This is a genomic window from Leifsonia sp. GW821-FHT13C09 (assembly GCF_058806435.1).
In genome coordinates, this window is the sequence record NZ_JBXAPS010000002.1 from 598304 (window position 1) to 649861 (window position 51558).

53 protein-coding genes are annotated in these 51558 nt (G+C 66.7%); 21 read left to right on the top strand and 32 right to left on the bottom strand.

From position 1 onward, the window contains the following. Positions 1–79: 79 nt before the first annotated feature. Positions 80–931 (bottom strand): flagellin N-terminal helical domain-containing protein, encoded by an 852-nt coding sequence (locus AC1ROW_RS11125; protein ID WP_493018951.1) that lies wholly within the window; start codon positions 929–931, stop codon positions 80–82. A gap of 224 nt (positions 932–1155) precedes the next feature. Between AC1ROW_RS11125 and flgN the strand changes: the two genes are divergently transcribed. From flgN to AC1ROW_RS11150, 5 genes are all read left to right on the top strand, one after another. Beyond that, positions 1156–1641: a flagellar export chaperone FlgN gene (gene flgN, locus AC1ROW_RS11130; RefSeq protein WP_493018952.1), complete on the top strand. Its 486-nt coding sequence runs from the start codon at positions 1156–1158 to the stop codon at positions 1639–1641. Positions 1642–1654: 13 nt separating this feature from the next. Further along, positions 1655–3085 carry a flagellar hook-associated protein FlgK gene (flgK, locus tag AC1ROW_RS11135; protein WP_493018953.1) on the top strand — a complete coding sequence of 477 codons (1431 nt, stop codon included), beginning with the start codon at positions 1655–1657 and terminating at the stop codon, positions 3083–3085. Positions 3086–3092: 7 nt separating this feature from the next. Next, a complete protein-coding gene (gene flgL / locus AC1ROW_RS11140; protein ID WP_493018954.1) occupies positions 3093–3977 on the top strand; it encodes a flagellar hook-associated protein FlgL in 885 nt (294 codons plus the stop codon). Further along, positions 3974–4330 (top strand): flagellar assembly protein FliW, encoded by a 357-nt coding sequence (locus tag AC1ROW_RS11145; protein WP_493018955.1) that lies wholly within the window; start codon positions 3974–3976, stop codon positions 4328–4330. Before flgL ends, AC1ROW_RS11145 begins: the two co-directional genes overlap by 4 nt. A 130-nt stretch (positions 4331–4460) precedes the next feature. Then, on the top strand, positions 4461–4892 hold the full coding sequence (locus tag AC1ROW_RS11150) for a flagellar protein FlgN (RefSeq protein WP_493018956.1): 432 nt from the start codon (positions 4461–4463) through the stop codon (positions 4890–4892). 7 nt (positions 4893–4899) lie between these two features. Here AC1ROW_RS11150 and AC1ROW_RS11155 read toward each other — a convergent pair whose 3' ends face one another. Together AC1ROW_RS11155 and AC1ROW_RS11160 are read right to left on the bottom strand one after the other, a co-directional pair. Continuing rightward, a complete protein-coding gene (locus AC1ROW_RS11155) occupies positions 4900–5691 on the bottom strand; it encodes a sigma-70 family RNA polymerase sigma factor (RefSeq protein WP_493018957.1) in 792 nt (263 codons plus the stop codon). Positions 5692–5908: 217 nt separating this feature from the next. Continuing rightward, positions 5909–7183 carry a serine hydrolase domain-containing protein gene (locus AC1ROW_RS11160; RefSeq protein WP_493018958.1) on the bottom strand — a complete coding sequence of 425 codons (1275 nt, stop codon included), beginning with the start codon at positions 7181–7183 and terminating at the stop codon, positions 5909–5911. A 153-nt stretch (positions 7184–7336) separates the two neighbouring features. On the opposite strand from AC1ROW_RS11160, the gene AC1ROW_RS11165 reads away from it, so the two are divergent. Beyond that, positions 7337–7750, top strand: coding sequence for a DUF4383 domain-containing protein (locus tag AC1ROW_RS11165; protein WP_493018959.1), 414 nt, complete (start codon positions 7337–7339; stop codon positions 7748–7750). A 23-nt stretch (positions 7751–7773) separates the two neighbouring features. Continuing rightward, entirely contained in the window at positions 7774–8292 is a 519-nt protein-coding gene (locus AC1ROW_RS11170) for a hypothetical protein (protein WP_493018960.1), read from the top strand. Positions 8293–8329: 37 nt separating this feature from the next. Here the strand turns inward: AC1ROW_RS11170 and AC1ROW_RS11175 are convergent, their stop codons facing one another. Both AC1ROW_RS11175 and AC1ROW_RS11180 read right to left on the bottom strand, forming a co-directional pair. Then, the gene (locus AC1ROW_RS11175; protein WP_493018961.1) at positions 8330–8686 is read right to left on the bottom strand and encodes an FHA domain-containing protein; all 357 of its coding nucleotides are present in this window, start codon (positions 8684–8686) and stop codon (positions 8330–8332) included. Positions 8687–8780: 94 nt separating this feature from the next. Further along, complete coding sequence (locus AC1ROW_RS11180) at positions 8781–10085, bottom strand: ATP-dependent DNA helicase (RefSeq protein ID WP_493018962.1); 1305 nt, start codon at positions 10083–10085, stop codon at positions 8781–8783. A 92-nt stretch (positions 10086–10177) separates the two neighbouring features. On the opposite strand from AC1ROW_RS11180, the gene AC1ROW_RS11185 reads away from it, so the two are divergent. Then, the gene (locus AC1ROW_RS11185) at positions 10178–11218 is read left to right on the top strand and encodes a hypothetical protein (RefSeq protein ID WP_493018963.1); all 1041 of its coding nucleotides are present in this window, start codon (positions 10178–10180) and stop codon (positions 11216–11218) included. Positions 11219–11346: 128 nt separating this feature from the next. Here the strand turns inward: AC1ROW_RS11185 and AC1ROW_RS11190 are convergent, their stop codons facing one another. The 14 genes from AC1ROW_RS11190 to AC1ROW_RS11255 form a co-directional block, all read right to left on the bottom strand. Continuing rightward, positions 11347–13320, bottom strand: a complete 1974-nt coding sequence (locus AC1ROW_RS11190) for a bifunctional copper resistance protein CopD/cytochrome c oxidase assembly protein (protein WP_493018964.1) — start codon at positions 13318–13320, stop codon at positions 11347–11349. Between the two features lie 128 nt (positions 13321–13448). Then, positions 13449–13733 carry an HU family DNA-binding protein gene (locus tag AC1ROW_RS11195; protein WP_369961780.1) on the bottom strand — a complete coding sequence of 95 codons (285 nt, stop codon included), beginning with the start codon at positions 13731–13733 and terminating at the stop codon, positions 13449–13451. Positions 13734–13989: 256 nt separating this feature from the next. After that, positions 13990–14295, bottom strand: coding sequence for a 30S ribosomal protein S14 (rpsN, locus tag AC1ROW_RS11200; protein ID WP_185275678.1), 306 nt, complete (start codon positions 14293–14295; stop codon positions 13990–13992). Positions 14296–14297: 2 nt separating this feature from the next. Next, on the bottom strand, positions 14298–14465 hold the full coding sequence (rpmG, locus tag AC1ROW_RS11205; RefSeq protein WP_055922173.1) for a 50S ribosomal protein L33: 168 nt from the start codon (positions 14463–14465) through the stop codon (positions 14298–14300). A gap of 2 nt (positions 14466–14467) precedes the next feature. Next, a complete protein-coding gene (gene rpmB, locus AC1ROW_RS11210; RefSeq protein ID WP_018188988.1) occupies positions 14468–14704 on the bottom strand; it encodes a 50S ribosomal protein L28 in 237 nt (78 codons plus the stop codon). 261 nt (positions 14705–14965) lie between these two features. Further along, positions 14966–15706 (bottom strand): PIN domain-containing protein, encoded by a 741-nt coding sequence (locus tag AC1ROW_RS11215; RefSeq protein ID WP_493018965.1) that lies wholly within the window; start codon positions 15704–15706, stop codon positions 14966–14968. Between the two features lie 23 nt (positions 15707–15729). Further along, complete coding sequence (locus tag AC1ROW_RS11220) at positions 15730–16128, bottom strand: Fur family transcriptional regulator (RefSeq protein ID WP_493018966.1); 399 nt, start codon at positions 16126–16128, stop codon at positions 15730–15732. Positions 16129–16137: 9 nt separating this feature from the next. Continuing rightward, a complete protein-coding gene (locus AC1ROW_RS11225) occupies positions 16138–16995 on the bottom strand; it encodes a metal ABC transporter permease (protein WP_493018967.1) in 858 nt (285 codons plus the stop codon). Beyond that, entirely contained in the window at positions 16992–17852 is an 861-nt protein-coding gene (locus AC1ROW_RS11230; RefSeq protein ID WP_493018968.1) for a metal ABC transporter ATP-binding protein, read from the bottom strand. Before AC1ROW_RS11230 ends, AC1ROW_RS11225 begins: the two co-directional genes overlap by 4 nt. Next, positions 17849–18748, bottom strand: a complete 900-nt coding sequence (locus AC1ROW_RS11235; protein ID WP_493018969.1) for a metal ABC transporter solute-binding protein, Zn/Mn family — start codon at positions 18746–18748, stop codon at positions 17849–17851. The genes AC1ROW_RS11230 and AC1ROW_RS11235 overlap by 4 nt, the downstream gene beginning before the upstream one ends. 151 nt (positions 18749–18899) lie before the next feature. After that, complete coding sequence (locus AC1ROW_RS11240) at positions 18900–20303, bottom strand: dihydrolipoamide acetyltransferase family protein (protein WP_493018970.1); 1404 nt, start codon at positions 20301–20303, stop codon at positions 18900–18902. Positions 20304–20330: 27 nt separating this feature from the next. Further along, positions 20331–21296: an alpha-ketoacid dehydrogenase subunit beta gene (locus AC1ROW_RS11245; RefSeq protein WP_493019020.1), complete on the bottom strand. Its 966-nt coding sequence runs from the start codon at positions 21294–21296 to the stop codon at positions 20331–20333. 311 nt (positions 21297–21607) lie between these two features. After that, positions 21608–22747 carry a thiamine pyrophosphate-dependent dehydrogenase E1 component subunit alpha gene (locus tag AC1ROW_RS11250; protein WP_493018971.1) on the bottom strand — a complete coding sequence of 380 codons (1140 nt, stop codon included), beginning with the start codon at positions 22745–22747 and terminating at the stop codon, positions 21608–21610. A gap of 4 nt (positions 22748–22751) precedes the next feature. After that, positions 22752–23861, bottom strand: a complete 1110-nt coding sequence (locus AC1ROW_RS11255; RefSeq protein ID WP_493018972.1) for a histidinol-phosphate transaminase — start codon at positions 23859–23861, stop codon at positions 22752–22754. 150 nt (positions 23862–24011) lie between these two features. Here AC1ROW_RS11255 and AC1ROW_RS11260 point away from each other — a divergent pair, with 150 nt between their 5' ends. After that, on the top strand, positions 24012–24401 hold the full coding sequence (locus AC1ROW_RS11260) for a phage holin family protein (protein WP_493018973.1): 390 nt from the start codon (positions 24012–24014) through the stop codon (positions 24399–24401). Positions 24402–24463: 62 nt separating this feature from the next. Continuing rightward, positions 24464–25843 (top strand): adenylosuccinate lyase, encoded by a 1380-nt coding sequence (gene purB / locus AC1ROW_RS11265; RefSeq protein ID WP_493018974.1) that lies wholly within the window; start codon positions 24464–24466, stop codon positions 25841–25843. 81 nt (positions 25844–25924) lie between these two features. Here purB and AC1ROW_RS11270 read toward each other — a convergent pair whose 3' ends face one another. From AC1ROW_RS11270 to AC1ROW_RS11285, 4 genes are all read right to left on the bottom strand, one after another. Next, positions 25925–26293, bottom strand: a complete 369-nt coding sequence (locus AC1ROW_RS11270) for a hypothetical protein (RefSeq protein ID WP_493018975.1) — start codon at positions 26291–26293, stop codon at positions 25925–25927. Continuing rightward, positions 26290–26823: an HdeD family acid-resistance protein gene (locus AC1ROW_RS11275; RefSeq protein ID WP_493018976.1), complete on the bottom strand. Its 534-nt coding sequence runs from the start codon at positions 26821–26823 to the stop codon at positions 26290–26292. The genes AC1ROW_RS11270 and AC1ROW_RS11275 overlap by 4 nt, the downstream gene beginning before the upstream one ends. A 155-nt stretch (positions 26824–26978) precedes the next feature. Further along, positions 26979–27485, bottom strand: a complete 507-nt coding sequence (locus tag AC1ROW_RS11280) for a hypothetical protein (RefSeq protein WP_493018977.1) — start codon at positions 27483–27485, stop codon at positions 26979–26981. A gap of 108 nt (positions 27486–27593) precedes the next feature. Continuing rightward, positions 27594–27851 carry a DUF4287 domain-containing protein gene (locus AC1ROW_RS11285; RefSeq protein WP_493018978.1) on the bottom strand — a complete coding sequence of 86 codons (258 nt, stop codon included), beginning with the start codon at positions 27849–27851 and terminating at the stop codon, positions 27594–27596. A gap of 91 nt (positions 27852–27942) precedes the next feature. Here AC1ROW_RS11285 and AC1ROW_RS11290 point away from each other — a divergent pair, with 91 nt between their 5' ends. The 3 genes from AC1ROW_RS11290 (at position 27943) to AC1ROW_RS11300 (ending at position 31437) form a co-directional block, all read left to right on the top strand. Continuing rightward, positions 27943–28260, top strand: coding sequence for a DUF4326 domain-containing protein (locus AC1ROW_RS11290; protein WP_493018979.1), 318 nt, complete (start codon positions 27943–27945; stop codon positions 28258–28260). A 388-nt stretch (positions 28261–28648) separates the two neighbouring features. Further along, positions 28649–31054 carry an excinuclease ABC subunit UvrA gene (locus AC1ROW_RS11295; protein ID WP_493019021.1) on the top strand — a complete coding sequence of 802 codons (2406 nt, stop codon included), beginning with the start codon at positions 28649–28651 and terminating at the stop codon, positions 31052–31054. Between the two features lie 2 nt (positions 31055–31056). Beyond that, a complete protein-coding gene (locus tag AC1ROW_RS11300; RefSeq protein ID WP_493018980.1) occupies positions 31057–31437 on the top strand; it encodes a DUF4186 domain-containing protein in 381 nt (126 codons plus the stop codon). A gap of 174 nt (positions 31438–31611) precedes the next feature. Here the strand turns inward: AC1ROW_RS11300 and AC1ROW_RS11305 are convergent, their stop codons facing one another. Together AC1ROW_RS11305 and AC1ROW_RS11310 are read right to left on the bottom strand one after the other, a co-directional pair. Then, positions 31612–31950, bottom strand: coding sequence for a hypothetical protein (locus AC1ROW_RS11305; RefSeq protein WP_493018981.1), 339 nt, complete (start codon positions 31948–31950; stop codon positions 31612–31614). 280 nt (positions 31951–32230) lie between these two features. Further along, positions 32231–33157 (bottom strand): hypothetical protein, encoded by a 927-nt coding sequence (locus tag AC1ROW_RS11310; RefSeq protein ID WP_493018982.1) that lies wholly within the window; start codon positions 33155–33157, stop codon positions 32231–32233. Between the two features lie 53 nt (positions 33158–33210). On the opposite strand from AC1ROW_RS11310, the gene AC1ROW_RS11315 reads away from it, so the two are divergent. From AC1ROW_RS11315 to AC1ROW_RS11325, 3 genes are all read left to right on the top strand, one after another. After that, on the top strand, positions 33211–33813 hold the full coding sequence (locus AC1ROW_RS11315; RefSeq protein WP_493018983.1) for a hypothetical protein: 603 nt from the start codon (positions 33211–33213) through the stop codon (positions 33811–33813). Positions 33814–34075: 262 nt separating this feature from the next. Further along, positions 34076–35212: a hypothetical protein gene (locus tag AC1ROW_RS11320; RefSeq protein ID WP_493018984.1), complete on the top strand. Its 1137-nt coding sequence runs from the start codon at positions 34076–34078 to the stop codon at positions 35210–35212. Positions 35213–35297: 85 nt separating this feature from the next. Beyond that, positions 35298–36014 (top strand): HNH endonuclease, encoded by a 717-nt coding sequence (locus tag AC1ROW_RS11325; RefSeq protein ID WP_493018985.1) that lies wholly within the window; start codon positions 35298–35300, stop codon positions 36012–36014. Between the two features lie 236 nt (positions 36015–36250). Here the strand turns inward: AC1ROW_RS11325 and AC1ROW_RS11330 are convergent, their stop codons facing one another. Further along, positions 36251–36838: a hypothetical protein gene (locus AC1ROW_RS11330; RefSeq protein WP_493018986.1), complete on the bottom strand. Its 588-nt coding sequence runs from the start codon at positions 36836–36838 to the stop codon at positions 36251–36253. Continuing rightward, positions 36839–37693: a metallophosphoesterase family protein gene (locus AC1ROW_RS11335; protein ID WP_493018987.1), complete on the bottom strand. Its 855-nt coding sequence runs from the start codon at positions 37691–37693 to the stop codon at positions 36839–36841. Between the two features lie 88 nt (positions 37694–37781). Here AC1ROW_RS11335 and AC1ROW_RS11340 point away from each other — a divergent pair, with 88 nt between their 5' ends. Next, the gene (locus tag AC1ROW_RS11340; protein ID WP_493018988.1) at positions 37782–38168 is read left to right on the top strand and encodes a hypothetical protein; all 387 of its coding nucleotides are present in this window, start codon (positions 37782–37784) and stop codon (positions 38166–38168) included. A 98-nt stretch (positions 38169–38266) separates the two neighbouring features. On the opposite strand, the gene AC1ROW_RS11345 is transcribed toward AC1ROW_RS11340, so the two are convergent. The 4 genes from AC1ROW_RS11345 to AC1ROW_RS11360 form a co-directional block, all read right to left on the bottom strand. After that, positions 38267–39004 (bottom strand): hypothetical protein, encoded by a 738-nt coding sequence (locus AC1ROW_RS11345; protein ID WP_493018989.1) that lies wholly within the window; start codon positions 39002–39004, stop codon positions 38267–38269. Between the two features lie 151 nt (positions 39005–39155). Next, positions 39156–39953 carry an SIR2 family protein gene (locus AC1ROW_RS11350; RefSeq protein ID WP_493018990.1) on the bottom strand — a complete coding sequence of 266 codons (798 nt, stop codon included), beginning with the start codon at positions 39951–39953 and terminating at the stop codon, positions 39156–39158. Further along, on the bottom strand, positions 39950–40504 hold the full coding sequence (locus AC1ROW_RS11355) for a non-canonical purine NTP pyrophosphatase (RefSeq protein ID WP_493018991.1): 555 nt from the start codon (positions 40502–40504) through the stop codon (positions 39950–39952). Before AC1ROW_RS11355 ends, AC1ROW_RS11350 begins: the two co-directional genes overlap by 4 nt. Next, a complete protein-coding gene (locus AC1ROW_RS11360) occupies positions 40504–41568 on the bottom strand; it encodes an amidohydrolase family protein (RefSeq protein WP_493018992.1) in 1065 nt (354 codons plus the stop codon). Before AC1ROW_RS11360 ends, AC1ROW_RS11355 begins: the two co-directional genes overlap by 1 nt. A 217-nt stretch (positions 41569–41785) precedes the next feature. Here AC1ROW_RS11360 and AC1ROW_RS11365 point away from each other — a divergent pair, with 217 nt between their 5' ends. The 3 genes from AC1ROW_RS11365 (at position 41786) to AC1ROW_RS11375 (ending at position 45981) form a co-directional block, all read left to right on the top strand. Then, positions 41786–43912, top strand: a complete 2127-nt coding sequence (locus tag AC1ROW_RS11365) for a GmrSD restriction endonuclease domain-containing protein (protein WP_493018993.1) — start codon at positions 41786–41788, stop codon at positions 43910–43912. A 210-nt stretch (positions 43913–44122) separates the two neighbouring features. Then, positions 44123–44662, top strand: coding sequence for a hypothetical protein (locus tag AC1ROW_RS11370; protein ID WP_493018994.1), 540 nt, complete (start codon positions 44123–44125; stop codon positions 44660–44662). A gap of 251 nt (positions 44663–44913) precedes the next feature. Next, positions 44914–45981 (top strand): tyrosine-type recombinase/integrase, encoded by a 1068-nt coding sequence (locus AC1ROW_RS11375; RefSeq protein ID WP_493018995.1) that lies wholly within the window; start codon positions 44914–44916, stop codon positions 45979–45981. Between the two features lie 68 nt (positions 45982–46049). On the opposite strand, the gene AC1ROW_RS11380 is transcribed toward AC1ROW_RS11375, so the two are convergent. Next, entirely contained in the window at positions 46050–46661 is a 612-nt protein-coding gene (locus AC1ROW_RS11380; RefSeq protein ID WP_493018996.1) for a hypothetical protein, read from the bottom strand. Positions 46662–47840: 1179 nt separating this feature from the next. Here AC1ROW_RS11380 and AC1ROW_RS11385 point away from each other — a divergent pair. Beyond that, positions 47841–51368, top strand: coding sequence for a hypothetical protein (locus AC1ROW_RS11385; RefSeq protein ID WP_493018997.1), 3528 nt, complete (start codon positions 47841–47843; stop codon positions 51366–51368). The last annotated feature ends 190 nt before the right edge of the window (positions 51369–51558 follow it).

Genomic DNA, 51558 nt, shown 5'->3' on the forward strand with positions numbered 1-51558 from the left:
GAACCCCTCAGATCTTCTCTCGGGGTGTGGGGGTTGGGCGTAGACGGAACCCGAATCCGTCGCCGCCCGCCTGAGGGCGTCAGCCCTGGAGCAGCTTGAGGATGAGCTGGCTCTGCTGGTTGGCCTGCGAGAGCATCGCGGTGCCGGCCTGCATGAGCACGTTCTCCTTGCTGTACTTCGCCATCTCGGACGCCATGTCGGTGTCCGCGATCTGCGAGTTGGCGGCGGTCAGGTTCTGCGCGTTGACCGCGATGTTCTGCGCGGTCGCGGTCAGCACGTTCTGGGTCGCGCCGAGGGTCGCCTGCGCGGTCGACACGTACTGGATCGCGTTCTGGACGGTGGTGATCGAGGCCTGGGCGTTTGCGGCGGTGTCGAACTTCAGCGTGCTGAGGTCGACCGTCGCGGCGCCGACCGTGACCCCGCCCGACGCGAGCTTCTTGATGTCCGCACTGCCGAGGTTGAGCGTGACAGAGTCCGACGCGTTGGCGCCCGTCTGGAAGTTCAGCGCCGTGGCCGAACCGTCGAGCAGGTTGACCCCGTTGAAGTTCGTGGACGTGCCGATCGAGGTGAGCTGGTTGACGAGCGCCGTGACCTGCGTCTGGATATCCGTGCGCGACGCGGCGTTGTTCGTGTCGTTCGCGGCCTGGACGGCGAGGCTGTTGATCGTCTGCAGGACGTTGGACACCTGGGACAGCGCGCCGGAGGCGGTCTGGATCAGGTTGATGCCGCTGGCGGTGTTCTGCGCGGCCTGGTTGAGGCCGCCGATCTGCGCCTGCAGGCCCTGCGAGATCGCGAGGCCGGCCGGGTTGTCGGCAGCGGTGTTGAGCTGCGAGCCCGAGGACAGCTTGTTCATGCTGCTCTGCAGAGCGGCCTGGTTGAGGTTGAGCGAGTTCGTGACCGACAGTGCGCTCAGGTTGGTGTTGATGGTCATAGCCATGATGTTCGATTCCTCCGTGAGAGTGTGCAGAGCCGGTCCATCCGTGGGCCGACGAATGGTCCTATCGGCCGTTCGGCCACCGATGTAAGCACGCGATCGAAATGTCTTCGGTGTCCCCCGAAATGCTTACAAGCACCCCGCTCCTGCCGATAGCGGAAGGTACGGCAGACAACGTGTGTGCCCTTGCTATGGATGGCTGATGGGAGCGTGAGAGCGCGGTGGGCGCCAACGAACTGTCGAACGAGCTCTGGCGTCAGAGAGAGCTCCTGGAGCTGCTGCTCTACAAATTCGAGGTCGAGCAGCTGCTCCTGGCCTCGGGCAAGGCCCGCTGGGTGCCGCACGCCACCCGCGAGGCGGAGGTCGTGATCGAGCGGCTGCGCACCGCCACCCTCTCGATGAGCGTCGCCGCGTCGGCGCTCGCGATCGAGTGGAGCCTCCCCGCCGACACCCGTCTCCGCGAGCTCGCGGCCGGTGCGCCGGAAGGCGCCTGGCAGGGCATCTTCTCGGCCCATCTGGAGGCGCTCGTCTCGCTCACCCGGGAGATCCGCACCGTGCGCGCCGGCAACGACCGGTTGCTCCGGAACGCGCTTCGCGCCGCCCAGGACACGTTCGACGCCGTCTCGGACGGCGCGTCGGTCTACACCTCCGACGGGACGACGGACCTTCCCTCGGCACGCGCCCGCCTCGTCGACGCGACCCTCTAGGAGACCAACCACCGTGTCCGGCAACCTTCTCGGCTCCCTCAACACCGCCTTCTCCGGCCTCGCCGCGGCTCAGGCCGGCATCGAGGTCACCGGTGACAACATCGCCAACTCGACCACCCCGGGCTACGTCCGCCAGCAGGTCGACCTGGAGGCCGTCGGCGGCCCCGCCCAGGTCGGCCCGTTCGCGCAGCCGGCCACCGCCGGTCAGGGCGTGCGCGTCGCCGGTATCGTCCAGCTCGGCTCGGCCCTGCTGGACGCCCAGGCCCGGTCCGCCGGCGCAGCAGCCGGCTACAGCGGCGTCACGGCCTCGGGCCTGAGCGCGCTGGAGTCGACCCTCGGCGAGCCGAGCGGCGACGCGATCTCCGGTTCGCTGTCGAAGTTCTGGTCGGCCTGGCAGGATGTGTCAAACCAGCCGGGCGCGGCCGCCCCGGTCGCCGCCCTGCTCGGCAAGGCGGGCTCCCTCGTCGGTCAGATCGCCACCGCCTACCGGTCGGTGCAGTCCCAGTGGTCGCAGACCCGGCAGGATCTGGCCACCGCCGCAGGACAGGTGAACGCGGACGCCGCCAAGGTCGCCCAGCTCAACGGTCAGATCCGCTCGATCGCCGCGTCCGGCGGCGACGTCAACGCGCTCGTCACCCAGCGCAGCACCCTCTTGACCGAGCTCGCCTCGCTCTCCGGCGCGTCCGTCGTGAACAACGCCGACCAGACGGTGACCGTGAACATCGGCGGCGCCGGCCTGGTGCAGGGCACCGTCGCCCGCTCGCTGACGGTGACCGGATCGACGACCCTGGAGGGCGCCGCGACCGCACCGGCCGGAGTGCAGTGGTCCGACGGCGCCGGCCCGGTCTCGCTCAGCTCCGGCAAGCTCGCCGGCGACCTCTCCCTCCTGGCCCCGGCCACTCCGTCCGGCAACGGCGGCGCGATCGCGGAGACCGCGGCGAAGCTGAACACCCTCGCGACCTCCCTCGCCCAGCAGGTGAACGCCGTCAGCGTCACCGGGACGACCTCCACGGGCGCCACGAACGTCGCGTTCTTCGGAATGTCGGCGACCGGTCCGGCGGCGCTCGGCCTGAGCGTGCTCGCGACCGGCCCGTCCGGCGTCGCCGTCGCGGCGTCCGGTGCCGGCGCGGCCGACGGGTCGATCGCCGACGCCATCGGCCAGCTGGGCACCGGCGCAGGATCGCCCGACGTCGCCTGGTCGACCGGCGTCATCGCACTCGGCACCGCGACGAGCAACGCGACGCAGCAGTCCTCGCTCGATCAGAGCGCCCAGGCCGCCGCCACGAACGCGCAGTCGTCGCAGGAGTCGGTGAGCCTCGACGAGGAGAACATGAACCTGATCGCGTACCAGCACGCCTACCAGGGCTCGGCGCGCGTCATGACCGCACTCGACTCCATCCTCGATCAGCTCATCAACCACACCGGACTCGTCGGATTGGGATAGGCCGAACATGTCATTCCGTGTCACCGAGTCGACGCAGCTCGCGTCGGCCCAGCGCAACCTCCAGCTCAGCGCGCAGAGGCTCAACCAGCTCGACGAGCAGGTGGCCAGCGGGCTCGCCATCAGCAAGCCGTCCGACGACCCCGCCGGCGCCGCGACCCTGCTCGACCTGCAGCGGCAGCTCGCGCAGAACACGCAGTACCAGCGGAACGCCGGCGACGGCGCGGCTTGGCTGGCGACGGCGGGCAGCGCCTTGACGTCGATGAACGACGCGCTCAATCAGGTCCGCGACCTGACGGTGCAGGCAGCCAACACGGCCACGCAGAACCCGTCCTCGCGCGCGGCCATCGCCACCCAGCTCCAATCGCTGAAGCAGACGATGATGACGCTGGCGAACACCCAGTACCAGGGTCGCAGCGTCTTCGCCGGGACCAGCGACTCGGGCAGCGCGTTCAACGCCGACTACTCGTTCAACGGGACGGCCGGGTCGTCCGTGAACCGCCGCGTCGGCACGGACACCACGGTCCGCGTGGATGTCGACGGGTCATCGGTGCTCGGCGCGGGATCGTCCTCGGTCTTCGCGCTGATCGACTCGATCGCGAGCGCTGTGAGCAGCGGAGGGAACGTGGGCGGTCAGCTCACCGCCATCGACGCCGTCGCGGCGAACATCCGGGGTGCGGAGGCGACCGTCGGCAGCGCGCAGAACCAGCTCACCGGGGCGACCTCGGCGCTCACCACGCAGGCGACGACACTGCAGACCACGCAGAACGGCATCCAGAACGTGGACGCCGCGCATGCCATCCTGGAGATGCAGACGCAGCAGGTCGCCTACCAGACCGCCCTCGCCGTCACCGCCAAAAGCATCCAGCCGACCTTGATGGACTACCTCCGATGACAGTGCAGATCAGCTTCCAGGAACCGCTCGCCGGTCTCGGGTCGTTCACCGAGTACGACTTCGCGCCGCTCGACGGCGCGCGCGACACCTATACGCTCCGGGCGAGCGAGGAGCCCGCGATCCGGCTGTTCCTGGTCGACGCGGCCGCGTACCTGCCGGAGTACGTGGAGGAGCTCGGCCGTCCCGCCGGCCGGGAGTCCGGCGTCTTCCTGGTCGTGACGCCGCACGCCGACGAGGTGACCGTCAACCTCCTCGCCCCCATCCTCATCGACCCGGACTCACGCACCGGCGAGCAGGTCATCGCCGCCGACGACATCGGGCGGGTGCAGGTGCCATTGCGCCGCACGGCGTGAGAGCCGCCATCGCGGCACGAACTCTTCCACAACCCACCCTCGGTTCACGCCGAGACGGTGAGTATGGTGTATGCAACGCGGCCCCAGCCGGGCCGACCACCCGACGTGCGCTTCACGAATGGAACCGCCCATGACGACGAACGAGGCCAACGAGCTGACAGCGCAGCTCTGGCGTCAGCGGGAGCTCCTCGAGATGCTGCTCTTCAAGTACGAGGAGGAGCGGCTGCTGCGCACGGCCGGGATGACGCGGTGGCTCGCACACGCCGCCCGCGAGATCGAGGTGGTGACCGGACGGCTCGGGACGTCCAGCCTGTCGACCGCCGTCGCGATCTCCAGCCTCGGCGAGTCCTGGGGCCTTCCCCGGGGCGCCCTGCTGCGCGACCTCGCCGAGAACGCGCCGAGCCCAATGTGGGCCGAGATCTTCACCGACCACCTGCGCGCGCTGGTCGACGTGATCACCGAGATCCGCGAGGTGCGGGCGCAGACGAACGCCACCTACCGCGCGAACGGCGAGATCGACCACACCGAGCAGAGCGCCCGGCTGATCGACACCGTCCTCTGAGGACGGGTCAGGCGGTCACGCGCTCGGTGACCGCGGCCGGGTGCGCGGTGAACTCAGCGAGCTTGGCGAGGTAAGCCGACCGCTTCGTGCGGGGGTTCCGGTCGGGCAGCGGGAGCACGCCCGCGTCCCGGTCGAAGTGCAGGAGCCAACCCTCGTGCAGCAGCTTCATCGCCTCGGTGCGCGCCAGCGACACGGCCGCGTGGGTCACACCGAGCTCGGCGGCCACGTCCTTGACCTGACGGTCCTCGAAGAAGAGCCGGGTGACGATCAGGTGCAGCCGCTCGGGAAGGGCGTCCACCGCCGCGCGGAGGAACGCCTCGCGCTCCGACGTCTCCGCAGACTCCTCCGGGCCGAGGATCGCCGAGACCAGCTCGTCCGACCGCTCCTCGATCGCGACGGGACCCGTCGCGGACTCGCGAAGGGTGGCGACGACCGTCGCGCGGTCCACGCCGAGGGAGGCGGCCATCTCGTCGATCGTGGGGGTCCGGCCGAGCGTCTGGTAGAGCCCGTCCCGGATCGCCAGCGTCTCCTTGATCTTCGTGCGCGTGCCGCGCGAGACCCAGTCCTGCGAGCGCAGCTCGTCCGCCAGCGCTCCCGAGATGCGGGTGCGGGCGTACGCGCCGAAGGGCACGCCGCGGTCGGGGTCGAACGAGCGGGAAGCCTGGAACAGGGCGAACTGCCCGGCGGAGGCCAGCTCGTCCCTGTCGAGGTGCGTGCCGCGGTTGCAGAGGTCGGAGACGATGTAGCCGACGAGCGGCAGGTGCTCGATGACGAGCTGATCGCGCGAGTGTGTGTTCACGTGTTCCTCAGTCGTTCGCGGTCCTAGGGCACGGACCACGGCGGGTTGCGGTGGGTGTAAATCACGCTCGGGTGCGCACTTCACCTCAGCGCCCGGGTTCGGGGGTAGACGCTTCGGCACTCTTGAAATTACTGGTCCGGCTTGCTTTCTGTAACGACCCAAGTCGGGTGACAAATGAATGCATTGCTATCACGCACCCATCCGCTATGCTCCGCCGTCAGCCCGCGGCGCCCTTCACCGGGCACGGGGCCGCGGCCTTCATGGCGGCAGCGGCCTGGTCCTCCGACCAGGGCAGCGAGGCCACCACCTTGGCGCCCTTCTGCACCGCCGGCACCTTGGACACGATGGAGGCGAGGCGTTCGGCGAGCGCCTGCGCGAAGCCGGCGCCCGGGGTCGAGTCGTTGAGCGCCACGCCGACGGTCAGCCCGGAGGACGGGTCGGCGTACATCGCCGACAGATAGCCGGGGACGGCCCCCGACGCCCCGCGGAGCGGACCGACGACCTGCATGCCGAGACCGTAGCCCAGCCAGGAGGCGCCCGCGCCCACGGTCTTCGCCTGCGCGTCCGCCGAACTGCTGCTCAGCAGCGACCCGCTGGCAAGCGCCTGCGCGAACACCTTCAGGTCGGCGACGTTCGAGACCACGCCGGCCGCCGTCCAGCCGAGCGATGGCGACAGCGCCGTGATGTCCCGCAGCTTGCCGCACACGGGAGACCCGTTGTCGTCGAGCGGTGCGGCGTACCCGGCCGGATGCGGGCCGGGAACCGTGTGGACGCCGGCATCGGGGAGCACGCTCGCCGACATCCCGAGCCGGCCGAAGACATTGCGCTGGTAGAGCTGCTCCCAGCCTGTTCCGGTCGCACTCTGCAGCGCCATCCCGAGCAGCAGGGCGTTCGTCTGCGACGGGCTGAACTTCTCGCCCGGCTTTCCCGTGCGCGCCATCGCGACGCCGTCGCTCACGAGCTCGAGCGGCGGCCAGTAGCGTTCCGGGTTGGCCAGGAACTCGCCGCGCAGGGCCGACACGTAGTCGCCGAACCCCGAGGTGTTCTGGCACAGCTCGCGCAGGGTCACCCCGCCCACGCCCACCAGACCCGGAATCCACTTCGAGACCGGGTCGTCGAGCTCCACGGTGCCCTCGTCGACCAGCTCGAGGAGCACGGTGCAGCTCATCGCGGTGGTGATCTGTCCCGCGCGGAAGGTCATGGCAGGGGTGACCGGCACGGACCCGCCGCGCGTCGTGGTGCCGATCGCGGACGTCCAGCTGCCCGCCCACGGCGCCCACACGCCGACGAGGGCGGCCGACCCTCCGGAGAGCGCGACCGCGTCCGTCACGGCCGCCGTGAGCCGCGTCACCGTGGCCGGGGGGAGCGGGCCCTGCTGCTGCGGCGGGAAGTCGGGGTTCGCCCCCGTGTTGCCGCACGCGGCGAGGCTGAGCGCTGCCGCAGCGGCGCAGGCCGCGAGGACGATTCTGCGGAGACCGGTCCCTCGTCCCATCGCATCCCCCCGACGCTCCTGTGGCAGCGATTGTAGCCTGCGGCGGCACCGGCGCGGAGTCCCAGGATCCGTGTCCAATCCGATCCGCCGACGGCCCCGAATGTCTGGATGAGGCGCGCACGCCGCGCGCCGTCTTCCAAGGAGGAACGACACATGCGCACATCACCGAACCGCCTCGTCGCCACCATCTTCGGCGCGGTCTACCTGCTCGTCGGCCTGCTCGGCTTCGCCTTCACCGGCGGCGTCGGCTTCGTGGCCACCCAGGGCGGCCTGATCCTCGGCATCTTCGAGGTCAACCCGCTGCACAACGTGGCCCACCTGCTGATCGGCGCGGCGCTGCTCATCGCCGGCCTCACCAGGCTCGCCGCAGCGAAGGCCGTCAACACCACGGTCGGAGCCGTCTACCTGCTCCTGGGTATCGTCGGCTTCTTCCTCGTCGGGACGGGCGCCAACATCCTGGCGCTGAACACCCCCGACCACTTCCTCCACTTGGTGAGCGCGATCGTGCTCCTCGGTGTCGGTCTCGGCGCCGAGCGGACTGTGCGCGCCACTTCGGCGACCGTCTGACCGGCTGGGCCACGGCGCTTCCCATGAGCAGGATGAAGGAGTCCGTCCCTGTCGCTCCGGCGACCAGGGCCGTCCTCGCCGTGGCCGCGCTGGGGGCCGGGCTGCTGCACGCGGCACTGGCCCCCAGCGCACCCCTCCCGCTGCTCGCGCTCCTGGTGGCGGTCGCCGCCGCGGAGCTGACCTGGGCCGTCCTCGCGCTGGCCCGCGAGCGGCCTCCGCTGTTCGGCCTGATCCCCGCGCTGGCGCTGGCGCCGCTCGGGATCTGGGCCGCCCTCGCCACGGCCGGCGCCACGGCGACGTCGGGCACGGTGCTCACGCTCCCCTTCCTGCCGATGGGCGCGGCATCGCTGCTCGACGTCGTCGTGGCGGCGGTCGCCGCGGTCGTCCTGCGGCGCGGCCGGCCCGCGCGGGAGGGGACCGGCGCGCTCCGGTTCGTGGCGGCGCTTGCGGTCAGTGCGTGCGCGGTCTGCGCGGTGACCGTTCCCGCGCTCGGCGCCACCGACGCGGGCGTCGCGGCCGTGACGGTGCACCACCACCACTGAGCGGTCGGCTCAGCTCCGGCGGCTCAGTTCCGGCTGCTCAGCTCCGGCGGCTCAGCGCGAACGACGCGTTCCCGAACCGGACGATCGACCCGGGGTCGACCTCGTGCCGCGTGTTCGGGTCGCACGCGAAGGTGCCCTCGCCCGGGTAGGTGATCGTCGTGCCATTGGCGGAGCCGAGGTCCATCACCCAGAAGATCCCGTCGTACTGCCCGAACGCGAGGTGGGCACGGGAGACCGACTTGGCGTCGTCCGCCACGGTCACCAGCTCGACGTGCGCGGGGTCGTCGAACTCGGTGCCCGGCGTGTGGGAGGCAGGATTCCGCCCGATCACACCGTTGCCCGACGTCTCCACGTGCTGCCCGTCGCTCAGATCCAGTGCGAACATCACCGCCATCGGCGTCTCCTCTCGTCGGCGCACCCGAAAGCGCCCCGCCCAGCATGCCATGACGGAGGCCGCGCTCCCTAGGATCCGGCCGGGGCCCGACCGGTCACTCCGCGGAGACCGGCACCCGCATCGACCGGGCGTCGCGCATGAAGCGCTCCACGTCCGGGTCCACCGTGATGTCGCTCGGACGCAGCGGCCGGGTCAGGTAGAGGCCCTCCAGGCTGGTGATCCGGCTGAGCGCGACGTAGGTCTGGCCTGAGGTGAACGCACGGGCGCCGAGGTCCACGATCGCCGCGTCGTAGGTCTTGCCCTGCGACTTGTGGATGGTCACGGCCCAGGCCAGCCGCAGCGGGAACTGCGTGAACTCGGCGACCACGTCCTTCGTCAGCTTCTTGGTCTCGGGGGAGTAGCTGTAGCGGTACTTCTCCCAGATCGCCGGCTCGACCTCGTGCACCTGGCCGTCGACCTCCACGTAGACGTTGGAGTCGATACGCGTCACGGTGCCGATGGTGCCGTTCACCCAGCGCGGGCCGTCGCCCTGGCCGACGTCGTTGCGCAGGAACATCACCTGCGCGCCGACCTTCAGTTCGAGCACCTCCTCCGCCGGGTAGTTGCGGCCGCCGAAGTCGCCGCTCACCTCGGCCTTGGCCGTCAGCGGGCGGCCGGGGAGGCGCTCCAGCGCCAGCGTGTTGATGCGGTTCACGGTGTCGTTGCGGGTCGCGAGCGTGATCGTGCCGTCGCGCGGCGCGGGCCGGGCGCCCACCTCGTTCAGCCGGTCGGCGATCTCCTTCGTCACCTGGCCGTGCCGCACGGCGTTGAGCATGTAGCGGAAGTCGGACTCGTGCTGCCGGTGCACCTGCAGCAGCTCCACGATCTGGAGGTCGGCCTCCCGCCACACCTTCGCGTCGAAGAACCACATCGACCGGTAGGTGTCGGCGAAGTAGGCGCGCTCCTCATGGTCGCCCGGCACGGGTGCGAGCTGGTACGGGTCCCCGAACAGCACGATCTGGACGCCGCCGAAGACCTCCTTCGGCCGCTGCCTGGCCTGGCGGAGGCTGCGGTCGACCGCGTCCATCAGGTCTGCGTTCACCATCGAGACCTCGTCGATCACGAGGGTGTCGATGCTGTTCAGCAGCTTGCGCAGCTCGGTGGTCTGCTCGATGTCGTGGTCGGCGATGACCCCGATCGGCAGCTTGAACAGCGAGTGGATGGTCTGGCCGCCGACGTTCAGCGCGGCCACCCCGGTCGGCGCAGCGATGACGATCGACTTCTCGGTGTTCCACGACAGGTGGTTGAGCAGCGTGGATTTGCCGGTGCCGGCCCTGCCGGTGACGAACACGTGGTCACGCGTGTGCTCGATCAGCTCGAACACCGCCCGCTGCTCGGGCGAGAGCGAGAGTCCGCCCATCCGGATCCCTTCCCTCGCGCGACCTGCCGAACTACTCTAACCCCGCGTGCAGCGCCGCGGCGGCTTATTCACAGGCCCATAGGATGGCAGCTATGGGTGGGGACGGCAGGCTCGGCGGGCTCCGGCCGGCGCTGCTCTGGGCGGGCCTGGGGGTCCTCCTCGTCGCCGCGTTCATCGCCGCGCTCGGCGCCGTCCAGCGGGCCTTCTACAGCCCGGAGGGCTTCGTCTCCGCCTACGTCGGCTCGCTCGCCTCGCACGATCTGACCAGCGCGCTCGCGATGCCGGGGGCGGCGCCCACCAAGCAGGCGCTGGCCGCCGCCGGGCTGCCCGCGGACGCCTCCGCCGAGCTGCTGCGCTCCGACCTGCTGCCGGACTACACCGACACCCGCGTCGTGTCCGACACGGCGAGCGCGGGCGGCCGTCGCACGGTCACCGTGCGCGTCGTCGCCGACGGCCACCCGGTCACCGCCGCGTTCGAGCTGCGCCAGACCGGCGCCGTCCTCGGCCTCCTGCCGACCTGGGAGTTCGCACGCACCCCGGTCGGCGTCGCGCACATCACCGTCGCGCACGCGCAGACCTTCACGGTCGGCGGCCGCACCGTGAGCCCGCGCGCGGCGGCCCCGTCGCAGCCGGCGACCGCCTTCAGCGTGAGCGCCGGCTACCTGGTCCCCGCGCCGTCGCTCTACGTGCTGGGCCACTCCGACAGGTACACGCACGCCGCGCCGGTGGACGTCGCGACCGCTCCGGTCGCCACAGTGGAGGCGACGGTGGACGCGCAACCGAACGCCGCCTTCACGGCGGCCGTGCAGAAGGAGCTGAACGGCTTCCTCGACGAGTGCGCGAAGCAGCAGGTCCTGCAGCCCGCTGGGTGCCCGTTCGGCGTGGTGATCGACGACCGCGTGCAGGGCGCGCCCACCTGGAAGATCGAGGAGTACCCCGAGGTCCACCTCGTGGCGGGCGACTCCTCCTGGACGATGTCGCAGGCCGTCGGGGTCGCTCACCTCTCCGTGACGGTGCAGTCCATCTTCGACGGCAGCATCGAGCACCGCGAGTCCGACGAGAAGTTCGCCGTCTCCCTCACCAGCGTCACCATCCGTCCCGACGGCTCCCTCGACATCGTCGTCGGCGGCTAGCGCCCACCACCCCTCAATGCCCCGATTCGTCACGAATCGCGTCAAAAGCCGCGCCAAAGCCGCGATTCGTCCCGAATGTTGGCGCGCCGCAGAACCGCGATTCGTCACGAATGTGCACGCCGCGGTGGCTAGCGCTGCGCGGTGCCGTCCCTGGCGGCGAGGCGGGCGAGCTGCTCGTTGTACGCCTTCAGCTCCGTGTCGCCCGTGCGGTCGGCGTTGCGGTCCTGCCGCTTGGTCTCGCGCTCGTCGCTGCGGCTCCACTGGATCGCCACCACGATCGCCAGGATGACCGTCGGGATCTCACCGATGCTCCACGCGATCCCGCCGCCGGTCTGCTGGTCGACGAGCGGCGCCGCGCCCCACGTCCGGCCCATCGCGCCGAACCAGTCGGCGAGCAGGAGGCCGTTCATCTGCATGATCGACAGCCCGAAGAAGGCGTGGAAGGCCATCGTGCCGAGCAGCAGCAACAGCCGGAACGGGTAGGGCAGCCGGTACTTGACCGGGTCGATACCGATCAGCGACTGCACGAACAGGTAGCCGGTGATCAGGAAGTGCACGACCATCCACTCGTGACCGATGTGGTCGGTCGTCGCCCAGCGGATGAGCGGCGTGTAATAGAACGCCCAGAGCGACCCCGCGAACAGTCCCGCCGCGACCAGCGGATGCGAGATGATCGCCGCGAACCGGGAGTGCACCGCGAGCAGGATCCACTCGCGGCCGCCGCGCGTGCCGTCCTGCCGTTTGCGGATCGCCCGGGCGGCGAGCGTCACCGGCGCGCCGGGCACGAGCAGCAGGGGCACCGCCATCGTCAGGACCATGTGCGCCGACATGTGCGCCGAGAACAGGTACTTCTCGTAGACGTTGACGCCACCGTTGGTGATGTAGAAGAGCAGGACGATGCCGAGCGTCCAGAGGATCGTGCGGTAGATCGGCCAGGCGTCGCCGCGCTTGTGCAGCCGCCAGACGCCGGCGAGGTAGAAGAACAGCGCGAAGCCGCAGCCGAGCACCCAGAGCAGGTCGAAGTTCCAGGTCGTGAACAGCCGCCCCCAGGTGAGCTCGGGCGGTAGCTTCTCCCCGGTGAGGATCTCCGCCGGCGTCGGCGTCGCGGCCCGCGTCTGCGGCACCGGCGTCACGGTGCGGGCGAGCGCCGCGGCCACACCGGACGCGATGCCCATGAAGGCCAGCTCGGCGGTGACGATCCACCAGAACGTGCGGCCCTCGCCGAGCCGCTTCAGCCGGTCGATGAGGACGCGGCGCTGCATGAGCCCGAACAGCCCGAGCACGACGAGCGCGGCGACCTTGACGAGCACCAGGATGCCGTACGGCGTCGCCAGCTCGGCCAGCGTCCCGACGCGCAGCTCGGCGTTCACGTACCCCGAGGTGGCCACGACGATGAAGCAGATGAGCGCGATGCTGGAGTACCGCTCCAGCACCGTCACCAGCCGGCCATCGCCCAGCGTGCGCTTGATGACGATGAGGGTGAGGAGGCCGCCCAGCCAGATCGCGGCGAACAGCACGTGCAGGCCGAACGAGGTCACCGCGGCGTCGTGTCCCGCCGCCTCCGAGCTGTGCCCCTGCTGCGCCATCGGAACCACCGCGGCCATCGCCAGGAGGGTGACGAAGACGATCGCCGTCTGGTTCCGCACCGCGAAGCACAGCACCGTGACCGCCGCCGCGATGAGCGTGATCCCGAGCCACGCCTGCCCCAGCGAAACGCTGGTGATGAACGAGCTCAGCCCGTTGGTGAAGGTCTGGTCGAACGACCACGGCACGTTGGCGACGCTGACGAACGTGAACAGGCCGGTCACGGCGGAGGCCACCGTCATGATGGCCGCGCAGGCGGCGGCGAAGTCGAGCGCGGTGCCGTACTCGTCCCTGTCCGCGCCGAACGCGAAGCAGGCCAGGATCAGCGCGCCCACGGTTCCGGAGAGGCTGAGGTTGACGACGAGCGTCGAGATCGGGAGGCCCCAGCGTACGAGCGCGCCGGGGTCGAGCAGGAGGGGCGCGGCGGCCCCTCCGCCGAAGGAGAGCGCCGCGACCACGGAGACGAGAGCGGCCGCCAGCAGCACGGCGGGACCGATCACGCGGAGAAGTCTGGGCACTCGTCAAGCCTACGTCTCCACTGCTGTGCGCCTGCCCACAGGGCGGCGGCGCGGATCCCTGTCGTGGCAACGGAACGGGGGCGGCACCGCTGTCGCGACGCCGCCCCCGTGGAGCCTGGTTCAGGCTGTTACTTGACGGCAGCCTTGAGCTTCGAGCCCGCGGTCAGCTTGACGCGGTGGCCGGCCGGGATGGAGATCTCCTCGCCGGTCTGCGGGTTGCGGCCGGTGCGAGCGGCGGTCTCGGTGCGCTCGGCGGCGAGCCAGCCCGGGATGGTGACCTTGCCGCCACCCTTGACGGTCTCGCTGATCGTGGCGAAGAACGCGTCGACGACGCTCGAGACGGTGGCCTGGCTCTGACCCGACGCCGCGGCGACGGCAGCAACGAGCTCGGTCTTGTTCAGGTTGTCAGCCATTGAGTGTCCTCCTCGGACCTTGTGCTGGTTGTTCAGCTTCTTGTGGAACGGTTGAGGCCACGGTGGGCCGTAACGTTTGGTCGGTTGACCGCCTCGAATGTATCAGAATCCCGCGGAATTACGCGGATTCTCGCGGATTTTTCGCCTCTTGCCAGGGCGTGTCCAGGCCCGGGGACGACGAAGGGGCGCCCGGCCGGTGCCGGACGCCCCTCCAAAGGGTGTCGTTCGCTGCTTCTCAGCAGCCGACGCTGGGGTCTTACCAGCTCGACTTGGTGATGCCGGGCAGCTCGCCTCGGTGCGCCATGTCGCGGAAGCGGACGCGCGAGATGCCGAACTTGCTGAGGTTTCCACGGGGACGGCCGTCCACCGCGTCGCGGTTGCGCACGCGGATGGGGGAGGCGTCGCGGGGGAGCTTCTGGAGGCCGACGCGAGCGGCCTCACGCGACTCGTCGGTGCCGTTCGGGTCGACGAGCTGCTTCTTCAGCTCGGCGCGCTTGGCGGCGTAGCGCTCGACGATGACCTTGCGCTGCTCGTTCTTGGCGATCTTGGACGTCTTGGCCATGTTTAGCGCTCCTCTCGGAAGTCGACGTGCTTGCGCACGATGGGGTCGTACTTCTTGAGCACGAGACGGTCGGGGTCGTTGCGGCGGTTCTTCTTGGTCACGTAGGTGTAACCGGTGCCCGCCGTCGAACGGAGCTTGATGATCGGACGGATGTCCTGCTGCTTCGCCATTGTTAGATCTTCTCCCCACGGGCCAGGAGGTCCTTCACCACGGACTCGATGCCACGGGCGTCGATGACCTTGATGCCCTTGGCGCTCAGCGTCAGGGTGACGTTACGACGAAGAGACGGGACGTAGTACGTCTTCTTCTGGATGTTCGGGTCGAACCGGCGCTTCGTGCGACGGTGCGAGTGCGAGATGTTGTGACCGAAGCCGGGAACGGCTCCAGTCACCTGGCACACTGCTGCCATTGCTTTCTTCTCCAATACCGTGATGCAGTTGCATCACCCAAGGTCACTTGTCGGCGCACGACTTCCCACGTTTTCAGGTGTGGGGTTTCGTACACGGCTAACGGAGTGGGAGGAGCCCACTCAGCCAAACATCCATGCTACGGCACGGGAGGCGGTGGGGCCAAATCGCGTTCGCGCTTGCTCCAGCCGGCTCCCCATGGCATACTTTAGATGCCAACCCGCTCCTCCACGTGAGGGCGGGTCTTTTCTTTGCCTCGGCGCTCACCAGTCAGTCGGCTTCCTCAGGTGCGCGACCGTGTCCGGTAATTGCGCCGCGCGGTAATCCTCGGCGGTCAGTCGCCGCCACCAGTGCCGCCCCACCCTATCCCCGGATCGCCCCTCCAGGGCGCCGGCCGTCGGGTTGGTCGACGGATTCACCGTCCCCACCGGCACATGGCTCCGCGCCATGCGCAACGGCAGTTCGAGGTCCAAGTCGTTGGTGACGACGATCGCGGCATCGACCACGCCGACCAGGACATCGAAGAGCAGGTGGGAGGCGACGTTGACGTCAGACCCCTTCTCCTCGCGCTTCCGGACGGTTGCCATCACCGCGCTCGACTGAGGCTCGGACGACAGAGGGGTACTCCGCAGTGGAAGGCGGGGGTCCCACGTCTCGTCGGAGTGGACATAGACCGATGGCCGAAACGTTCCCACTCCCTCGTTGACCAGGGGCTCCCGCTTCGCCCACGAGACATAGCGGCCCTCGGCGATGACATCCACGCTCCCCGCTTCGCTCAGCGCCTCGAGGTAGATCGCCTGATCAACACTGCCGGTCGCGTTATCCGCGGCGTCGACCCGCGCGGTGCAGTAGACGATGCGGGCGATCTCCGACTCGCCCCACTTGGCGAGCGGCTGGACCAGCTTGCGGAGATCGAGCCAGCGCCATCCCGTCATCCCGCGGCCACAGTGCTTTCGCGCACCGTAGTACAGGTTGAAACCGTCCACATAGACACCGACACGCATCTGTCGATCCTAGTGGTTACATTTCAGGCGTCCACCGCCGCCTTCGCCGTGCATCCCGCGCACAACCCGAACACGTCGACCACGTGCTGCGCCTGCGTGAACCCGTGCGCTGCCGCCGCCGCGCGCGCCCACTGCTCGACCTCGTCGGCCTCGATCTCGACCGTCAGGCCGCACTTGCGGCAGATCAGGTGGTGATGGTGGCCGGTCGTGCATGCGCGGTACAGGCTCTCGCCTTCCGGCGACTGCAAGGAGTCCGCGTCGCCTTCCGCGGCCAGGTCGGCGAGCGCGCGGTAGACCGTCGCAAGGCCGATCGGGGAGCCCGTCTCGTGCAGCGACAGGTGGAGTCCCTGCGCGCTGATGAAGCCTTCCGTCGAGGACAGGGCCTCGCGGACGGCCTCCCGCTGCCAGGTGTTGCGCTTCACTGTTCCAGGCTAGCCTCTCTGGCTCACGAGTCGCCGGGAACCCCGGGCGCCCAGCACCCGGCAGGCCACGTAGATCAGGAACGAGATCGTCGTCACGTAGGGGCTGATCGGCAGCGAGCTGCCGAGCGCCAGCAGGATTCCGCCGACCACCGAGAGGAGGGCGAAGCCCACGCTCAGCAGCGGCACCAGCAGCGGCGACGACGAGACGCGCATCGCCGCGGCCGCGGGCGTGACGAGCAGCGACAGCACCAGCAGCGCGCCGACGATCTGCACCGACACCGCGACCGCGAGGCCGAGCAGCACCATGAAGGCGAGCGCGACGAAGCGGGTGGGGACGCCCCGGGAGGCGGCGACGTCGGCGTCGAGGCTGTCGAACATGAGCGGGCGCCACATCAGCAGCAGGGCGATCAGCACGATCGCGCCGATGACGAGGAGCGAGCCGAGCTGCGGGTCGTCGACCGACACGATCTGGCCGGTCAGCAGGCCGAACTTGTTGGCGCTGCGGCCCGGATAGAGCGCCAGCGCGAGGATTCCGAGTCCCAAACCGAACGGCATCAGCACCGCGATGATCGAGTTGCGGTCCCGCGCCTTCGCACCGAGGAGGCCGATCAGGATGGCGGCGATCAGCGACCCGACGAGCGACCCGGCGACCACGTTCACGCCGAACAGCAGCGCGACCGCAGCCCCCGCGAAGGACAGCTCGCTGATCCCGTGCACAGCGAACGCCATGTCCCGCTGCATCACGAAGACGCCGATCAGACCGCCGACGACGCCGAGGACGGCGCCCGCGAAGATCGAGTTGCGCACCAGCGCGAGCAGCGCGCCGTAGTCGGTGAAGTTGAAGAGCTGCGTCCAGAGGTCGTTCATGCGGCGGGCTCCGGGTGGGTGGAACGGGTGTGTTCGTGGTGCGAGTGCGTCTCCGCGTCCGGGATGCCCACGACGACGATGCGCCCGCGGCTCCGGATGACGTCCACCGGCGTGCCGTACAGGTCGGTCAGCACCTCACTGCGCAGCACCTCGTCGGGCGTGCCCGTGCGGAACCGGCCGCCGGCCAGATACAGGACGCGGTCCACCATCCCGAGCACCGGATTCACGTCGTGCGTGACGAACACGACAGCGCTGCCGTGCTCGCGCCTGCGTCGGTCGATGAGCTCGCTCACGCCGCGCTGGTGCTGGAGGTCGAGCGACAGCAGCGGCTCGTCGCAGAGCAGCAGTGCCGGGTCCCCGGCGAGCGCCTGCGCGACCCGGAGCCGCTGCTGCTCGCCGCCGGACAGCGACCCGACGGGTGTGTCGGCGTACCGGCGAGCGCCGACGGAGTCGATGAGCTGCTCCACCTGCGCGCGGTCGGCGCGGTTCGGGAAGGGGAGTCCCCAGCGGTGTCCGTTCACGCCGAGCGCGACGAGGTCACGGGCGCGCATCGGGGTTCCGGCCGGGATCAGCTTCTGCTGCGGGATGTAGCCGATGCGGCGGTCACCGCGCCGCACCGGGTGGCCGTCGAGCACGATGCTCCCGGAGTCCAGCGGCTGCTGGCCGAGGATCGTCTTCAGGAGGCTGGTCTTGCCCGAGCCGTTCGGCCCGAGCACGGCGACGAATTCGCCGGCGTGCACATCAAGGTCGAGCCCGCTCCAGAGGGTGCGGTCGCCGAAGCCGAGGGCGGCGTCGCGCAGGCTGAGCACGACGTCGCGCTCGCCCGGCGGGGGAACCAGCTCGATCGGCTCGCTCACTTGGCGAGCGCCGCTCCCACGGCGTCGAGGTTCGCGTTCATCCAGCTCACGTAGTCCTTGTCCTTCGGCAATGTCTCGGTGACGGGGACGACGGGGATGCCCGCCGCCTGCGCTGCCGCCCGCAGGCGGTCGGTCTCCGGCCCGCTGGTCTGCTCGTTGTAGGCGAGCAGCCTCACGTGGTGGCCGCCGAAGAGGGCCAGCGTCTCCTTGAGCACGAGCGGGGACACGTCGGTGCCCGACTCGATGGCCGCACTGAACTTCTCCGGCGTCTTGTTGACCAGCCCGCTGGACTCCAGCAGGTAGAGCGGGACGGGCTCGGTCACCGCGACGCCCGCACCGTCGTACTTCGCCTTCAGCCCGGCCTCCCGGTTCTGCAGGGCGGCCAGCTTGCCGGAGAAGGCCTCGGCGTTCGTGGCGAAGGTCGCCTTCTGGGCCGGGTCGGCCTTCGACAGCGCGTCGGCCACGGTGGTCGTGAACTTCTGGATGGTGGGGAAGTCGTACCAGACGTGCTCGTTGAGCTCGCCCCCGACGGCCTTCTTGCCCGAGATGTCGACCACGTTCAGCACGGTGGCCTTCGTGTTCTTCGAGCCGGTGCGGAGGGTGTTCATGAAGTCGTCGTAGCCGCCGCCGTTCTCGATGAGGATGTCGGCTTTCGAGACGGCGAGCTGGCTCTGTGCGCTCGCCTCGAACGAGTGCGGGTCCTGAGCGGGGTCGGACATCAGGGCGGTCACCTGGACTGCGCTGCCGGCGATGGTGGAGGCGATGTCGCCGTAGACGTTGGTGCTGGCGACGACACGGATCTTCCCGTCATCGGCTGATGAGCCCGCCGAGCAACCCGTGAGGGCGGCGACGGTCGCGGCAGCGAGGGCGATGGCGAAGACGGAACGCTTCAACATGGGGACAGGACCTGTCTAATTTCGTGGGTGTACCACGAATCTATCCCTAATTGAGAACGATTGTCAAAATCACTAACGACCCTCGCGCGATCCGGCACGAATGTCGACTCTGAGCGCGCGAGAAGCGACATTCGGCACGAATGTCGAGGGATCAGTCGAGCAGCAGCGCGGGCTCCTCGATGATGGAGGCCACGTCCGCCAGGAACCGGGACGCCACATCCCCGTCCACCACGCGGTGGTCGAACGACGCGCCCACGGTCGTGACGTAGCGCGGACGCACCTCGCCGTCCACGACCCACGGCTTCTGCTTGATGGTGCCGAGCGCCACGATTCCGACCTCGCCCGGGTTCAGGATGGGCGTTCCGGTGTCCATCCCGAACACGCCGATGTTCGTGATGGTGATCGTGCCGCCGGCCATGTCGGCCGGGGGCGTCTTGCCTTCGCGCGCGATCAGCGTCAGCTCCTCGAGCGCCTTGGCGAGCTCGAGCAGGGTCATGCCCTGCGCCTCCTTGACGTTCGGGACGATGAGCCCGCGCGGTGTCGCCGCGGCGATGCCGAGGTTGACGTAGTGCCGGACGATGATCTCCTCGTCCGTCCACGTGGAGTTGACGGTCGGGTTGCGGCGCACCGCCCAGATGATCGCCTTCGCCACGATGAGCAGCGGCGACACCTTCACGCCGGCGAAGTCGGGCGAGCTCTTGAGCCGCTTGACGAACTCCATCGTGCGGGTGGCGTCGACGTCCACGAACAGGCTGACGTGCGGGGCGCTGAACGCGCTGGACGTCATCGCGTTGGCGATCGCCTTGCGGACGCCCTTCACGGGGATGCGGTCCTCGCGGTCGTCCGGCCACGCGGGGGTCTGGATGTTGCGGAACACGCTCGCCTGGGTGGCCTCCCGGAGCACGTCCTCCCGGGTGATGTCGCCGATCGGGCCGGTCGGGGTGACGATCGTGAGGTCGACACCGAGGTCCTTCGCCAGCTTGCGGATCGGCGGCTTTGCGATCACGGGGGCGCGCCCGGCCGGGGAAGCGGCCGAAGCAGCAGCGGGGGAGCCGGCGGCCGGAGCAGCAGCGGGAGCGGCCGGAGCGGCAGCAGCAGGAGCGGCAGGTGCCGGCGTGAAGGTCACCGGGATGGAGGCCGTCCCCGGGTGCGTCACCCGGCGCCGGCGGCTGGTCCCGTGGCCCGCGGCCCCGTAGCCGACGAGCACGGCGCCCGCCTTCGGCTCGTCAGCCTCGTGCGACACGGTCTGCGCGGCGTCGGCCTCGGCCTCGGCAACCTCGCTCACCGGCTCGGCCGGCGCGGCGGGAGCGGAAGCACCGGCGGTGACCGTGATGATCGGCGTGCCGACCTCCACGGTCTGGCCCTCGGACACGAGCAGCTCCGCGACGGTCCCCTCGAACGGCGAAGGAAGCTCCACGAGCGACTTGGCGGTCTCGATCTCCACGATCACCTGGTTGACCGCGACCGGCTCACCGGGCGCGACCTTCCACGAGACGATCTCGGCCTCGGTCAGACCCTCGCCGACGTCGGGCAGCAGGAACTGGGACTCGCTCATGTGCGGCTTCTTTCGTTCGGCGCGGGCTCAGTACGCGAGCGCGCGGTCGACGGCTTCGAGGATGCGGTCGGCGTCCGGAAGGTAGACGCCTTCCAGCTTGGCCGGCGGGAAGGGGGTGTCGAAGCCGGTGACCCGCAGCACGGGCGACTCCAGCGAGTAGAAGGCCTTCTCGGCCACCACCGCGGCGACCTCCGAGGCCACGGACACGGTGCCGGGCGCCTCCTGGGCGACGATGAGCCGGCCGGTCTTCTGCACCGACTGGAGCACCGGCGCGTAGTCGATGGGCGCGAGCGAGCGGAGGTCGACGACCTCCAGGCTGCGGCCCTCCTCGGCGGCGACCTCGGCGGCGCGCAGCGCGACCGGGACCATGCCCGCCCACGCCACGATCGTCGCATCCGTTCCGGTGCGGACCACACGGCTGGCGTGCAGCGGCACCGGGTTCTCCTCGGTGTCGACATCGCCCTTCGGCCAGTACCGGCTCATCGGCTCGAAGAAGATCACGGGATCGTCGGAGGCGATGGCCTCCTGGATCATCCAGTAGGCGTCGTTCGGGGTGCTCGGCGCGACGATCCGCAGGCCCGCGGTGTGCGCGAAGTACGCCTCCGGAGCCTCCTGGTGGTGCTCGACGGCGCCGATGTGGCCGCCGTGCGGGATGCGGATGACGACGGGCATGGACACCGCGCCGCTGTGCCGGTTGGTCAGCTTGGCGAGCTGCGTCGTGATCTGGTCGAAGCCGGGGAAGACGAAGCCGTTGAACTGGATCTCCACCACCGGGCGGTAGCCGCGCATCGCCAGGCCGATGGCCGAGCCGATGATGCCCGCCTCCGCGAGCGGGGTGTCGAGCACGCGCTTCGCGCCGAACTCGGCCTGCAGGCCCTCCGTGACGCGGAAGACGCCGCCGAGCGGGCCGATGTCCTCGCCCATCAGCAGGACCTTCGGGTCCGCGGCGAGCGCACGCCGGAGGCCGGCGTTGAGCGCCTTGACCATCGGCATCGACTGGATGCGCGGACCGGCGGGCGCCGCGGGGGCCTCAGTCTCGGCCGCTGCTCCGGACTGGGGCTCACCGACCTCCGACTCGGCGTCGATCGCCTCCGCCTGCTCCGGGATCGTCTCGTTCTCGACCACGAACTCGCGCGTCCACTCCTGCTCGGCCACGTGCTCCTCGAGCACGCGGGAGTCCGGGTCGCTCTCCACGATCTCCACCACGTCGACGGCCTGGGTGTCGTCGAACGGCTCGTCGCGCTGCGGCGTCTCGTCCTCCACCAGCTCGGCCTCCACGTAACCGGTCTCGCCTCTCACGTCGCTCATGCGTCACCTCCGAACGACGCTTCGTACTCCTGCAGCCAGCGCCGCTGCTCGTCCATCACGGGATGCGGCTCACTGTAGACGTTGTCGAACATGCTCTCGATCGGCGGGACGTCGAGGGTGAGCGTGCGCCGGCGGACGTCGGCGGCCAGGTCGGCCGCCTCCTCCTCCGCCGTGTCGAAGAACGCCTGGCCGACGCCCTGGTTCTCCAGGAACGCCCGGAACCGCAGGATCGGGTCGCGCTCGGCCCAGTACGCCACCTCGTCGTCGGTGCGGTACTTGGTCGGGTCGTCGCTCGACGTGTGCGCGCCCATCCGGTAGGTGAGCGCCTCGATCATGCTGGGGCCCTCGCCGTTGCGCGCGTCGTCCAAGTGCTTCGCGGTCACCGCGTAGGCGGCGAGCACGTCGTTGCCGTCGAGCTGGACGCCCGGGATGCCGAAGCCGCTCGACCGGAGGTAGAGCGGGGTGCGCGACTGCGTCTTCACCGGCACCGAGATGGCCCAGTGGTTGTTCTGCAGGAAGAAGACCTGCGGGGTCTGGTAGCTGGCGGCGAAGACGAACGCCTCGCTGACATCGCCCTGGCTGGTCGCGCCGTCGCCGAAGTAGGCGATCACCGCTTCGTCCACGTCCGGGTCGCCGGTGCCCACCTTGCCGTCGAGCTTGACGCCCATCGCGTAGCCGGTGGCGTGCAGCGTGTGCGAGCCGATCACGAGCGTGTAGAGATGGAAGCCGTGGATCGCGGGGTCCGTCGGGTCCCAGCCGCCGTGCGTGGTCCCGCGCAGCAGCCCCATGATGCCGACCGGGTCGATGCCGCGGATCATGCCGACCACGTGCTCCCGGTACGAGGGGAACAGGTTGTCCTGCGGCTTGGCCGCGCGGGCGGAGCCGACCTGGGCGCCCTCCTGGCCGCGGCTCGGCACCCACAGGCCGAGCTGACCCTGGCGCTGGAGGTTGGCCCCCTCGTTGTCCACGGCACGCACGCGCACCATGTCGCGGTAGAAGGTGCGGTAGTCCTCTTCCCCGAGACGCTCGAGGTAGGGGAGGTACTCACCGGCCGGGTCGCTCGGCTGGAACCGGCCGTCTGCGGTCAGCAGCTGGACGGTGTTCGCCGGGCGCGGGGTATCGTTCGTCGCAACCACCGTTCTAACCTAACCGCTTGCCGGGGTGCCCATTTGGTAGGTTCCGCACAAGATCGGCGGTGACCTCCAGGAGTTTCTCCACAGATTCCTGCTCGCCGACGCTAATCCGGATGCCCTCCGGCGGGAACGCCCGCACGGTCAGCCCGGCGTCGAAGAACGCGTCGTTGGCGGCCGCCGTCTCCGCGCCGGTGTTCAGCCAGACGAAGTTGCCGTTGGCCTCCGGGATGTTCCAGCCCTGCTCGAGGAGCGCGTTCCGCAGCTTGTCGCGGCGCATGGCGATGCGGGCGACCCGCTCCATCAGCTCGTCCTCGGCGTCGATCGAGGCGAGCGCCGCGACCCGCGAGGCGTCGGTCACCGACAGCGGGATCGCCGCCGACCGCGCCGCGTTCAGCACCACCGCCGGCCCGACCGCGTAGCCGATGCGCAGGGCGGCGAGCCCGTAGGCCTTCGAGAACGTGCGCAGCACGACGAGGTTCGGGTAGCGCGAGAGCAGCGGGATGCCGTCGACCGAGGCGTCGTCGGTGACGAACTCGTAGTAGGCCTCATCCAGCAGCACGAGGAGGTCACGCGGCACGGAGGCCATGAAGGCCTCGAACTCCGCGGCCGTGACGACCGGACCGGTCGGGTTGTTCGGCGTGCAGACGATCGCCACGCGCGTGCGGTCGGTGATCGCCGCGGCCATGGCCGGGAGGTCGTGCCCGCCGTCCGCCCGGTTCGGCACCTGGACGCTGGTCGCACCCGCGACGGTGACCAGACCCGGGTAGGCCTCGAACGACCGCCACGAGTAGACGACCTCGTCACCGGTTCCGGCGGCAGCGGAGATCAGCTGTGCGAGCAGCGCGACCGACCCGCTGCCCAGGTGGACCTGGTCGACCTCGACGCCGTGCCGCTCGGCGAGCCGCCCGCGGAGGTCGGCGCCGCCCGCGTTCGGATACCGGTTGAGCTCGGCCAGTGTGCCGGCCACGGCCTCCACGACGGAGGGCAGCGGGGGATAGGGGTTCTCGTTGCTGGACAGCTTGAAACCGTCCGCCGGCGCGGGCCGCCCCTGCTTGTAGGCGGGGACCGCCACGATCTCGGGCCGCAGCCGAACGCCGTGCGCGTCTTGGTCAGTCACAGACCCAACTTAGTCGCGGGCGCATACCGGCGGGAGCATTCCTCTCTATCGGGCGCGACGCGCACGCCAGTTGATCGTCTTCGTCGGGCACGCCGCGACTCCAGCGGCGAGCCCCTGTCCGCCGCGCCTCCTGTTTGGGAGGATGTGCCCATGCGATTCCTGCTCAAGGTGATCATCAACGCGGTAGCCCTGTGGCTGACGACCCTGATCGTCACCGGTGTCACCGTCGTCCCTTACGCCCCGGGCACCACCGCGACCGTCCTGACCTACCTGCTCGTCGCCCTCATCTTCGGGGTGGTCAATGCGATCGTCGGGACGGCGATCCGCATCGTCGCCTTCCCGCTCTACATCCTCACTCTGGGCCTCATCTCCTTCATCGTGAACGGGCTGCTGCTGCTCCTGGTGTCGTGGATCAGCGGCCTCATCGGCTTCGGCCTCCACGTCGCGAGCTTCTGGTGGGGCGTGCTCGGCGCGCTGGTGCTGGGCATCATCGGGTGGCTCATCGGGCTGATCTTCCGGCCGTTCACCCGCCGCGCGTAGCGGTCCCGCCGAGTGCGGGAGAATAGAGGCGAATCCACCACGCCGATCCCGCGAGGAGCCCCATGACCGCCCTGCCTCCCCAGCCGCTCAGCCCCCTGGACGGCCGCTACCGGTCCGCGGTCCTCGGCCTCGGCGACCACCTGTCGGAGGCGGGCCTCAACCGGGCGCGCGTCCAGGTCGAGGTCGAGTGGCTCATCTACCTGACCGGCCACCGGATGTTCGGCTCCTCCCCGCTCAGCGACGAGCAGGTCCGCCAGCTGCGCGCCCTCGCGGACGAGTTCGGGCAGCCCGAGATCGACCGGCTCGCCGAGCTGGAGGCCACCACCAAGCACGACGTGAAGGCCGTCGAGTACCTGGTCCGCGAGCGGCTGCACGCTCTGGGGCTGGACCACATCGCCGAGCTCACCCACTTCGCCGCGACCAGCGAGGACATCAACAACCTCTCCTACGCGCTCACCGTGAACGCCGCCGTCGCGCAGGTCTGGCTGCCCGCGTTCCGCAACGTGATCGCCGAGCTGCGCGCCCAGGCCGTCCAGTACCGTGACGACGCCATGCTCGCCCGCACCCACGGCCAGCCGGCGACGCCGACGACGATGGGCAAGGAGCTCGCGGTCTTCGTGCACCGCCTCGACCGCATCCGGAAGCAGGTGGAGGCCACCGAGTACCTGGGGAAGTTCAGCGGCGCGACCGGCACCTTCGCGGCGCACCTGGTCGCGGATCCCGACGCCGACTGGCCCCGTATCTCGCAGGAGTTCGTGGAGAGCCTCGGCCTCGACTGGAACCCGCTCACCACGCAGATCGAGTCGCACGACTGGCAGGCCGAGCTGTACTCCCGCATCTCGCACGCCAACCGCGTCCTCCACAACCTGTGCACGGACGTCTGGACGTACATCTCGCTCGGCTACTTCCGGCAGACCCCGGAGCCCGGCGCGACCGGCTCCTCGACCATGCCGCACAAGGTGAACCCGATCCGCTTCGAGAACGCGGAGGCCAACCTCGAGCTCTCCAGCGCGGTGCTGGACTCGCTCGCCGCCACGCTCGTGACCAGCCGCCTGCAGCGCGACCTCACCGACTCGACCACGCAGCGCAACATCGGCGTGGGGCTCGGGCACTCGCTTCTCGCGCTGGACAACATCCAGCGCGGTCTCGCCCAGATCTCGCTCGACCGCGACGCGCTCGCGACGGACCTCGACCTCAACTGGGAGGTGCTGGCCGAAGCCATCCAGACGGTGATCCGGGCGGAGGTCACCGCCGGCCGCTCCACGATCTCCGACCCGTACGCGCTGCTCAAGGAGCTCACCCGCGGCAAGCGCGTCGACCACGAGGCGCTGACGGCGTTCGTGGACGGGCTCGAGATCGGACAGGCGGCGAAGAATCGTCTGCTGGCGCTCACGCCCGCGGGCTACGTGGGTCTCGCGTCGGAGCTGGTCGACCGGATCTGAAGTCCCGCGGCCGGGGCTGCTAGGCGGTCCCGGTCAACGCACGGTTGCGCCGAACGTCGGTCGGGAATGCGCCGGCCGGGCTCAGTGCCCGCGCGGGCCCTCGTCGCGTCCGCCGCGCTCGTCACGCTCGGCGCCCGGCTTCGCGGCATCGCTGTGTCCCGCGGCCTTCTCCTCGGCCTCCACGTCCTGCTCGTGGATGTCCTGCACCTCCGCAGCGGTCGGCTTGAAGGCGAGGGCGAACAGCGCCATCAGCACGAGCGACAGGATGAACGCGATCCCGAGGGCGACGCCGGCGAGGATGAACTCGCGCGTCGCGATCAGGACGATGAGACCGACGAAGACGGCGAGGCCCGCGGAGATGCCGAGCAGTTCGGCGGGCAGGAAGCGGTCGCGGCGGGTCGGCTGGAGGCTGTTGGTCACGCTGGGGTCTTTCTTGTCGCGCTTGGTCACGATCCGCTCTCCGTCCGGCGGGAGGCCGCGGAGGTGCGGGCCGCCGATCGCAGGGAGGCCGCGCCGATGCCCTGGAAAACGCCGACGATCACGGCCCACGCCCCGAACAGGCCGATGGCGAGCACGGCGTCGGCCGGGACGAAGACGAGCACCAGCGCCAGGATCGCGGTGAGCGCGCCGGTGATGAGCCAGTCGCGCGCGGCCGCTTCGGTCCGGCGCTCCCGCACGCCGCTGTAGAGCTCGAGGATGCCGGTGAGGGCCGCCCACACCGTCACGACGTAGAGGTAGAGGCCGAGTCCGCTGGTGTTGAGGGCGATGGCGAACGCTCCGGCGAGGATGCCGATGCAGCCCTGTACGGTGAACAGGGTCCGGGAAAGGCCCTTGCGGGCGAACAGCAGGCTGAGGACGCTCGTCGCGAGCCCGTCTGCCACGGCGAAGACACCGAAGACGATGAGGCCGAACTGGGGGGTGTGCGCGTCGCGGGTGAAGGTGACGACGGCGGCCGCGGCGAGCGCGACGATCGCGCGCACGGCGGGGACGACCCAATATCGGCTCGAGTTCGGATCGCCCTGATTCTGGGGAACGGCGGGTGCCACTCGGCGACCTCTCTCAATCAGGATGCCGTCCCAGTCTAGTCGCGGGCTACCTGCGCGTTTGCCGCGCGGCGGCGGCGAGCGGTGCGCCCTCAGGCGACCGCGGGGATGTCGTCGCCGTCCGGACGAGCCCACGCGACGATCGCCGCGATGGCGCCCACCACGAGCACGAAGGCCCCGGTCGGGAGGACGGTGGCACTGATCGGGTGATGCCAGCTCAACGCGATGAGGACGCCCGCTGCGGCCCCGAAGACCGTCACGATGGCGAACGTCGCGGAGACCGCGCGCGCGAGACCGGTCTGGAAGAGCGAGCGGAGGCAGAGCGCCGCGGCCAGGATGACCCAGGTGACCGTGAGCGGCGCCACGACGACGGTCCCGAACTCATCGTTCAGCAGAAGGCCGGGCACGACGTAGAGGATGGCCGCCGCGAGCAGGAGCACGGCGCCGACGGAGGCGAAGCCGCCCAGCCGCCCGCGCTCGGACCGCACGCGCGCGACGGGCTCGATCAGGGAGGGCCAGGTGAAGGAGAGCGCGAACGACACCACCGCGAGCGCGACGGGACCTGCGCCCTCCAGCAACGGGATGAGGATGGTGTTCACTCCTCTATTCGACCCCGTCGAGAGGACCCGCGCGTCCTCCCTGAGGATGATCCATGCCCGAAGACCGCTCTGCGCCGCCATTCGAGCGGCCCAGCGCCGGCGAGCCGTTCAGGAGCCTTCGGCAAGCTTGGCCTTGGCGTACCCGACGAGGGCGTTGGCGTGTCCGTGCCCCATGCCGTACTCCGACTTCAGCCAGCCCACGACCTCCATGTGCGTGGCCCCGGTGTCCAGCCGCTCCACCACGATGTCGAGCCAGTCCTGCACGGGCCGCCCGTAGTTCTTCTCGATGCTCGGGAAGTACGACGGCGGTCCCATGACCTTCTCGCCCGGGGCGATCACGGGCGCGACGACGCGATGCTGGGTCATGCGGGAAGCCTAGCCGCGGACTCTCATCCCGGCGAGCATGAGGGGGGCGGGGGTACGGTCGGCGCACGCGGCACTGATGAAGGAGCATCGCATGCAACCGAAGCGCGTTCGGCTGAGCCGCCGGAAGGGGTGGCGGAAGCCCGAGAACACCGTCGTCGTCGCGAGACCGTCGAAGTGGGGGAACCCCTTCGTCATCGGCGAAGACGGCATGGATCGGGCGCATGCCGTCGCCGCGTTCCGCACGATGATGTTCGAGGAGTCCGACGCGCCGAGGGTGGCGACGGGGTACCCGTCGCGCGAGAGGGTCGTGGCCGAACTCGCGGGGAAGAACCTCGCGTGCTGGTGCCCGCTCGATGAGCCATGCCATGCGGATGTCCTGCTGGAGGTCGCGAACGCCGGGAGGCCGTGAGCCGCCGGGATCCGCCGGCGACGCCGATCGACCGCGAGGAATGGCAGAGCAGCCCGCCGAGGGGTACCGTCCGGCCTGACACCTCGGGGGATGACAGGGCGTCACGACCGTGAAGGAGGTCCAGCCGGTGTCGGACGATGCCTCCAACGCGATCCAGCCCGATGTGCGGGTGCGCGGCGCCCGCGAGCACAACCTGCGGAACGTCGACCTCACCGTCCCGCGGGATGCGATGGTCGTGTTCACCGGGGTCTCCGGGTCGGGCAAGTCGTCCCTCGCGTTCGGGACGCTGTTCGCGGAGTCGCAGCGCCGGTACCTGGAGTCCGTCGCCCCGTACGCCCGGCGACTGATCGATCAGGCGGGCGTCCCCGACGTCGACTCCATCACCGGGATGCCGCCGGCGGTGGCGCTTCAGCAGCAGCGCGGCGGGCGCAGCGCCCGTTCGACGGTCGGCAGCATCACCACGCTGTCCAGTCTGGTGCGGATGCTCTACTCCCGAGCCGGGGACTACCCCGACGGCCAGCCCATGCTGTACGCGGAGGACTTCTCGGCCAACACGGTGCAGGGCGCGTGCCCGGAGTGCCACGGCATCGGCCGCGTGTACGAGGTCACCGAGAAGCAGATGGTCCCCGACCCGTCGCTCACCATCCGGGAGCGGGCCATCGCCTCCTGGCCGACGGCGTGGCACGGGCAGAACCAGCGGGACATCCTGGTGTCCCTCGGCTACGACGTCGACACCCCGTGGCGCGACCTTCCGCGCGAGGACCGCGACTGGATCCTCTTCACCGAGGAACGGCCGACCGCTCCGGTGTACGCGGGGCTCACGCCCGCGCAGACGCGGAGAGCGATCTCCGCACGGATGGAGCCGAGCTATCAGGGAACGTTCGTCGGCGCCCGCCGCTACGTGCTCGACACTTTCGCGACGACCAAGAGCGCGTCGATGAAAAGGCGTGTCGCCGAGTACCTGACGTCGGCCGTCTGCCCGGTGTGCCACGGCAAGCGCCTCAAACCGGAGGCGCTCTCGGTGACCTTCGAAGGGCTCGACATCGCCGAGCTCTCCCGGCTCCCGCTCCGCGAGCTGTCCGAGCGACTGGCCGCGCTGGTCCGCTCCTCCTCCGAGGAGCTCGCCACGACCGGAGCGACCCTCGACGAGAGCACGCGCCGCGAGGCGACGCAGCAGAGGATCGCCGCCGGCGGCGCGTCGCACGCCGCCGCCCCCGACGTACGCCGGACCCCGAACCAGTCGGTCGAGAAGCGCGCGGCGGCGGCGCGCCTGGCCGCCGAGCTGCTGGAGCGCCTCCGCCCGATCATCGACCTCGGGCTGGGATACCTGTCCCTGCACCGCACCACGCCCACTCTGTCCGGCGGCGAACTGCAGCGGTTGCGGCTCGCCACCCAGCTGAGCTCGGAGCTCTTCGGCGTCGTGTACGTGCTCGATGAGCCGTCGGCCGGCCTGCACCCGCAGGATGTGAACGCGCTCCTGGGCATCCTCGAGGGACTCAAGAAGAGGGGCAACAGCCTGTTCGTGGTCGAGCACTCGGTCGAGGTCATGCGGCACGCTGACTGGCTGGTCGACATCGGACCCGGGGCCGGTGAACGCGGCGGTCACGTGCTCTACAGCGGAGCCCCGGAGGGCCTGGCGGATGTGGAGGAGTCGGTCACCAGAGGCTACCTGCTCGGCGAACGCGGGCTCGCCCCGCGCACTCCCCGCGAGGCGACCGGATGGCTGCGGCTCGAGGAGGTCACCCGGAACAACCTGCGCGGCGCGTCGGTCTCGTTCCCGCTCGGGGCTTTCACCGCGGTGACCGGAGTCTCGGGCGCGGGAAAGTCGAGCCTGGTCGGGCAGGTGCTCCCCGCGCTGCTCGGAGACTCCCTCGGCCGACCCGTCGACCTGAACGACGACGCCCCGGAAACGGGTGACCTGCTCCTCGCGGACACGCCCGAGGTGCTCGAGGGCACCATCTCCGGAGATCTTGCCGGCGTCCGCCGGGTGGTCACCATCGACCAGAAGCCGATCGGCCGCACCCCGCGCTCCAACGTCGCCACCTACACGGGCCTGTTCGACCACGTGCGGCGCCGGTTCGCCGAGACCCCGGAGGCCCGGTCGCGCCGATACCGGCCGGGCAGGTTCTCCTTCAACGTGGCCGGCGGCCGCTGCCCGACCTGCGAAGGCGAGGGTGCGGTCATGGTGGAGTTGCTGTTCCTGCCGTCGGTCTACACCGTCTGCCCCGAATGCCACGGCGCCCGCTACACGGACGAAACGCTCCAGATCACCTGGCGCGCCCGAAACATCGCCGAGATCCTGGCGATGTCCGTGGAGGAGGCGCACGCGTTCTTCGACGGCGAGGCGGAGATCATGCGCTCCCTGACCGCGCTGGTGGATGTGGGGCTCGGCTACCTGAGGCTGGGTCAGCCGGCGACCGAGCTCTCCGGCGGGGAGGCCCAGCGGGTGAAGCTCGCCGCCGAGCTGCAGCGCGCTCAGCGCGCCGACACCCTGTATGTCCTCGACGAACCGACGTCCGGGCTGCACTGCGCCGACGCAGACCGCCTGATCGACCACCTGCAGAGCCTTGTGGACGCCGGGAACACCGTCGTCGTGGTCGAACTCGACATGCGGGTCGTCGCCACCGCCGACTACGTCATCGACCTCGGCCCGGGCGCCGGCGACAGCGGCGGGACCGTCGTCGCCGCGGGAACACCCGGCGAGGTCGCCACCGCCGCCGACAGCGCCTCGGCCCCGTACCTCGCGACAGCTCTCGAAGAGGCGTCGGCCGCGGCCGCGAGCATGGTGGACTGACCGTGGACCAGGAGCAGCTGGACCGCCGGATCGAGCGGATCGGCCGGATACCGTTCCGTGCGAAGTTCCACCTCCGGCCGATCGAGCGCGAGTATCTCGCATCCCGTGGCATGGACACGATCCGGCAGCACGCCCGGGACTTCGTCGACACGCGGCTCGCCCCGGCCTTCCCGGCGAAGGACGGCAAGCAGACGCCGTGGGGCGGCCACCCCGTCTTCCGGGCTCAGCATGCCACCGCGACCTGCTGCCGCACCTGCCTGCAGATCAACCACGGGATCCCGAAGGGGCACCAGCTGACTCCCCGCGAGCGTGACTACGTCGTGGACGTGATCTGCCGCTGGATCGAGATCGAGTCGCAGAACGGCTCGCCGCCGAGATCGTGACGGGTGGAGGACACGACGTACTTCGCGACCTGGTTGAGGTAGGCGCTGATGCCCGTCTCGAGCATGATGCGCCGGCCCGTCAACACCCGGGATCGACTTCGGACACCGTTGCTCGGCGCGTCGGAGTTGCGGACTGCGTCGACGGGTATCAAAGGGCTACCCCTTCCCTCTGTGTCAGTCCGGGCGTGTGAATTCGGCGGTCACCGAAGCCGCGGGGGTGTCGCGCGGTGCGCCGAAGAGACGAAAATGGCGCGCAAGAACGGCTGCGGTGCCCTCGGGCCGCGCCTTCTCTTCCGGGCACTCAGCGAAGATCTCGAAGGAACCGCCAGTCTCCGTCTGCGCGGTCGCCCAGTCGAAGACCTCGATGAAGTCGCGCGCATCCGTGATGCGCCATTCATCCACTGCCCAGGCGTTGCCCTCTGCGGGCGGTGCCGCCCACACACTCACCCAGTAGACCGTTGGCCCAGGTACAGGAGCTGGGACATCGCCCGTGGTCACGAACGTGGCTTGCATGACCGAGAGCGTAGCGGGACTGCCAGGCGGATCGTTGGCCGCGACCGGCCACCCGTGTCCCAACCGGTCGGGTTCGACGTGACCGGCGTCGGGTCGAAGGAACCACAGTCACAATTGTCGGCCGCGCGAATAGATTGTCCCGATTTGCCGGCTTTTTGCCCTGTCCGCCAGGAGATTGTCCTCGAACACCGCCAATTAGATTGTCTGCCCGCGTCGCCGTTCGTTTGGCGAAGGCGACGCCGTAGACCCCGGCCAATGAACCACCGCCACGCGGCCGGGACTAGGCCTCCGTTGCTTCCCAACCCGCGGCACGACGCAGGTTGAGGCCCGATACCTCAGCGTAAGGGGTCACGTAGCCCCCTCTCTCAGCCTCGATCGCGAAAACATCAGAAATCTGCACGATGTTAGGGTTGCTCAGGTCCTGGCATCCCACTGCGAAGAAGCCGATTCCGGGCGCACGTTGTTCTAACCGAACTTCGAACACGGCCTGTCGTTGATCGCCAGCTTCCCCCGAGAGTTCCGTAGGGGCAGGCATCTCCCAGTCTCCGGGTGGCGAGAACGCTGGGCCAAGCACCTCAGCAAATTCCTCGAGCGAATCACCCACGATTGCGCTCGCCTCTTGATCGAGGGAGCTAACGAACTCGTCGTAGATGAGCCTAGCGAGCAAGTCACCGGTGATGAGTTCAACTGAGATCGTCGGGTCGACAGCGAAGGTCACGGTTGTGTGCGTGCGCACCGCCGACGCCTTCATGCCGAACTTCCCGAATCCTTCGAAGCCTGCGTTGAAATCGAGCACAGGTTCGACATCTCGTTCAACCTGCCCGATTGAGGCCGAGAAGATCGGTGGCGACACATGGGTAGGGTCGTCTGCATCGGTATAAAAGAGGAACGCGCGCGCGATACGCGTCGGGGCCGGCACGCTGAAAGGATCGCGCGTCCAGTAATCAGCGGGCCGAATTGGAGTCGGCTCCGTGTTCTGTGCCCATTTCCCAGTCTCGGTCCATCTGGCTGATTTGCCGAAAAAGCCGAGACAGAGCTGGAACCAACTCTGATAGGCCGGAACGATCGTGATCACGTCCGGCGGGTTTCCGGTCCCGCTCCATCGAGCACGGACCTGAGTGGCGGGGCTGAATTTGCCGCCGACAAACGATTGTCCATTGACGACGCTGCGCGAGTATTCGCTGTACCAATCGAGCACCGAGTCCACCGTGTCTCCCCTCCGACGTCAGAAAACTATTGGGCGGCTGCGGCGAACGGCAAGTGCCAGGCACCGCCGTTGCGTTCACGTCTCCGCCGTGGAACCGCGGGCGCTACGGTGATGCCATCGATGCTCTCTGGCCCGCATTGCTCACAGGTACGGTCATCGGCGCAGCCGTCACAGGGCTATTTACGCTCCTGAAGCCACTCGTCGACCACGGGGTCAGCGTTCTTCAGCGGCGCTCGACGCAGAAGGATGAGCGCCGGGCGGTCGTTGAGGGAGTCGTTGATCGACTTCGCAAGCTGCGGATAGACCACGTGCAGGCCATTCGCGAAGACCGTGCAATCTCTTACGACCTCGTACTGGAGGCAGCCGACTCGGCGCTCCTGATCAATGATCGTGGTTTCGCCAAGTACCTCTCGCGTGACATCGAGAACACGTCGGGCTACTGGGTGTTGAGCCAGTGGTATGAGCACGAGGGTTATGGCGACGGCACCAAGACCGCGTCGGAGGCCGCCCAGCGACAGCGCTGGGAGCACCTCAAGACGCTGGTAGAGCGCGCATCCGAGTTCACGGTAACTGGCAAGTGGGACAGGAATTGGGGGCAGGAGGCCCGGGAACTCGCGAACAGCATGGACGAGGCCGAGGCCGCGATCTACGGTTGACGCGTCAGTGGCGCCGAACCCTAAGGCTCACTCAGGCTTTGACCTCTTCGAGGTGCTCATGGCCGCCGTCGGCGTCCCGCTTGGCATTTGTGCGGCTCGGCCAATGCTGCCCATGAGTTGCGCGATCTGGATCGGTTCACCTCCCGTCCGTTAGATAGATGCAGCTCCAGCAGAGGCCCTTGAACCGGGGTTGAGCCGTTACACGTTGCTGCCATGTTTGGCACTAGCCTCATCAGGTTGTGTCGAAAGCTAGGAGGAATCGTTGGACCAGACCTGGTTGATGAATCTATGGTCGGGGATCTTCGGTGCCGTGGTAGGTGCAGTTGTGTCGGTAGCGATCTTGATTCTCACCAATCGCTATACCCGAAAGGTTGCAAGCGAACAGGCAGAACAGGATCGGGCGAGGTTCGATGAGGCACAACTAGCGGCACGTCGCAACTTTGAAGAGCAGCTAAGGGCGGATCAGGGTAGGTTCGACGCCGAGCGGGCCGAGAGTCGCGATCAACTTGAGGTTCAACGGAGCTTTGAACGCGACCTCGCTCGTGAGACTCGGGAGATCGAAGCAATTGCGGACCTCGTAACCTTCCTTCAGAGCGAACTTTTCGAGACTCCAACGTCGCTTTCCCATCTTCCGCGCGTTATGGCTTTGACGAACTTGTTGACGCTGAACTCGTCGAGTTCTGTCGCAAGCGAATGGGACAAGTTCAGACCTCCAAGGCCCTTTCCTGTTCGGATCCGACGTCATCCATTGGCTCGGGCGCTGGTCGCTTGGACTTCCGCCGTTGAGCTCGTCCGGAAGTTTCCAGCCCCTCAGGGCACGGGCGACCGCGGAGGTGTTTCCCCTGCCGTCATCCTCGCGGGAGCTGAAGACGCAAGTTCTCAAATCCGAGACTCAGTGGCTGAGGTGGTGTCCGAGTTGCTCCGTTGGCCGGATTTGGCTCATGAGGAAAAGGTGAAGGCCTTTGATGGCATCATCATGTCCGCCACATCTGCGGCGCGACGGGCTCGTTTCGCCGTCAACTTCTTGTTGGGCGCTGCAGATTGGCGAGAGGAACCGATGGCGTTTGTAGTCAACCAGCCTGAGCTTCTCGGTCTCTACGAAGCGACGCGTGAACTGCGGATCATGTACGAAGGCGGTTGGTTCAGGAAGGTAAGGGAGACCTGGCACGCACACTTTGACGGCGTGCACCGTCACGAATTCGACGGTCAGAGTGCTTTGGCTCTGGTAGAGGATGCCAGTGGTTGGAAGGTCGTGCGACTTGGAGGGCCGTCACCCCGACAACTTTGGCGACGCGAGATCGATGCCGATGACGGCGCTCGCGTATGGCGCCAGAAGCTTGCGGAAATTGGAGACAATCCGTTGGGAGATCAGATGATGGGGTCTGGCATCACCCTTTAGCCGGCCGACTATGGAAGGGATGTCATCATCGCTGCTGACGTGTGGAGAGTGAACCGGTGTCGCTGGTCTGTGAGACCATCCCGCCGTGGAAGATGAACCCCAGCCCATCCTGCGCACCGTTCCCGATCCCACGGGTGGCAAGCTGGTCGTCGCTTGGGATGGATACTCCTGCGTCCGCTGCGGTGCGGACCGCGATGTCTTTAGCCGGAGCCCGTATTGCTCCGAATACTGCAAGAGCTACGCGAAGGACGTCCGTTATCTGAGGCGGAAGATCAAGACCGGCGACATCGCCCGGCCGGACGTCCAGGAGGCAGTCAACCTCCGGCTCGCGCACCTCGTCGCTGGGGGTTATGACAGCGACGCCCGACGACTCTCGCCCGAGGTCCGAGCTGAAGTGCTCTCTTTCGACGGAGGCCGGTGCCAAAGCTGCAAGGTTGCACCCGCAACCGAAGTCGATCACATCGCGGGACCCAACGGAGACCGCACGAATCTTCAGGGCCTCTGCGCGCCTTGCCATCACGCGAAGACCGCCGAGAGCTTCCAGCCGATGACCGAGGCAGACAAGGTGGTGCGCGATGAGTTTCTCTCGTTCGTGTTCCATGACGAGCCTCTTGTCGATGCCTACGACGAGGAACACTGGGATAGGGACCTTCGGCTCCAGTACTCGCGGTTGGCTCGGCAGCTCGCAGTGGAAGCTCACGAGGATCTAGATGCCTATGACTATGGAGACGGTGGAACCGGCACGGAGGATGATTTCGAGCACGGGCTCTACTTGCAAACCCTGGCAGAGCGCGACGACTGACTGTAGGTCATATTTTTCGGTGACAGATCGACACCGCCATCGACCGTGCGGAGCCTCGCCGCAGAAGAGCTCGCCCAGACCCACCCGAACGGTCTTGATAAAGTTATCGACCACCACAGGGGTCGATAACTTTATCAAGTCAAGTGGCACCGCCGTTGCGTTCGCATCTCCTCCGATTTGAGGCCGCGGAACCCCGGGTTGCAGAATCGACAACTGGGCGTCGGCGAGTACTGACGTCAATCGTCGAAGTACGTTCGTGCGACGACAGCGGCATCGGGTCCGATGGATGCTTCGAGTTCGGCGTCCGACATGCTGTGCAGGCTCGACTCGAGGCCGGCGAGGGCGGTGCGAACCTCCTGCGCGTCGAATGCGAACACGCGGACGTTCCAATCGTTGTCCTTCTCGATGAGGTGGAACGGGCTCGGCGCGGGGCTTGCGAGGGTGGCGGATTCGTCCCAGAGGTCGCGTGAGCCGTTGAACGGCTTGGGAAGATCGCTGCCGAATAAGCCGCAGTCGCGGGCGGCGTTGCTGAGAACGTGCACAACAGCGCCCTCAGCGCTTGTACCTGCTGGGATCGGGATTTGATCGCCGTTCTTCCACGCCATGCGGACATTGTCAAGCACGACCGTCTCGACCTCGGAACGGGCGTCTATGAAGTCGTATGGAGGCGTCATGCGTGCATCGAACGCCTGTGCCAGTGCGGTCAAGCTGGGCACGATCACGATGTTTTCAATCTCCGGCATGCGCGTCTCTCCATCAGCGGCGAAGGGGGTCATCCGGGCTCCAGCGCGATAACTGCTGCCCGCGTTGAGCGTATCGGGCATCTATTGATCGCCAGGGGTCTGCAGGTATGTGTGTTCCGCGTCCAGGGTGCGTGGGCGTCGCAGCGTCGGCGCGAATGACTTCCAGGTCCACGAAAGGTCGTCGAGTCTCAGGTATCCGAAGTTCCTTGGGTCACCGTCGGCGCCCAGCGAATACACTCGGCGCCCGTCTGCCAGGGTCACCTCGTCGGGAATGTGCATGTGTCCGTGAAACAGGACGGGAGGTCGGATCGCGGCCCACAGTTGAGTAACCCGGCTGCGGGAGGACGATGAGTACGCGAGCGCCTCGGCGCTCCAGCCATGCGGGTTTGAGCGGAGGACACGCTGAACGGCCGGCGTCCCACCATCAATGGTCTCGTGGGTGATTAGCACATCGACAGGACCCTCAGCCGAGGCTTGCGACACATCGTCGTCGGTCGGGATTTCGGACAGCCACCAATCCACCCCGGGCTGACGGAATTCGAAGTCGACTGACGCGGCGCCGCCGAACGAGAGGAACGTTCGAGGGCCGATCTGAAAGCGGTGCCCTCGCGGCAACGCCCAGACCGATTCGCTGAGTTGAGTCGGTCGATCCGGCGACGCGGTGAAATGCGAGTCCAACTGTCCCCAGTCATCGTGGTTGCCGGGCGTGAGCAAAATGCGCTGCACCCCTGCGGAAGCGCATGCTTCATCAACAAGCTCGAGATAGCGGGCGCCTCGGCTTCCGGGCCAGATACCAAAATCTCCGGCGTGCAAAATCGTGCGAACATCGGGGGCTTCGAGCCCCAGTCCCTTAATGACGGACTGCATCCATGGTGTGTTACCGTGCCAATCGCCGGCCACAGCGACACGAGCTTCCTCTTGACCATTGACGTGCACCGGTTGCCCCCTTTTTCGAGGATCCTGACTTTAGCGGGGGCAGCCGACATGGCGTTCGTTGTCGGTGGCAACCGACAGGCTCGTTGGTATGTCAGCAGGAACCGGTTCGCCGAGCCCACAGCACCCAGTCCTCGTCGTCTTGGACGTCGATGGTGTGCTCAACCGCATTCCCGCAGACGACGAGCCTCCCGCGCGCGCGGCCTGGATCACACGACGAAATGGGGACGGGTACTGGATCGACAGCGACCCCGACGTTCACCTGGACGCTCTGGGGAACCCGCCCTACGTATGGGCCGACGACGACGCCGTCGCAGAAGCTCTCCTCTTCCGGCCCGCTTTCGCCGATAGCTCGGGCCAAGGCGGCCAGCCGCGTCTGCTTATCGATACCGACCGTCACCAAGGACTGACGATGACGGAGGTTGACGCCATCCGGGAGTTCATCGACAAGCACACGACACCGACCCCAACCCGCTAAGCGGACCGCCGGATGCCCACGACCGCAATGGCAGCGGCCTTCTGTCTCAGCGGTGACATCGCCGGACATGCGGCGGTCGCGGTCCATCCGGATCGACCCTAGGGGCGCCGTAAGCCCCGAAGAAGCGGGGCAGCGTGCACCTGGTCAGTCACCGCCGCGGCGATCGACTCCCAGACCTCCTCCCACGTCGCACGCACCCAGAGCCCCTCGGCGTAGTCCTGGAGGGCGCGCTCGGTCGGGAGGTCGGTGTCGCGGTCCGTGATGGCGCCCTTAAAGCGCGACATCGGCCGGACACTGTCCGCCTCCAGCCCAAGCCAGACGAACCGGACATCTGGTGAAGTGAGGTCAGGATGGACGCAGCCGTAGGGGTAGCAGATGATCTGATTCGAATAGGAGGCGTGCTTCGGATCGGCGCAGTACTTCGAGCTCCCGTTGACGGTTGCGCTGAACTTGGCTTCGATGGCGATTATCGGCTTCCTGCCCGGTTTGTCGGTGTCGACGACGACGAGGTCTACTTCGCGGGGGTTTTCGCCGCCGGTGTCCTGCCGGAACTCCCGGCCGGAGATCACGCGAAACGACGGCTGATATTCGACGCCTGCACGTGCGCAGACTAAACGCACGAAGGCGGCCTCAGCCATACCGTCGAGGAACGACAGCAACTGCGTGGCGTGTGGCTCCGCGACGCGCTCGACGCCGAGCAGCCGCTGCTCGAGCTCATGGACCTGCCTGGCAGAGAGCTGATCGTACAGGGCGCCGTGCAGGATCCCCTCCTTGTGCAAGTCCGCCACCGTCGGCGCCAGCTCGGTCCAGTCGATCGTTTCGAAGGTTGAAGTCACGCTCCGATCCTCACGGCAGCCGCGCGTGGACCGCGACCCCAGAACGGGGAGCGCGACCGGCCGGCGGCCCACGCGCTCAGTCGAGGACGGTCGTCTCTCCAAGGATCTGCGCCGGTCCCCCTGGAAGCGGAGCACACCAGGAGTGGGAAACTTAAGCGCCCGTCAGCTCCTGCAAGAAGGCAGTCAAGGCGTCCTTGGGGTTGTCTTCGTCCGACACGACTAGTTCGATGCCCCAACTTGAGAGAACTTCTTGTGCAACCGGGTTCGGGCGAGATGTGAAGACGTAGGACTTCGGCCGCGCGGCCGGTAGAACCGAGTCATCCCACATCTTCGAGAGGCGATAGAACAGCAGCCTTATGTTGATGTCGCGGAGGCTGTAGCCGATGAAGAGCACCGAGTTGCCGAGAACGTCATTTCGCAACTTGATATCGAGAGGCGAATCGAAGTTCAGCCGTTCGAAATAGCTGGTCTCGCTAAGAACGATCGACTTATCGTCTTCGAAATCTCCGTGAAGCTTGATGATCTGGCGACCCGCCTCGGATGCTGAGACGAGATCGGATACCTTGGCAACTTTTGAATAGGCAACGTTGAAGGTGTCGTGAGCGTACTCCAGCCATCGGTCGTAATTTGTGGTGTAGATGCGGTGGAAGTTGCCTGTTGCTATCAGGCGGTGGACGTCGGACGTTGAGACATCGATGTCCGATCTGTGCCACTCCCGGTCCATCCAGCTACGAAGCGCCCCGATGCTGCCCTTCTTTCGGGTATAGAACTCGGCTAGCGCCAGGGCGTCGCCGTAGGTAGCGAACACCTCCGGGTCGTATTCGAGTTCCTCCGCAATGTGATCGATCAGGGCCTGCCAAGTGGGCAGTCCGAGATTGGCAGAAACTCCTGCCCCCGCGAATAGCATCAATTTTCCGGCCTTGTATGCCTCTGATAGCTCAGCAATCATCGCTGGCTTCCCTCCTCGGACAGGTGCTGGATGAATTTGTCCAGCGCTTTACGACGCATTGAGATTTCGTCTTTTACGGCCCCGAGCTCCGCGAAGGTTTTGTCATATCCGCTTGGGACAAACACGCAATCCCACTGAAACTCGGATGGACCGGCGGGAGCGGTCGCCACTGTTCCATCAATTGATCCTTCGAATTGGTGGATCCGCTTGCCGTCGCAGTATGCGATCACCGTCTTCGCCGTCACCGCCCGATCTTCTAGCCCGTCGGCGAGCGAGACGAATCGCTCTGCCTTCAAGTTGTCCCAGAAGATCTGCGTGAGCCCGGCCGGTAAGTCACCAAGGTCCTTCAGATACAGTCCGGTGTGCTCGACAAAGAGTGGGCGACCGATCATCTCGAATGCCTTGATCAGTTTGTCGTGAACCAGCCGCTTAACGTCCTCGGTCTGCAGTTCCTCGATCTTCTCCTCGATGGGAACAACATCGATGCCCGTCAGGATCCGTTTCACCTCGGCTATCTTGTGGGGGTTGTTCGACAGGAACCTGATTTTCATCAATCACCTTTCGTGAACGAGTAGCGCCTCGCGAGCGCGTATTGCTGAGACAGTGCTCCTGTCGATAGACCTTCACGAGTCGCTTCGATATGGTCTTCGGCCAGACCGCGATCGTGGATCCCCGGGTTGTCAGAACAGATGACGAAAGGGGTCCCACGCCGTTCAAACTCGACGAGTGGATGCGCCTCATCGAGGCTCAGGGCGCCTGTAAGTCGATTGCTTATCGGGCACACTTCGACGCAGACGTCCCTCTCGGCTAGCAAGTCCATCAACTCTGGGTCCCGGCCAGCCGCCGAACCGTGGCCGATCCGATCAGCGCGAAACTCCTCGACGGCGGTCCGTATGTTCTCGCCGCGGCCCGTTTCGCCAGCGTGTATGGTCACGCCCAGCCCGTAACTTTCTTTTGCCTGCCGGAACAAGGCCGGCAACTCGGGCGGATATCCGATCTCCTCGTCGCCAGCAAGGTCGATTCCCACGACGTCTTCGGGCTCGCCCAGATCGCGGTAGGCCCGGAGCAACAACGCTAGGTCCGCAGCGGCTCGATCACCGCGGGTCACGGTCAAAATGAGTCCGCGCCGGACCGCATGTTTCGCGGCAGCCATCTGGGTTGACTCAATCAGAGCTGCCAACGCGTCCACCGTCGAGCAATTCTGCAGACCCGCCAGGTATAGGACGCTGCTACGAAGCTCTACAACTCGAACCGCATTGTTTGCAAAACTCGCGAAGGTCGCAAGCGTGAGGCGATCAAGGTTCTCTCTCTTGCGCGGAAGGAGCCGCAGCACCCGCCATGGCTCCAAGTACGCACTCAACGATGGCGACGGCGTGCGCCGTGCGAGGTCCCGATCAATCGAGAACCCCTCGGGTAGCGCCGTCGCCTCGTCGTAAAGAATTTCCCTGAGCGTTGACACCGGCACGGCACCATTGAGGTGCACATGCAAGTCCGCGCGCCCACATGAAATTTCGGGCACGGCGTCGTCTGGACGGCTAGTCGGGATCTCGTACGCATCGCGGTAAGGCACCTCGTCGACAGGCCGCACATCGTCCACCGCGTAGTCGTGACTCACCCGCGCAGTCCTTCTCCCAATAGTGCCCTGTTGATCGACCCCGCTAGGCGTCCCCGATGACATAACGATACGGATTGAAGAAGCCCTCGGTGGTCGCTTTGGCTTAGGTAACCGAATTGGGCGGTTTGGGGCGAGCTCCTGCGTTCGGGGCGCGCCGGCATGGCGCGCGAGCTGGTCTTGCCGAGCTATGTCGGGCGGGTGCGGAAAGATCTACCGAGTGGAGACCTTTAAGCGGACGCCGTTGCAGTTGTTCAACCTGCCTCAGCACTTTCTGATCCCGTTGTTCCAGCGTCCTTATGTCTGGAGAGAGGATGAGCAGTGGGCACCTCTCTGGAAGGATATCCGCCGCATCACGGAGCTCAGGATTGCCGACCCTGGTTCCAGTGCCACGCACTTCTTGGGCGCTGTGGTCCTGCAGTCGCACGAGGCGCAGAGCAGCCGGTTGACCACATGGAACGTCATCGACGGTCAGCAACGCCTGACGACGCTGCAGATTTTGGCGGACGCGACGTGCGCTGTCCTAACGGAGGCGGGCGAGGTGCGACTGGCCGGTCAGCTCGAGCGGCTTACCCAAAATGACGAGATCTACGTCGAGGAAGGCGACAGTCGACTGAAGGTTCGCCACCTGAATAAGGACCGCTCCGCGTTCGACGAGGTGATGTATGCCGAGCCACCGGTCGACCATTCCGACCTGGTCCATTCCGATTCTCAGATCGTCGGGGCGCACGGCTACTTCTCGACTGTCGTGGCGCAGTGGCTGGGCCCGGCCGGGTCAAGCGGCTACATGCTAAAAGCTAAGGAGCTGACTGCAGTCCTTCTCGATGGTCTTCAGCTCGTTTCCATTGAGCTCGAGGCGACGGAGAATTCCCAGGAGATCTTCGAGACCCTCAACGCGCGCGGAACCCCGCTGACCGCCTCAGATCTGGTGCGCAACTTTGTGTTCCAGCGTCTTGAAGCCGAGGGCGGAGATACGGCGAAGGCGTACCGAGAGGATTGGCCGTTCGAGACCAAGTTCTGGATGAAGGACGTGAGCGTTGGGCGCAACTTTGTCAGCCGCAGCTCGCTGTTTATCAACCAGTGGCTTACTGCCCGAACGGGAGAGGAGGTTAGCCCTCAGTCGACGTTCACTCGGTTCAAGTCATACGTCGAGCTGGAATGCGACCTGTTGATGGCAGATCTGCTCCCTGAGATCAAGCTCCAGGCGCAGCGGTACGAGTCATGGACCGAAGCGGCGAACCACCCGAGTGGGAGCCTAAGTGCAACCGAGATGGCGGTCTATCGGATGCAGGCGGGAGGCGTCGAGGTCCTCAAACCGCTACTCATCTGGCTCCATGAGCCAGGCAGGGACGTTCCCGAAGAATCTATTCAACGGATCATTAGCGCCGCGGAGAGCTGGGTAGTGCGCCGGCAACTCCTTCGCCTCTCAGGCAGCGACCTCGGCCGCATCATCGCTGATGTCATCGCGGCCAACAGCGCGGTACCAAAGAGCGATCTAATCGAGCGTGTCATTGGTCACCTCGCGCGGCTGAACGTTACGAGTACTTATTGGCCGGGAGACGAAGAAGTCCGGCGAACTTTGACCACAGAGGCCGCGTACACGCGCTATCCGCGAGGCCGGCTGCGCATGATTCTCGAAGCCGCAGAGGACCATTACCGCGCTGAGACCAGGCAACCGCAGATCGAGCGCAAGGGCTACCCGATCGAGCACCTCCTTCCTCGAAGCTGGAAGGAGACTTGGCCCGTATCGTCCCCCGATGAGGCCGAAGCCCGGCAGGAACACGTCAATCGCCTCGGGAATTTGACGCTCCTGACCAACGCCCTCAATTCAAAGGTTTCCAACGGCCCCTGGCGGGCAAAGCGATCCGCGTTGCAGGACCACAACACGATCACCCTCACTGGACGTGTCATCAAGCGCACTGAGCAGCACGACTGGGACGAGCAGCTCATCGATGAGCGAACCCAAGATTTGATCGACGTTTTGCTCAGCGTCTGGCCGGTCCCCGAGGGTCACCATGGAAAGGTGGTCGATCCGCAGACCAAGGCCGGTGACTGGGTCGAGTTGAAGCACCTAATGGAAGCTGGCCTTCTCAGCGCAGGCGACAAGCTCCTGGCGACGCACCGCGACTACAAGGGCAAAGAAGCGACCGTGACAGGTGACGGCGCCATCGAGCTAGACGGCAAGCGCTACACATCACCATCCGCCGCCGGCCGCGCCCTGCGGCAACGCGCGACAAACGGCTGGTACTTCTGGGCGGTGGCGGACGGCCGCAGACTTCGAGACGTGCGGACAGAGTTTCAGAACTCCATGCCAGCCGATGAGGAGCTGATCGTCCCAGCCGGATAGCTCGCGAACCGCTGAACTTTGCAATCCTCGCAACTCGTCGGCCATCCCGCCTCGGGGGTCATCCGCCGTCGTGCCTTGTGGTCCGCGGCCTTCAGCGGCCAGGACGGACGAGCAACCAGGCACGCCGCCACCCATCGTTTGGCGGCCCGTTGTGGACCGTACAAATCGACGTCACGCGACGAGCAGCGGCGCGGCCACTACGGTGATGGCATGGATGCTCTCTGGCCCGCGTTGCTCACCGGTACTGTCATCGGTGCAGCCATCACAGGGCTGTTCACGCTGCTGAAGCCGCTCGTCGACCACGGGGTCAGCGTTCTTCAGCGGCGCTCGAAGCAGAAGGATGAGCGCCGAGCGGTCGTTGAGGGTGTCGTTGATCGACTTCGCAAGCTGCGGATAGACCACGCGCAGGCCGTTCGCGAAAACCGTCCAATCTCATACGACCTCGTGCTGGAGGCAGCCGATTCGGCGCTGCTGATCGACGATCGTGCTTTCGCCAAGTACCTTTCGCGTGACATCGAGAACACCTCGGGCTACGAGGTGTTGAGTCAGTGGTATGAGCAGGAGGGTGACGGCGACGGCACCAAGACGGCGTCGGAGGCCGCCCGAGATCAGCGCTGGGAGCACCTCAGGACGTTGGTGGAGCGCGCATCCGAGTTCGCAGTAACGGGCAAGTGGGACAAGAACTGGGGGTTGGCGGCCCAGGAGCTCGCAAAGAGTATGGACGATGCTGAGGCCGCGATCTACGGTTGACGCGTCAGTCGCGCTGCCCCTACGGCTCACACCGGCTTTGACCTTTTCGAGGTGCTCGTGGCCGGGGACGGCGATCCCCCCTCGCCATTGCTGTACCCCTGGCGGACCTCACTGTCGCGCACCTTGCCTTCCGGGTGAACAATCCGAGTATGGGCTGCGTCAGCGCTTACGAATCCGCTAAGGGTCGCCGATACCGCGCCCGTTGGCGAGACGACGCCGGCCGCCAGCACGAGAGACGGGGATTTCCGACGATGCGGGAGGCCAAACAGTACGTCATCAGCGCCGAAGCCTGGTTATCTGGCCGGTCGATAGGCCTTCCAGAAGAAGCACGAATAACGATTCTCGAGCTGGCAACAGACTGGCTGGCCAACAAGGAGCAGGCTCTCAAGCCGTCGAGTTTCGTGCCGATCCAAACCGCTTGGCGGGTCTATGTTGCCCCGCGCTGGGCTGCCACTTCAATCGGCGAGGTTAGGCCCTCCGCCGTAGAGAACTGGATCCGCGAGTTGGGCCAGGGCGTGGCCGTAAATGATCGAGTGCGCAACAGCTATGCGGGACAGCCCCGGTCGGCGAGCGTCGTGTTTCGCAGTGTTGGGGTCCTCGCCGGCATCCTTGACGTTGCCGTTCGTGATGGCCGGATCAGATCGAATCCTGCCCGGGCCGTCACCAATATGCCACGACGAGACGTCATCGTGCGGCGACCATACCTCACGGATGAACAAGTGTTTCGATTTGCGCGCTGTGCTCGAGACGATCAGCGCAGCACTCTCATCCTGACGCTCGCATACACGGGCATCCGGTGGGGCGAAGCTGTTGCACTTACCGTGGGTGACATTGACTTTTCTGGCCGCCGTTTGAGGATCAGCCAGGCGGCCACGGAGGTTAGCGGACAGATCCTGATAGGCACGCCGAAAAGCTGGCAAGCGCGCTCAGTGCCGTTCCCTGCATTCCTCGGCCCTCGGCTCGAAGAACTAGCCGCAAAAAAGGACCCCGCAGACCTCGTCTTCCCGAACTCGACGGGCGGATTCCTGCATCGCCCGGACACCGCTCAGAGTCGACAGTCTTGGTGGTTGAGGGCTTTGAATGAGGCTGGGGTTGGTCATGTAACACCGCATGCGCTGAAGCACACCGCGGCCAGTTTGGCTGTCAGCGCCGGCGCCAACGTGAAGGCGCTTCAAAGAATGCTTGGCCATAAGTCGGCCGCGATGACGCTCGATACATACGCCGACTTGTTCGAAGAGGACCTCAGCGACGTAGCGAATCGCTTGAACGAACGAGCTCTCGCTCATCTTGGACGCGATTGGCTCGGCGGCGATGCGTAGGCCCACCGCGGGTGTAGCTGACGCCATTTTCGGCCGGATTAGGGGCACTCACCGCTCACGTAAAGCCGTCATTCGTCACCGAAATCGAATAGTGCCACCTGGTCCGGGGAAGAACGCTTTCTGCGCGCCCGAGGACCTATTGAAGTAGCCTCCGATACGGGCGTCGCGTCGTCGCCCCGCGACACGGTGACCTCGAAGTCTGTGACTCCCATCTCCTCGAGGAGTCGCAAGGCATGGGTCAACACCGCATCTGACCCCATCTGGCCATGGGGCGCCGTCTCCGTCGAGCCCAACTGGGGCATCTCCGCCTTCGTGTACACCGGAGCGAGACGAAGTTCATCTCTCCACCATGCGAGTATCGACTGCTCGAGCGAGTAGGCGACATCTCCGGTGGGAACCTCTATCCGCCACATCTCTTCCCACCTGTAACGGCGGTGCTCGTCGAGCCGTTTGCCGGTACGAGCCGCTATTCCAACCTTCACGGCACGAACATCGGCCACGAGGTACAACACCGCGGGACCTGCAAAGGGAAAGGAAGAGAAGCAATAGCGGCAGACGCCCTTTCCTACGCGAACATTCGAGAGCGTCGGCGAGACTTCCCGGCCGCATCTGTGAAGCGACCGCCACGGCCTCGCACTTCCCAGATACGGTTCCAACGGTGTCAGGTCGTGGGCCAACATGACCGCGCGAGCTTCAGGCTCCGGCATGATTAGTCGCCGGCTCGCCTCCTCCCAAGCACACGGATTGCAGCCTCCCTGCCCGCGCTTGATATTCGTAAATGTCGGGGACACGACCCTGCCGCATGGGACATGCGTGCACTTCCATGGCGAGTCCACTCCAGGAAATTCCTCGAGTGGCTCGAGTCCGGCCGAGCGCATAAGTTCTGCGGCGACCTCATGGTTCTTCCGCAATGCGCGGTGAGTAGCTTCTTGTCCGCAGTGAACGCATGCTCCCTGGCCCTCCGCGAGGTTCCCCAACCGTGGGCTGACCGTCCGTCCGCACACCTTGTGACGCGCCGGCCACGGAACGGTGGATGAGCCAGGAAAGGGAATGAGAGGCTCCAATCCTTTCGACTCCATCAGTGCACTCGCCGACTCTGCCGTCCACACTCGGTAACCGAGAGCCCGCAGCGAGCACGGCTGGCATCCGCCTCTACCGTTCCTACTGGCGCGCACGGAGTTGAGCGACGGGGATCTCTCGTCACCGCATTCGAGATGCGTGCTTCGCCAGGGCTTATGTGCACCAGGGTAAGGTTCGAGCGGTTCAAACCCAGCGGCGCGCATGGTCGCCACCGCCGAGTCTTCTAAGCCGGCACGGCGAGCGGTGCCTCTCGCAACGGCTGCGCAGTGCGCGCAGCAGGAACCACTTCGGCGGATGGTGTTCAAGTTCGGTTTCACATGGCGGCCACACGCCTCATGGATCGATGACCACGGCTTAGCGACACCAGGAAAAGGGACGAGTGGGACTCCGCCCGCGGCACGCAGAATCCGCTCGGCCTCTGATGCGTCGAAGAACTTCGCCATTCCTACACCCCCGGGGAGGAGGCTATCCGGGGCGGCCGACATTTGCGAAGGGCACCCGACCGTCGGTCGTAAGCGGCACAGAAGCTTGTCCCGAAGCTTGCTGGACCAATCGGGCGAAACCGGGCGGTGGCCTCAATGCGCACTGATGTCAGTTGCCACTCATAGGCTCAATCTGTGGGGCGGAACAAAGCGAAGAAGCCGAAGAAGGCAAGATCGAATACACTGAGCAGCCTCGACAGGCTGGTTCGGACGTATAAAGCCGATGATCTCTGGGACTTGATTGTCGCGGCTGGCGCGTCCCCGAATTTGCGACACCGCTGGGCTTCAGTAGGAGCCGTGGCGCACGCCAGCATCAAAGCCGATTGGGCGGGATCGGGAGCCGCCGTCGGTACGGACGCGCTTGAGCCGCTCCTCAAGGGGGCGGTGGATGTCTTTCCGGACCTTGCATGGAACGAAGATTTCGTTGCCGCCGATCCACGCTTAGACGTCCGACTGCGAATAGGCAACTCACTACGGCGCCTTTTCCCTGGATGCATCGAGCGCCCCGTCGCAGATATCGATCGCGCGACCCTCACCTCGCGCGCGATCGATGAGTTCGTCGTTGCCGTTCACGGATTCGGTATCCAGGATGTCGTGGACGTCATCACCGCCCACGTCGATGCGTCGTTGGGGGTCCTCGCGCCCGCCTGGCCAGCGTCCGTCTCTCAAGATGATGACGAACCCACGGAAACGCTCCATGAAGCGGAATTGATCACTTCCCGGGAACTCCTGGCTGCTGAAGCTACTGACGTCGATACTCAGGGCCGCCAACTCGCGCTCGAATGGCTGACAAAGGATGCGTCCGCGGTGACTTTCGATCCGACGCATCCAATGAGCGCTTTCGGTAGATGTGCTCGGGTGCGGCGCGGCTCCGATTTCCGCTGGCTACCTTTGGCTTTCTTGCCTGAAGTGCTCAGCTATGCGGTCGGCGAGCTGGCTGCCTCTGTCGCGAATCTGCCTGGGGCCCGTCTTCGATTTGCTCAGGAGTCGGCGGCGGCGGCCCGCAACTACCTATGGAGGTTCTCGTCGTCGGTCTTGGGTCCAAATGACCTGAGCGACGGGCCTACAGTGTCACCGCGCAACGTGGTGCAGTGGATCGCGCCCGTCGCCCGGGATGTGGCCGTAGCCGTCCAGATGCTTTCCCAGCTGGGTGACCTGGTCGGTCTCCGCGAGGAACCGATAGTCAAGCAGATCGCCGACGCGAGCCCGTCACCCACGCAGCTCTCCGTCCCGATGGCGTACCGCGGCATACGCGTTCCAGCGGGAACCGAGGTAGTCCCGCTTCTAATTGCCTCGTCGCCGCACCACATCACCTCCAGCCCAGGAGGACATGGGCTGGCTTCCATGTCACTCGACGACCTGCGCTGGATCGCGCAAACCGCTGATGACGACCTCGACCTTGCGCACTTTTGCAAGGATTTGGCGAACCCGACGGGCCCGCAACTATTTGGGTGGGAGGTCATCGACCGCTGGGAAGCCTGGCGGAGCGGGGGCAAGACATTCTTCGCTGGCGGCGCTAGCCCGTCAATGATCGCTTTCGCCCCGCACAGTGGGGAGGCCGAGTGGCAACTCGCGGCGACACATAGCGACGTCGAGGCAGCCCTCGCCACACTTCAACTACCCATAGCGCACGACGCTGCACTCGTAGAACGATCGGGGACCGACGCACCCACGGTCGCCGCCTGGAGGACCCCGGCAGCCGACGGCAAACCGGGGATCAGTGAGACGGCCCGGGAGGTCGACGTCTGGACGCTGCATGTCGGTCGGAGTCCCCTCGCCGTGACGTGGTCAGATCAATGGCCAGCCGATCAGTGGAAGCTCGTCATGGACATCGCCGGCGCAATCCCGTTCGGTATTGCCCAGGTCTCGTCGGAGTGGGAGACCGCGCATACCGCGGAAGCGGCGCGAGGCCACATCGTCGAGCTGGTTCCTCCGAACGCAGCGGACCAGACGACCCTGTTCTCCATCGGCACCAGCGAGCTGGACTCCGATGGCATCCAGCGTCTTTCAGTTGGCCTGGCCTTCTCAGTCCTCGAGGGCTTCGAAGGAGAAGACTCGGACCTGCGCATCCGCGAAGAGATGGCAATGCTAATCCGGGAGTTGCTTCACTCGGGTGGCGTTGCTCTATCGGATTGTGTCGCAGTGGCAGACGCGTGGCGGGCGGCCCCGCCGACGCTCACCTTCCAGATCATCAACACGATCACTCGACACAACGACCTTCGGCCCCCAGTTGATTTCAACGAGTCCCTGGGCTCGGAGATCGACCGGGTGATTGCGACGACGGTCAAGAACGCCGGGGTCGCACCTGGCATATTTACCGGCGCCGAGGCGAAGCGGCTGGATCGCGAGATCCTTTCCCGGGCGGCACTCGACGCACTTCGAGCCAAGCTCGCTTCCTACGATCGCGACGATCTCGTCCGATATGGCATGGCGCAGCTCGAAAGAGGTGCAGCCCATAGAGATGCCGCATTGCGAGGTATCCGCCAGTCGCAAAAGTCACTCTCGCTGGCGTGGGATCCGGTTACTTCGGCGAACGAGATTCAGAGCGAGGCTTTCCAGCTACGCCGCGCGAACGAAATGATCGTCGAAGCCGCCCTTCGTGAGAATCCTCAGGGTGACTCGCAGATCAACGAGATCACGTGGGCGAGCCTCCTTGCTGCGGCTAACGCGTTCGTGGAAGCCACTACGCGCAGCGAAGGAGTACACCTGCAGGTGACCCCCGTGGCGCTTGAGATCAACGACCTGTACGAGATAGCTACGATCGATGACCCCACGCCAATCGAGCCGCATGGTGGCGCCCCTTACCGCTTGAACCAACATGGTCTGAGTCTCGCAATGGCTGCGCAGCAATTCGAGTCGGACTCTGGCGAAAGTCCCGGCCTAACCATGACTGCAGAGATCGATGCCGCGATGGCGACCGCTTACGGAATCGGCGTAACGGATCTCTTTGCCGTGTTCGGCGGTCTCGCGTCATGGCCGCTGGACGGGACCACCGGCGACGTCGCCGTGGCTACCGCACCGGAGGTACTGCAGCAGGTGCTAGACCGCACCGATCTCGGAGCAGACGACGATGGGCCGCGAAGGGTGGGAGCGGCGCTGAACCTTCTAACGTCCACCACTGACTCGCTTGCGGATGGTGAATGGCAGCCCTGGCGCACGAGGCAGAGAAAGCGTCGTCTGCTGGCTCAACCCATCCCCGAACTGTCCGACGGAACCGTTGTCATTGCGCCGCACTACCTGCTCACCAGCTTGCGGGTCTACCAGGGCTACCTGTCGCAAGGCGTCTTGCCCTGGACACAGCCGCAGCCTCCGAGGGAGCTGGACCTAGCCCTCCAACGGTTTCGTGACGCCAAGAACAAGGCGCTTGAAGACGACGTCGCGACGCTCCTTGAGGATTACGGCTGGAGTGTGGAGAAGAACATTAAGGAAACAAAGGCACGACGCCTGAATCTTGAGGTGCTCTCTACTGAAATCGACGTCGTGGCGGGTAAGCCCGGGAAGAAAACCCTCCTTCTTCTCGAGGCGAAAGATCCGGCCTCCGTGCATGCCCTCTCGCAGATGCGCGATCAACTGGACGATTTCTACCTCGACCGAAAAACGAAGCCGGCTTATGCAACTCAACTCGCGCGCAAGCGAGACGATCTGGTTTCCCATGAGGCCGAAGTCGCTGCAGCACTCAACCTGCCGACCTCCGAGAAGGGGCACGTGGTCCGACCGATTTTCGTATCGCGCCACCCCATCCCGGCCGGTTACGTCGACGGCCCCTTCGACGTGCTCACGATTACCGAATTACGTCGCGCGCTTGAGGGCGACGCAATCGATTGACGGCCAAACGACTCCGCGACCGAGGGGCGATGAGCCGATCACTCCGCGCGGACGCGATGAGTCAAAGCTTGAGTCTGCTCACCGCGTTTCCATAAGGAAGCGGATGCCGGCGCGGTCAAGTCCCGTGGAGTGGTGTAACGAACATTCTTCGAGAATGAGCTTGGCTACGCAGTCAACGTGAGGGGTAGTT

Bases quoted from the DNA above. Each gene is read 5' to 3' on its own strand.
- AC1ROW_RS11125 (WP_493018951.1), bottom strand. From the start codon at position 931: ATGACCATCAACACCAACCTGAGCGCACTGTCGGTCACGAACTCGCTC.
- flgL (WP_493018954.1), top strand. From the start codon at position 3,093: ATGTCATTCCGTGTCACCGAGTCGACGCAGCTCGCGTCGGCCCAGCGC.
- AC1ROW_RS11145 (WP_493018955.1), top strand. From the start codon at position 3,974: ATGACAGTGCAGATCAGCTTCCAGGAACCGCTCGCCGGTCTCGGGTCG.
- AC1ROW_RS11150 (WP_493018956.1), top strand. From the start codon at position 4,461: ATGACGACGAACGAGGCCAACGAGCTGACAGCGCAGCTCTGGCGTCAG.
- AC1ROW_RS11160 (WP_493018958.1), bottom strand. From the start codon at position 7,183: ATGGGACGAGGGACCGGTCTCCGCAGAATCGTCCTCGCGGCCTGCGCC.
- AC1ROW_RS11165 (WP_493018959.1), top strand. From the start codon at position 7,337: ATGCGCACATCACCGAACCGCCTCGTCGCCACCATCTTCGGCGCGGTC.
- AC1ROW_RS11170 (WP_493018960.1), top strand. From the start codon at position 7,774: ATGAGCAGGATGAAGGAGTCCGTCCCTGTCGCTCCGGCGACCAGGGCC.
- AC1ROW_RS11175 (WP_493018961.1), bottom strand. From the start codon at position 8,686: ATGGCGGTGATGTTCGCACTGGATCTGAGCGACGGGCAGCACGTGGAG.
- AC1ROW_RS11180 (WP_493018962.1), bottom strand. From the start codon at position 10,085: ATGGGCGGACTCTCGCTCTCGCCCGAGCAGCGGGCGGTGTTCGAGCTG.
- AC1ROW_RS11185 (WP_493018963.1), top strand. From the start codon at position 10,178: ATGGGTGGGGACGGCAGGCTCGGCGGGCTCCGGCCGGCGCTGCTCTGG.
- AC1ROW_RS11195 (WP_369961780.1), bottom strand. From the start codon at position 13,733: ATGGCTGACAACCTGAACAAGACCGAGCTCGTTGCTGCCGTCGCCGCG.
- rpsN (WP_185275678.1), bottom strand. From the start codon at position 14,295: ATGGCCAAGACGTCCAAGATCGCCAAGAACGAGCAGCGCAAGGTCATC.
- rpmG (WP_055922173.1), bottom strand. From the start codon at position 14,465: ATGGCGAAGCAGCAGGACATCCGTCCGATCATCAAGCTCCGTTCGACG.
- rpmB (WP_018188988.1), bottom strand. From the start codon at position 14,704: ATGGCAGCAGTGTGCCAGGTGACTGGAGCCGTTCCCGGCTTCGGTCAC.
- AC1ROW_RS11215 (WP_493018965.1), bottom strand. From the start codon at position 15,706: ATGCGTGTCGGTGTCTATGTGGACGGTTTCAACCTGTACTACGGTGCG.
- AC1ROW_RS11225 (WP_493018967.1), bottom strand. From the start codon at position 16,995: ATGAACGACCTCTGGACGCAGCTCTTCAACTTCACCGACTACGGCGCG.
- AC1ROW_RS11235 (WP_493018969.1), bottom strand. From the start codon at position 18,748: ATGTTGAAGCGTTCCGTCTTCGCCATCGCCCTCGCTGCCGCGACCGTC.
- AC1ROW_RS11240 (WP_493018970.1), bottom strand. From the start codon at position 20,303: ATGAGCGAGTCCCAGTTCCTGCTGCCCGACGTCGGCGAGGGTCTGACC.
- AC1ROW_RS11245 (WP_493019020.1), bottom strand. From the start codon at position 21,296: ATGCCGATGGTCAAGGCGCTCAACGCCGGCCTCCGGCGTGCGCTCGCC.
- AC1ROW_RS11260 (WP_493018973.1), top strand. From the start codon at position 24,012: ATGCGATTCCTGCTCAAGGTGATCATCAACGCGGTAGCCCTGTGGCTG.
- purB (WP_493018974.1), top strand. From the start codon at position 24,464: ATGACCGCCCTGCCTCCCCAGCCGCTCAGCCCCCTGGACGGCCGCTAC.
- AC1ROW_RS11285 (WP_493018978.1), bottom strand. From the start codon at position 27,851: ATGACCCAGCATCGCGTCGTCGCGCCCGTGATCGCCCCGGGCGAGAAG.
- AC1ROW_RS11290 (WP_493018979.1), top strand. From the start codon at position 27,943: ATGCAACCGAAGCGCGTTCGGCTGAGCCGCCGGAAGGGGTGGCGGAAG.
- AC1ROW_RS11295 (WP_493019021.1), top strand. From the start codon at position 28,649: ATGCCGCCGGCGGTGGCGCTTCAGCAGCAGCGCGGCGGGCGCAGCGCC.
- AC1ROW_RS11305 (WP_493018981.1), bottom strand. From the start codon at position 31,950: ATGCAAGCCACGTTCGTGACCACGGGCGATGTCCCAGCTCCTGTACCT.
- AC1ROW_RS11330 (WP_493018986.1), bottom strand. From the start codon at position 36,838: ATGCCCGATACGCTCAACGCGGGCAGCAGTTATCGCGCTGGAGCCCGG.
- AC1ROW_RS11340 (WP_493018988.1), top strand. From the start codon at position 37,782: ATGTCAGCAGGAACCGGTTCGCCGAGCCCACAGCACCCAGTCCTCGTC.
- AC1ROW_RS11350 (WP_493018990.1), bottom strand. From the start codon at position 39,953: ATGATTGCTGAGCTATCAGAGGCATACAAGGCCGGAAAATTGATGCTA.
- AC1ROW_RS11355 (WP_493018991.1), bottom strand. From the start codon at position 40,504: ATGAAAATCAGGTTCCTGTCGAACAACCCCCACAAGATAGCCGAGGTG.
- AC1ROW_RS11370 (WP_493018994.1), top strand. From the start codon at position 44,123: ATGGATGCTCTCTGGCCCGCGTTGCTCACCGGTACTGTCATCGGTGCA.
- AC1ROW_RS11375 (WP_493018995.1), top strand. From the start codon at position 44,914: ATGCGGGAGGCCAAACAGTACGTCATCAGCGCCGAAGCCTGGTTATCT.
- AC1ROW_RS11380 (WP_493018996.1), bottom strand. From the start codon at position 46,661: ATGTTGGCCCACGACCTGACACCGTTGGAACCGTATCTGGGAAGTGCG.